This is a genomic window from Streptomyces sp. NPDC058246 (genome assembly GCF_042881985.1).
In the GTDB taxonomy this organism is placed as follows: domain Bacteria; phylum Actinomycetota; class Actinomycetes; order Streptomycetales; family Streptomycetaceae; genus Streptomyces.
In genome coordinates, this window is record NZ_JBHVWZ010000031.1 from 57672 (window position 1) to 102778 (window position 45107).

Below are 45107 nucleotides of genomic sequence, written 5' to 3' on the forward strand. Positions count from 1 at the left end.
CAGCGTGCCGGCGGAGAGGTGACCGTCGGCGACCTGCACCGTGCCGAGCACGAGGGCGGCGCCGATGGCGAGTTCGGGCAGGGTGACGATGACGGCCCAGATGGAGGCGAGGAGCCGGGCCTTGGCGAGCTCCGTGCCGCGCAGCGTCCGGGACAGCTCGCGAAACGCGCGGGCCTGGCTGCGATGGCGGCCGAAGCCCTTGATGATGCGGATGCCGAGCACGCTCTCCTCGACGACCGTCGTCAGATCGCCGACCTGGTCCTGCGAACGCCTGGCCACCTCCGAGTAGCGCCGCTCGAAGAGCCAGCAGACGATCATGACGGGCACGGCGGGAGCGAGCAGCACCAGCCCCAGCGTCCATTCCTGGGCCAGCATGATGGCCACACCCACGAGGATCGTGACCCCATTGACCAGCAGGAACGTCAGCGGGAACGCCAGGAACATGCGCAGCAGCATGAGGTCCGTGGTGCCCCGGGACAGCAACTGACCGGAGGCCCAGCGGTCGTGGAAGGCGACCGGGAGGCGCTGGAGATGCCGGTACAGCTCCGCCCGCATCGCCGCCTCCACCCCCGCGAGCGGCCGCGCCACCAGCCACCGCCGCAGCCCGAACAGCCCGGCCTCGGCCAGCCCGAGCAGCAGCAGATACAACGCCCCGAGCCAGACGCCGGCAGGATCGCGGTCGGCCACCGGACCGTCCACCATCCACTTCAGGACCAGCGGGAACACCAGCCCCGTACAGGAGGCGACCACCGCGACGAAGGCCGCGGTGAACAGGCGCACCCGCACCGGCCGGACGTACGGCCACAGGCGCAGCAGGCTGCGTACGGTCGAACGGTCGGCACCATGGGCGCCCTCGGCCCGGTACTCGGCTCCGGCTCGGTCCTTGGTCACTGCATCTGGTGTGGACATCACCGGCGAGCCTACGGTTCGGCACTGACAGCGCCCACCGAGTTTTGGCCGTACCCGCGTCGTTCCCCGGCCCTGGGACGGGCCTGGGACCTCGGTGTTCGAGGGGTCGTACCTCCGCATCAACCGATCGGCTGATGCCGCTTCGAGCGCGATGGGCGATGTGCCGGGACCCGTCCGGCGCGGATCCTCGGGGTATGCCTCACGACACATCAGTCATCGAAGTCGCCGGACTGCGCAAGTCCTACGGCGGCCGGCCCGTCGTCGACGGTGTCTCCTTCGCCGTCGAGGAGGGCGAGATCTTCGGGATCCTCGGTCCCAACGGTGCCGGCAAGACCACCACCGTCGAGTGCGTGGAGGGACTGCGCGTCCCCGACGCGGGACGCGTCCGGGTCGCCGGGCTCGACCCCGTCGCCGACCGGGAGGCGGTCAGCCGCGTCCTCGGCGCCCAGCTCCAGGAGAGCGAACTCCAGGCCAGACTCACCGTCCGCGAGGCGCTGGAACTGTACGCCGCCTTCTATCCGGACCCCGCCGACTGGCGTCCGCTCGCCGAGCGACTCGGCCTCACCGCCCAGTTGACCACCCGCTTCGGCAAGCTCAGTGGCGGCCAGAAGCAGCGCCTGTTCATCGCGCTCGCGCTCATCGGCAACCCCCGCGTCGTCGTGCTCGACGAGCTGACCACCGGACTCGACCCGCGCGCCCGCCGCGACACCTGGGCACTCATCGAGGACATCCGCGCGGGCGGCGTCACCGTCCTGCTGGTCACGCACTTCATGGAGGAGGCCCAGCGGCTGTGCGACCGGATCGCGGTCATCGACCGGGGCCGGGTCGCCGCACTGGACACCCCGGCCGGGCTGATCCGCCGCTCGGCCGGTTCGACCGTGATCAGCTTCACCCCGTCCGCGCCGCTGGACGAGCGTGAGCTGAACGCGCTGCCCGCGCTCGCCTCCGCCGAGCACAAGGACGGCCGGGTGACGCTGGCCGGCACGGACGAGACGGTCAACGCCGTCATCACCCTGCTCGCCCGCCACCGCATCACCGCCCACCAACTCCGCGTGTCCGACGCCACGCTGGACGACGCGTTCCTCGACCTCACGGAGGCAGCGGTATGAGCACCGCCGTCATCGACCCGGCCGTACTGAAGACCGAGATCCGGCTCTTCCGCCGCGAACCCGGTGCCATCTTCTGGATCCTGCTGTTCCCCACCCTCCTGCTGGTGATCCTCGGCTCCATCCCGTCCTTCCGGCAGCCCGACCACTCCCTCGGCGGCCTGCGGCCCGTCGACGCCTACGTCCCGGTGGCCGTCCTGCTCGGCCTGATCGTCGGCGGCCTGCAGTCGATGCCGCAGACCCTGACCGGCTACCGCGAGCGCGGCATCCTGCGCCGGATGTCCACCACTCCGGTACGGCCCGCGGCCCTGCTGTCCGCGCAGATGGCGGTCTACGGAGGGGCGGCCCTGGTGTCGGCGCTGCTCGCGCTCGCCGTCGGACGGCTCGCCTTCGACGTACGACTGCCGAAGCAGCCCTTCGGATACGCCCTCGCGCTGCTCCTCGCCGTACTGGTCGCCCTCGCGCTCGGCGCGGTGGTCTCGGCGCTCTCCCGCACCACGAAGATCGCGGGCGCCATCGGGTCCGCCGTGTTCTTCCCGACGATGTTCTGCGCGGGCGTGTGGCTGCCGGTGCAGGCCATGCCGGACGCGCTCGCCCGGATCGTCGGGTACACCCCGTTCGGCGCCGCCGCGCAGGCCCTGAACCAGGCGGCGGCCGGCGACTGGCCGGGCTGGTCCCACCTGGGTGTCCTCGCCGCCTGGACGGTGCTGCTCACGGCCGCCGCCGCACGCTGGTTCCGCTGGGAGTGAGTGCGGCCGTGCCCGAGACTGGTCCCATGGATGCCGCAGGGGTCGATCACCGATGGACCGCCTTCCACCGCCAGGGCCCGTACGCCCTGCTCGCGGTCGGCGCGCTGCTCGCCGTGGCCACCGCGGACGTGGTGGGCATGACCCGGGCCGAGCGGTACGCATCGGGCGCCCTGACGGTCGCCGGGCTCGTCCTCCAGGTCTGGTGGGGCCGCCTGATGCGCGGCCGTACCCCGGAACCGTCCGCGGGCGCGACCTTCTACTACGTCACCCGCTGGGCGACCGGGTTCGCCCTCACCTGGCTCAACCCGTTCTTCGCCTTCTACGCGGTCGTCGGCTACTTCGGCGCCGAGCGGCTGCTGCCCCGCCGCCTGGTGAAGCCGGGGCTGTTCGCCACCGCCGTCACGATGGCGGGGTCCCAGTCCGGCGGGCTGCCGCCGCACGGCTGGCGGGGCTGGCTGCTGTTCGGCGCGCTGCTCGGGGTCAACAGCGCGCTGTTCACGGTGTTCAGCAACCTGGCGGCGAGGGAGGAGGAGCGCGTCCGTGCCCAGGCCGACAGCATCGCCGAACTGGAGCGCGCCAACACCGCTCTCCAACAGGCCCTCGACGAGAACGCCGCCCTGCACACCCAGCTCCTCGTCCAGGCGAGGGAAGCCGGAGTCGCCGACGAGCGGAGGCGTTTGGCGGCCGAGATCCACGACACCATCGCCCAGGGCCTGACCGGCATCATCGCCCAGCTCCAGGTCGTGGCGAACGCCCCCGACCTGACCGTGGCCCGTACCCACCTGGAACGCGCCTCCGACCTGGCCCGCGACAGCCTCGGTGAGGCCCGGCGCTCCGTGCACAACCTCGCCCCCGTGGCGCTGGCGAGCGACGGACTGTCGGAGGCGCTGAAGAAGACGGTCGCCGACTGGGCCGAACGGACGGGCGTGCGAGCCGAGTTCACCGTGACGGGGGTGACCGAGCAGCTCCACGAAGAGGTCTCCGCCACGCTCCTGCGGATCGCCCAGGAGGCACTCTCCAACGCCTCCCGGCACGCGCGGGCCTCCCGCGTGGGCGTCACCCTCTCCTTCATGGGCGACGAGGTCACCCTCGACGTACGCGACGACGGCCGCGGCTTCGACTCCCTGGCCCTCCCCGCCCGTACCGACAGGGGCGGCTTCGGCCTCGACGGCATGCGCGCCCGCGCCGAACGCATCGCGGGCTCCCTCACCGTCGAGACGGAACCGGGTCACGGCACGGCGGTCTCGGCTCGCGTACCGTTGGTCCGCCATGACCGATGACGCGACCGCCATCTCCCTGCTGATCGTCGACGACCATCCCGTCGTACGCGACGGGCTGCGCGGCATGTTCGAGTCCGCGCCCGGATTCCGGGTCCTCGGCGAGGCGTCCGACGGCGTCGAGGCGGTGGAGCAGGCCGCGGCCCTGGACCCGGACGTGATCCTGATGGACCTGCGCATGCCGGGCGGCAACGGCGTGGAGGCCATCGCACGGCTCACGCGCGCCAGCGCCCGTGCCCGGATCCTCGTCCTCACGACGTACGACACGGACTCCGACACCCTGCCCGCGATCGAGGCGGGCGCGACCGGCTACCTGCTGAAGGACGCCCCGCGCGACGAGCTGTTCACGGCGGTCCGCGCGGCGGCGGAAGGCCGTACGGTCCTGTCGCCCGCGGTGGCCTCCCGTCTGGTCTCCACGGTCCGCGCCCCCGGCAACGAGCCGCTCTCCGCGCGCGAGCGCGAAGTGCTGGCCCTGGTCGCCAAGGGCACGTCCAACCGCGAGATCGCCCGGGTGCTGTTCATCAGCGAGGCGACCGTGAAGACCCATCTCACCCATCTGTACGGCAAGTTGGGCGTCAAGGACCGGGCGGCGGCGGTGGCGGTCGCGTACGACCGGGGGATCCTGGGCTGATCAGGCTGCCGGGTACGGCAGCAGTCCGCCCGCGATCTTCTCCCACGACCCCTTCAGCTGGGCGAGCAACTCGGGCTCGTCCAGGGCGAGATCGGCCTGCTCGCGGGCGTCGGCCGCCAGGTTGAAGAGGTGGTCCTTGCCGGATGCGTCCTGGTAGTACTTCCAGTCGCCGCGCCTCAGCGCCCGGTTGGCCCGCACCCGCCAGAACAGGTCCCGCTCCCGGGGCTTCTCGCCGCGCAGCAGATAGCCGGCGAGGCTGGTGCCGTCCAGCGGATACGCCGGGTCGGGGCGGGCGCCGGCCAGCTCCAGCAGGGTCGCGGTCCAGTCGGGGGAGAAGTTGGGCTCGTGGCTGACCTGCCCCGGGTCGATCCGGTGCGGCCAGCGCACGATCGTCGGCACCCGGATACCGCCCTCCTGAAGCACGAACTTCTCGCCGCTGAGGGGCCACAGGTACGACCACCGCTCGCCGCCGTTGTCGCTGGCGAACAGCACCAGCGTGTTCTCCTCCTGCCCGGAGCGGCGCAGCGCCCGCAGCACCTCGCCGACGGCCGCGTCGAGGCTCTCGACCATCTCCGTGTACTTCGCGACCGAGCCGCCGTCGTAGTGGTTGAGCGCGGCGGTGACGTCCGCCTGGCTCTTGGCGGCCCGGATCTTCGCCGCGATCTCGGCGCCGGTCTCCGCGTCGCCCTCGGCCAGCCAGGGCCAGTGCGGGGTGGTGAAGTTGAGGTTGAGCAGCCAGGGCGCGTCGTGGTCACGGCTCACGTACTCCACGGCCCGCTCGGTGAGCACGGTCGTGTAGTACCGCAGGTCCTTGTACTCCGCGTCCCCCTCGTACAGGTCGTGGTCGCCGAGCTGGCCGAGCTTGGAGAAGTACTCCAGTACGCCGCCGTGGTTGCCGAAGAACTCGTCCCAACCGGACTTGGTGGGGCTGTAGTCGGGAAGCCAGCCGCAGTGCCACTTGCCGATCAGGGCGGTGGAGTAGCCGGCCTTCTTCAGCAGCGAGGCGAGGGTGGGGTGGTTCGGGTCGAGGCCCTGCGTCCGGTTGGCGATCGGCTCGGCGAGTCCGCCCTTCGTACGGCCCGGGTAGCGCCCGGTGTACAGGCTGAACCGCGTCGGCGAGCAGGTCGCGGAGCCGGAGTACGCGTCGGTGAACCGCACTCCCTGGCGGGCCAGCCGGTCCAGGTTCGGGGTCTTGATGTGCGGGGCGCCGTACGAGGAGAGGTCGGCCCAGCCGAGGTCGTCGCCCAGGATGACCAGGAGGTTGGGGCGGCGAGCCGTGCCGGCGGCGGTCGTACGGGCCTGGAAGGGGCGCTCGGCGGGGGCCGCCTCCGCGGCGGCGGCCGTACCGGCGACGGCCGTCACGGCGCCACCGCCGACGAGACCGCCGAAGACACGACGGGATATTTCGGGCATGCGGGTTCCTCAGGGCAGACGGGTCCCCTGACGGGACACGAAGAGGGAAAGAGGGCGGGACACGAAGAGGGAAAGAGGAGGGCGAGGAGACTGCGGGCTCAGCGACAGATGGCGCTGGACTGCCGGCACAGGTCGACGTGGCGCCGCTCCACGAGCGCGACGAGCGCGCGCGGGTGATCAGCGGAGGGCCTCATGGTCACGGACGGTGCCAGCGGGGAGGGCGGGGCGTCAAGGTAAGTCCATGGTGTGGACGCCGGGTTTCCCGCCGGCCCCCTTCACCCCACCACCCGCAGCAACAGCACCGCCCGAGCCGGCACCGTGATAGACGCCCCCGCCCGGTGCACGACCGCGGGCGCCTCGCCCTGCTCCTCGGCCGAGGTGTCGACCACCACCTCGTAGCGCGCGGCCCACGGCATGCCCGGCAGCACGAAACCCACCGGCCGGTCCCCGGCGTGCAGCACGGCGAGGAAGCTGTCGTCCACCACCGGCACCCCCCGCGCGTCCCGCCCGGGAATGTCCCGCCCGGACAGATACATCCCCAGCGTCGCCGCGGGCGCGTACCAGTCCCGCTCGGTCATCTCCGTCCCGCGCGCGGTGAACCACGCCAGGTCCCGCAACCCGTCCACCGAATGGGCCCGCCCGGAGAAGAACGCCCGCCGCCGCAGCACGGGGTGCTCGTGCCGCAGGGCGATCAGCCGCGACGTCAGCGCGAACAGCTCCCGCCAGCCGGGGTCGTCGAGATGGGACCAGTCGACCCAACTGATCTCGTTGTCCTGGCAGTACGCGTTGTTGTTGCCCCGCTGCGTCCGCCCGAACTCGTCCCCGGCGACCAGCATCGGCACCCCGGTGGACAGCAGCAGCGTCGTCATGAGATTCCGCAGCTGACGCCGCCGCAGGCCCCGTACGCGCTCGTCGCCCGTCTCCCCCTCCGCCCCGCAGTTCCACGACCGGTTGTCGTCGGAACCGTCCCGGTTGCCTTCCCCGTTCGCCTCGTTGTGCTTGCGCTCGTACGAGACGAGGTCCCGGAGGGTGAAGCCGTCATGGGCCGTCACGAAGTTCACCGACGCGTACGGCCGCCGGCCGCCCCACGCGTACAGGTCGCTCGACCCGGACAGCCGGTACCCCAGATCCCGTACGTCCGGCAGCGCGCCGCGCCAGAAGTCCCGCACCGCGTTGCGGTACCGGTCGTTCCACTCCGTCCACAGAGGCGGGAAGGACCCCACCTGATAGCCGCCCGACCCCACGTCCCAGGGCTCCGCGATCAGCTTCACCCGGCGCAGCACCGGGTCCTGGGCGATGACGGCGAGGAACGGCGACAGCATGTCGACGTCGTGCATGGACCGGGCCAGGGCGGCGGCCAGGTCGAACCGGAAGCCGTCCACTCCCATCTCCGTCACCCAGTACCGGAGCGAATCGGTGATCAGCCGCAGGACGTGCGGCTGCACCACGTGCAGCGTGTTGCCGCACCCCGTGTAGTCCGCGTACCGGCGGGCGTCCGACTGGAGCCGGTAGTAGCCCCGGTTGTCGATACCGCGCAGCGACAGCATCGGGCCCAGTTCGCCCGCTTCCGCGGTGTGGTTGTAGACCACGTCGAGGATGACCTCGATACCGGCCGCGTGCAGCGCGCGCACCATCCGTTTGAACTCGCCGACCTGCTGCCCGGTCTTCCCGGAGGCGGCGTACCCGGCGTGCGGCGCGAAATAGCCGATCGAGTTGTAGCCCCAGTAGTTCTTCAGGCCCTTGCGCAGCAGATGGTCCTCGTGCGCGAACTGGTGCACCGGAAGCAGCTCCACGGCCGTCACGCCGAGCCGCACCAGGTGCTCGATCGCGGCCGGGTGGGCGAGACCCGCGTACGTGCCCCGCAGCTCCTCCGGAATCCCGGGGTGCAGTCGGGTGAACCCCCGCACATGCAGTTCGTAGATCACCGAGTCCGCCCACGGGGTCTTGGGGCGGTGATCGTCCGACCAGTCGTCGTCGTCATGGACCACGACACCCTTGGGGACGAACGGCGCCGAGTCGCGGTCGTCGCGCACGGTGTCGGCGACCTGTTGCTGCGGCCAGTCCCGGACATGCCCGTACACCTCGGGCGGCAGGCTGAAGTCGCCGTCGACGGCGCGGGCGTACGGGTCGAGGAGCAGCTTCGCCGGGTTCCAGCGGGCGCCGGTCCACGGGTCCCAGCGGCCGTGCACCCGGAAGCCGTAGCGGCGGCCGGGCAGTACGCCGGGGACGAAGCCGTGCCAGATCTCGTGGGTGAGTTCGGTGAGCGGGACCCGCGTCTCGTGCACGGCACCGTCCCGCTCGTCGAAGAGGCACAGGTCCACGGCCTCCGCGCCGCCCGCCCAGAGGGCGAAGTTGGTGCCCGGCACGCCGTCGGGGCCCTCCCGGAAGCGGGCCCCGAGCGGGGTCGAGGCGCCCGGCCAGACGGACACGGCGGGTGCCGCCGTCCGCTGGGCGCCGTTCAGCGCGGGGGCCGACTGCGCGGGCAGCTGGTCGCCCGCGGCGCGTCCCTCCTGGACTGCCTCCTGCTCAGGTGCGCTCGACACCGGTCAGCCTCCCGCGGCTCGATGGAACGACGCGAAAAGGAGCGTGCGGCGTCCCGGCCGCGGCTCCCCTCGCGTCGTCCTCCCCACTGTTCTGCCCAGAGCGTGGCTCGCACTCACGTTTCCCCAGGGGGGCACAGTCGTTGGGCCCACTGTGAAGCACGTACACACGCGCGCGTGGCGCGCAGGGGCCGCGTTGGCCGCCGCACTGACCTGGGCCGGCCTGCTGGCCGGAGCCTCCGGCTGTACCTCGGACCGGATCGACGAGGTGCTCGGCAAACCGCGGTCGTCCGAGGACGTCATCCGCGTCTCGCCGGACGATGACAGCAAAGGCGTGCCCCCGGACAGGGCGATCGCCGTACGGGTGCCCAGCGGGCGCCTGGAGTCCGTGAAGGTCGTCAAACTCCAGGACGCTCAGGAGTCCCCGGTGCGCGGGCACATCGCCGAGGACGGCCTGACCTGGAAGCCCGACGACCCGCGGCTCGCGCTGGCCGCCCAATACACCGTCGACGTGGTGGCCCTCGACGGGCACGGGCGGCGCTCGGCGCGGCACACGACGTTCACGACGGCCGTGCCCGACGAGAGGTTCATCGGATACGTCACCCCGGAGAACCGCTCCACCGTCGGCACCGGAATGATCGTCTCCCTCTCCTTCAACCGGGAGATCCGGAACCGGGCCGCCGTCGAGCGCGCCATCCGGGTGAGCGCCGAGCCCGCCGTGGAGATCCGCCCGCACTGGTTCGGCAAGGGCCGCGTCGACTTCCGCCCGGAGACCTACTGGAAGCCGGGGACCAAGGTCACGGTCGGACTGCACCTGAGGGACGTCGAAGCGGCACCCGGGGTGTACGGGCTTCAGGACAAGACCTTCTCGTTCACCGTCGGCCGCAGCCAGGTCTCCCTCGTCGACGCCGCCGAACACACCATGGAGGTACGCCGCGACGGCGAGCTCGTCGCCACCGTGCCGATCACGGCGGGCGCCCCCGACCGGACGACGTACAACGGGAAGATGGTCGTCATGGAGATGCTCGAAGTGACGCGGATGAACAGCCGCACGGTCGGCTTCGGCGGCGAGTACAACATCCCGGACGTCCCCCACGCGATGCGGCTCACCGACACCGGCACCTTCCTGCACGGCAACTACTGGGCGCGGGGCGTCTTCGGCAACAGCAACGTCAGCCACGGCTGTGTGGGTCTCAGGGACGTGAAGGGCGGCAGTTCCGACACCCCGGCGGGCTGGTTCTTCGACCGCAGTCTCATCGGGGACGTCATCGAGGTGGTCAACAGTCAGGACAAAGTCGTCGCTCCCGACAACGGGCTCGGAGGGTGGAACATGGGATGGAAGGAGTGGAAAGCGGGGGGCGCGGTGAAGTAGCCCGTTTTGGGGGTACGCGCACGGCGGACTCCAGCAGCGCCCCGCACGGCCGAAGTTGGGACTGAACGGTGACATTCCCGGGGAGCCATCCCTCCAGGTCGTGTGATTAATTAGCGCGATACGCGCGTGGGACGCGCTGGAGTGCGGGCCTGATCAGGCCGTGCGAGGGGAGAACGACTTTGAACGGGCGACCGATATCGGGGGCGTCGGTTGGCGCGCGGACACACACGGGCAAGGGGATCCTGGCGCTGCTGCTGGGTGTCCTGCTGCTCGCCGTGACCGCCTGCGGCGGGGGAGGGAGCTCGGACAGCGGATCCGGCTCGGGCGGCGACGGCAAGGGCAAGGGGTCGAGTACGGCGGACACCAAGGCCTCGCAGGCCGTCGTGACGATCGCCCCCAAGGACGGCGCCGACGACGTGAAGACCAGCGGCGCCCTCAAGGTGACCGCCGCCAAGGGCAAGCTGACCGAGGTTCAGGTCGAGGACGGCAAGGGCAACGCGGTCGACGGCGAGATCAGTGCCGACGGCGCCGGCTGGACGCCCTCGACCCACCTCGCCTCGGCCACCAAGTACAAGGTGCACGCGGTGGCCAAGGACGCCGACGGCCGTGAGGCCGCCGAGGACTCCGCGTTCACCACGCTCACCCCGAAGAACACCTTCGTCGGCATCTACACGCCCGACGACGGTTCCAAGGTCGGCGTCGGCATGCCCTTCTCGATCCACTTCACGCGGGGCATCACGCACCCCGACGACGTGGAGAAGGCCATCAAGATCAAGACCGAGCCGGCCGTCGACGTCGAGGGCCACTGGTTCGGCAACGACCGGCTCGACTTCCGTCCCGAGCAGTACTGGAAGGCCGGTACGAAGGTCAGCGTCACGCTGAACCTCGACGGCGTGGAGGGCCGCCCGGGCGTCTACGGCAAGCAGGCCAAGACCGTGAACTTCACGATCGGCCGCAGCCAGGTCTCCACGGTCGACGCCAAGACCCACAAGATGGTCGTCAAGCGCGACGGCAAGACCATCAAGACCATCCCGATCACCACCGGCAAGCCGGGCTACGACACCTGGAACGGCCAGATGGTCATCAGCGAGCGCCTCAAGGTGACCCGCATGAACGGCGAGACGGTCGGCTACGGCGGCGAGTACGACATCAAGGACGTGCCGCACGCCCAGCGCCTGACCAACTCGGGCACCTTCATCCACGGCAACTACTGGGGTGGCGGCGCCTTCGGCAACTACAACGCCAGCCACGGCTGCATCGGGGTACGCGATGTCCGCGGCGGCTACGACAGCGGTGTGCCGGCGGCCTGGTTCTACGACCACTCGATCATCGGCGACGTGGTGATCGTGAAGAACTCCGACGACAAGACGGTCGCCCCGGACAACGGCCTCAACGGCTGGAACATGTCCTGGTCCGACTGGACGAAGTAGCCGCTCGACGTACGGGCCGGGTGTGCTGTGACCCAGCACACCCGGTCCGTTGTCGTTAACGCCCACTAACCTGCTCCCATGACTGTGCATCTCGAAGTGGCCGAAGGCGTGGGCACCATCCGCCTGGACCGCCCTCCCATGAACGCGCTGGACGTCGCCACCCAGGACCGCCTCAAGGAACTCGCCGAGGAGGCCACCCGCCGGGCAGACGTCCGCGCGGTCGTGCTGTACGGCGGGGAGAAGGTGTTCGCGGCGGGCGCGGACATCAAGGAGATGCAGGCCATGGACCACGCCGCGATGGTGGTGCGGTCCCGGGCGCTGCAGGACTCCTTCACCGCCGTCGCCCGCATCCCCAAGCCGGTCGTCGCCGCCGTCACGGGGTACGCGCTCGGCGGGGGCTGCGAGTTGGCGCTCTGCGCCGACTACCGCATCGCCGCGGACAACGCCAAGCTGGGCCAGCCGGAGATCCTGCTCGGCCTGATCCCCGGCGCCGGCGGCACCCAGCGCCTGTCCCGTCTGATCGGCCCCTCCAAAGCCAAGGACCTCATCTTCACCGGCCGCATGGTCAAGGCCGACGAGGCCCTGACGCTCGGCCTGGTGGACCGGGTCGTCCCGGCCGACGAGGTGTACACCGCCGCGCACGCCTGGGCCGCCAAGCTCGCGCAGGGCCCGGCGATCGCGCTGCGCGCGGCGAAGGAGTCGATCGACGCGGGCCTGGAGACGGACATCGAGACCGGCCTCGCCATTGAACGGAACTGGTTCGCGGGCCTGTTCGCGACCGAGGACCGTGAGCGGGGCATGCGGAGCTTCGTGGAGGAGGGCCCGGGCAAGGCGAAGTTCCTCTGATCGGTCACGGTCCAGGAGTCCCTTGATCGGTCCGCCGGCCGGGAGTCCGTGATCGGCCACCGTCCAGGAGCCCCTCCGCTGCAGCGAAAGTCACTCCTCAAATTCCGCTGATCCACTTGCAGTTGACGCGATGTCTTACCCGGTGTCCCCCGAAGGGGCGGTTTATGCGAGCCTTAAGGCAACCTTAAGCCTGCCCTGTCGGGGGAGGTCGGTGATTGCCCCCAGGTGACCGGTCTCCGCAGGTCAGAAAGGCTGTCAAGCTCCCTGAACTGCCGATGGCATATGCCGATCGGATGGTGCGGAATGATGCCTTCCGGGGGGCGTATTCCTTCGGAACGGCCCCGAAGGCGGTTCCGGGCCGCCATGATGGGGGCATGGCGGGGCTGGAGGGTATCGAACAGCCGCGGCGGCACGGAAGTGCGACCGCGGCGCGCTGGACGCCTGCGGTCGAGGACGAACGGGCGATCAAGGCACTGGAGTTGTTCGGCAATCCGACCGAGTCGGAGGTGCCGTTGCCGTCCCGCCCGGAGTCCGCGGCCACCGCGCGGCGGCTCACACAGGTGGTGGTCCTGCGTCACTGGGGCCTGTCGCCGAAGATGACGGAGGACGCGGTCTTACTCGTCTCGGAACTCGTCGGCAATGCCGTACGCCACACCGGTGCCCGTGTCTTCGGGCTCCGGATGCGCCGCCGCCGGGGCTGGATCCGCATCGAGGTCCGCGACCCCTCCCGTGGCCTTCCCTGTCTGATGCCGGTCCAGGAAATGGATCTGAGCGGACGAGGACTCTTCCTCGTCGACAAACTCTCCGACCGCTGGGGCGTCGATCTGCTGCCCCGGGGCAAGACCACCTGGTTCGAAATGCGCGTCGCCGACCGCTGAGCTTCCCGCCGGTCCGCCCGCTCCGCCCCCTCCGTCCCTGATGAACGATGCCCCACCGGCACGGCCTCGACCCACCCGCCGGCGCGAGGGGACCGCGACCCGCACCACCCCCCAAACGGATCAATGGCCTATTTTGGCGGAAACTCACCCTTAAATAGTGCGAGTGACCACGCCCGCACACCGCCCTCGCCCGTCCGGCGAAGAAGAAGACGCCGCGCGCACCGCGCCGGCCCCCGTTCCCGGGCCGGACCGCCGCACGGCGCTGCGCTCGGGCGTCGCACTCGCCGCCGGCGCGCTCACCGCCGCCGGCTGCTCCACCGCAGGCGCCGCCGCGCCGCACTCCCCGGCACACACCGCATCCCCCGCAACCGGCACCGGCACCGACAGCGCGCCACCCGCCACACTCCCCGTCTCCCCCGCCCCCGCTCCGGCCCCCCGCCGCTTCCCGGCCCAGCCGGCGGAAGTCGCACACGGTCCCCGCACCCGCCCCCAAGTGGCCCTCACCTTCCACGGCCAGGGCGACCCCGCCCTCGCGAAGGCGCTGCTGGGCGAGGCGGAGAAGGGCGGCGCCCGCGTCACCGTGCTCGCCGTCGGCAACTGGCTCGACGAACACCCCGACCTGGCCCGCAGGATCCTCGACGGCGGCCACGACCTCGGCAACCACACCCTGCGCCACCTCGACATCAACGCGATGTCGCAGGCGGACGCGGACGCGGAGATCCGGGGCTGCGCGGAGCGCCTCAAGCGGCTCACCGGCTCGATCGGCACCTGGTTCCGACCGTCCCGCACCCCCCGCGCCTCCCCCCTCGTCGAGCGGCTCGCCCGCGACGCGGGCTACCCGCACACGCTCTCCTACGACGTCGACGCGCTCGACTACACCTCGCCGGGAGCGTCCGCCGTCACCCGCAACGTCATGGGCGGCATCCGCGCCGGATCGATCGTGAGCCTGCACTTCGGCTACGCGGACACGGTCGCCGCACTCCCCGCCGTCCTGGAAGAACTCCACCGCCGCGGCCTGCGCGCGGTCACCACCACGGAGCTGCTGAGCTGATGCAGATGTCCCTCACCCCCCTCAGGCGCGTGCTGATCGCCGGCGTCGCCCTCGCCGCGCTCGCGGGCTGCTCCGACGAGTCCCCCCGGCACGAGAACGAAGCCCTCGGCAGCCAGGCGCCCGTCCAGCCCGTCCCGCTGGACAAGAAGACCGGCCACGGCCTGCCCGGCATGCCCCCCGTGCTCGACCCGGCGGACGTCTACGCCGCCGACCGCCCGAACAAGCTCTCCCCGGTCGTCAAGGACTTCCCCTCCCGCGTCTACGTCCCCAACACCAACTCCAACACCGTCACCGTCATCGACCCGAAGACGTACGACGTCATCGAGACGATCCCGGTCGGCGCCCAGCCCCAGCACGTCGTCCCCTCCTGGGACATGAAGACGCTGTGGGTCAACAACGACCGGGGCAACTCCCTCACCCCCATCGATCCGAAGACCGGCAAGGCGGGCAAGCCGGTCGAGGTGCACGACCCGTACAACCTCTACTTCACGCCCAACGGCAAGTACGCCGTCGTGATGGCCTCCCGCGACCGCGAACTGGTCTTCCGCGACGCGCACACCATGAAGCGCGTCAAGACCGAGAAGGTCAGCTGCTACGGCGTCAACCACGCCGACTTCTCCCTCGACGGCCGCTACTTCATCGTGTCCTGCGAGTTCAGCGGCGAAGTGCTGAAGGTCGACACCGAGAAGATGAAGGTGGTCGCCCAGGAGAAGCTGCCGTTCCACGGCGCCATGCCGCAGGACGTGAAGATCTCGCCGGACGGCAAGAAGTTCTACATCGCGGACATGATGGCCAACGGGATGTGGATCCTGGACGGCGACAAGTTCACCAGGCCGACGCTCCTGCCCACCGGCAAGGGCACGCACGGCCTGTACGTGAGCCGCGACTCGCGCGAGATGTACATCTCCAACCGTGGTGAAGGGACCATCTCCATCTTCGACTTCACCCAGGACAGGCTCACCAAGAAGTGGCGGCTGCCCAACGGCGGCAGCCCCGACATGGGCGGCGTCTCGGCCGACGGCAAGGTCCTGTGGCTCTCCGGCCGCTACAACTCCGAGGTGTACGCCATCGACACCCGCACCGGCACCCAGCTCGCCCGCATCCCGGTCGGCAGCGGCCCGCACGGCCTCGCGGTGTACCCGCAGCCGGGCCGCTACTCGCTCGGCCACACCGGCATCTTCCGCTGACCGGACCCCACACCGGAACAGGCATCCTCCCCTGACAGGACCGCAGTTGACCGCCGGTGGATGAGTGGATGACACGCCGCCGAACGGGTGATGATCCCCGGCCCGTCGCCGCAGAACCGAGATCGTGCTCCTCATGATCACAACTCGTCTGCGGCGGCGGGCCGCTGCCGTCGTCCTGTCCCTCGCGGCCGTCTTCGCGACGTCCGCCGCGACCCCCGCCGCTCCGGTCCCGACGACGGCCGCCAAGGCGGCCGCACCCGTCTGTCCCCAGTTCGCCGACCCGGTCAAGGCGGCCGCCGACCGTCGCGTGGACGTCGACCGCATCACCCCCGCCCCGGTCTGGCGCAAGACCTGCGGCACGCTTTACCGCAGCGACAGCCGTGGCCCGGCGAGCGTCTTCGAGCAGGGCTTCTACCCGAAGGACGTCATCGACGGGCAGTACGACATGGAGGAGTACGTCCTGGTCAACCAGCCCTCGCCGTACGTGTCGACGACGTACGACCACGACCTGTACAAGACCTGGTACAAGTCCGGCTTCAACTACTACATCGACGCGCCCGGCGGCGTAGACGTCAACAAGACCATCGGAGACACCCACCGGTGGGCCGACCAGGTCGAGGTCGCCTTCCCCGGCGGCATCGCGCGCCAGTACATCATCGGCGTCTGCCCGGTCGACAAGAGGACCAAGACCGAGATCATGAGCGACTGCGAGAGCAACCCGTACTACGAGCCCTGGCACTGACCACCGCGCGCACTCAGCCGCTAGTGGGTGATGAGCAGCGCCTCCGACCCCACCGGACGGTAACCGGCCGCCTGGAACGCCCGCAGACTGCGGGCGTTCCCCGGTGAGATCTGGGCCCACACCGGCTCGCCCCCGCTCAGCTGCCGCGCCGCCGCGGCGAGCGCACGCCCAAGACCCCGGTGCCGTACGTCCTCCGCCACCTCGACCGCGGCCTCGAGCCGCCCCGCGACCCCGCGCCCCAGGACGAGTACGCCGTCCTCGGTGGCCCACACCCGGACGTCGTCGCGGCGCCTGCGGGAACTGACCACCCGCGGATGGTCGGGGTCGTGAATCTCCGTCAGCTCCAGCGGCGGCCGGCCCGGCAGGGGGGAGCCGACCGTGAGTACGTCGATCGTGTCGCCCGGGCGCCCGGTGCGGTCCATGAGCGCCGTGAGGAACCGCGCGTTCATGGGCGCGGCGAGCGCGTCGCAGTCGACGGCGTCCAGCGCCTCGCGCACCCAGCGGGGATCCTCGTCGGTGAAGACGACGGAGTGCGCGGTGAAGGCGATGACCCCCGCGTCCCGGTGGGAATGCTGACGCACGACGGTCGTCCCGCCGTCCGCGGGCGGGAAGACGTCGCGCGCCGCCGCGTCCAGAATGTCCCGCAGAGTGACCGTGGCTGTCACGTACGCGCTCCCGCCCCTTGAGTCTCCACCCACTGGAGGGCCCAGACTCCCAAACATGAGGGCGAGGCGCCGGCGCGGGGCGTCGCCGCGGAATCCCCGGCGGCCGAGGAGGTGCCGCGCCCGCTGCTCGGCGACGCCGACCGGGCCGCCGTACTGGAACGCCTGGAGTCGGCGGCCCATGTCGAAATGGCCCGCTTCCGCGAGCTGAACGCGCTGGTCCGCGGGATGGAGCCGGTGTCCGCGCACCGCGAGGAGTTCGCCTGGGTGGTCGCCGCACTGCGCGCTCGGGCGGCCCGTTAATCTGACCTCCGTACACATGGCAGTAATGCACTACGAAGGGGCGGATCGGTGGCGGACATCGAGGAAGCACGCAAGCAGTTCGAGCGGATCGATACGGACGGTGACGGTTTCATCACCGCTGCCGAGTTCAAGACCGCCCTCGCCCAGGGCGGCGACTGGAACGTCACCGAGTCGGTCGCGGAGGCCGTCATCGCCAGCCGCGACCTCAACGGCGACAAGGTCCTCTCGTTCGACGAGTTCTGGACCCACCTGAACAAGTGACCCACGCCAGGGGGCGCCCGCCGGTGATCCGGCGGGCGCCCCTTCGTCATCGGGCCCTCCGGTTCACCGCGCACGCGACTGTGGGCCGCCGACGACAACCCCGTACTCGCCGAACCCTTCGCCGGGTTCACCCGGTCCGCGCCACTGACAGCGGTCACCCGGATGGCGCGCACGCCGGAATAGCGTTTCCGTCCCCGGAGTTGAGGATCCGCGTCAGGATCATCGACCTGGAAGGGCCTGTCACTCATGAAGATCGGCATCATCGGCGCGGGCAACATCGGCGGTAACCTCACCCGGCGGCTCACCGCCCTCGGCCACGACGTCTCCGTCGCCAACTCCCGTGGTCCCCACACGCTCACCGCACTCGCCGAGGAGACCGGGGCGACCCCCGTCAAGGTCGAGGAGGCGGCGCGCGGCGCGGAGGTCGTCGTGGTCACGGTCCCCATGAAGGCGGTACCGGACCTGCCGCCGGGGCTGCTCGACGAGGCGGCGGACGGCGTCGCCGTCATCGACACCGGCAACTACTACCCCCAGCAGCGCGACGGCAAGATCGCCGCGATCGAGGACGAAGGCCTCACCGAGAGCCGCTGGACGGCCCAGCAGATCGGCCACACCGTCATCAAGGCCTTCAACGGCACGTACGCCCAGGACATCCTCGACCGCCCACGCCCGGCCGGCGCTCCCGACCGCATGGCCCTGCCCGTCGCCGGTGACGACGAGGCCGCCAAGCGCGTCGTCCGCGCCCTCATCGACGACCTCGGCTTCGACACCGTCGACGCCGGCGGCCTGGACGACTCCTGGCGCCAGCAGCCCGGCACCCCGGTCTACGGCCTCCAGGAAGGCCTCGGCGCGGTGACGAAGGCCCTCGCGGAGGCGCCTCGGGAGCGCCCGGCGGACCACCGCGCGTAACGCCCGACGCCCGGGCCGCGCCGGACGGTTCGGCCCGAGGCGTCACACGATCCGCAAGGGCCGGTGCGGCCCGTCCGGCAACTCGACCTTGATCGGGTCCCCGGGCCGCACCACACCGCCTTCCCGTACGACACTCATGACGCCGGACTTGTGGACGACGCGGCCCTCGCCGCCCTCGCCGCCGTCCCGCCCGACGACCTGCTTGAGCAGCCCCTTCTGGAAGGCGTCGATCTGCGCACACGGATTGCGCAGCCCGGTGATCTCGACGACGGCCTCCGCCCCGAGGTGCAACAGCGCGCCGACCGGCAGCCCCAGCAGATCGAGGCCCCGGGTGGTGACGTTCTCCCCGAGCTCCCCCGGAGCGACGGTGAACCCGGCCGCGCGCAGCTCGTCGAACAGCTCCTCGTGGATGAGGTGCACCTGGCGCAGATTCGCCTGTGTCGGATCCTTCTCCATCCGGAACCGGTGCTTGACCGTCTTCCCGGCATGCACGTCGCCCTCCACCCCGAGCCCGGCGAGCAGCGTGACGCTCTCCCGGTTCGGCTTGGTGAAGGAGTACGTGCCATTGCTGCTGACCGCGACGACTGTTCCACTCATGCCAAGAATCTACGCGCTCCCGGTCGACAAGGCGGCCCGATCTCCGTGGCGGAAACCGGGGCGGAACACGCCCGCGCATGCCAAAGTTGCCGTGTGGGACAAAAGTTGGGCACCACCTATCCAGCGCCGGACATCGCGGTTTTCACCGCCCTCCCCGTCGAGCGACAGTCGCTGCTGGACGCGCTCGGCGCTGCTGTTCCGTACCGCTGGCAGGGACAGGACCTGCACATCGCGGACATCGACGGCACCCGCGTCCTGGTCCTTCCGCCGTCAGGTATGGGAAACGTCGGCGTCGCCGCGCTCGCCGCGCGGGTCATCGGTGTGTGGAACCCAGCTCAGCTCCTGCTGGTGGGCATCGCCGGAGGTGTCCGTGGCGCCGGTGACGACCTGCGGCTGGGGGACGTGCTGGTCCCGGATCAGGTCGTGGGGTACGAACTCTCGAAGCTGACCGCCGACGGTGCGAAACCGAGGTACGAGACCTACCGCCCCGACTACGGGCTCCTGTCGATGGCCGGATCGGTACAGACGCAGGAATGGCTCCTTTCCGGGACCGCCCCGGCGGCCGCCGGCCCGCTGCCGACGAGGGGGCCGAAGGCACACTTCGGTCCGGTCTTCAGCGGCGAGAAGGTCCTGGCGGACGACCGGGCTGTCAACGGTCTGCGGACGGCATGGCCCAAGGCCCTGGGGGTCGAGATGGAGAGCCTCGGCATCGCCCTCGCCGCCTACCGCGGGGGCCCGGGGTTCCTGATGGTGAAGGCGGTCTGCGACTTCGCCGACAGCGACAAGAACGACGAGTGGCACGAGTACGCCGCTGCTGCCGCCGCCCACTTCTCGGTCGCCGTGTTGCGCCGCTACGCGGGGCGTCACGTCGCGACAGCGGGTGCGGAACGCCCACAAGCCGTTCCCGTGGACGTGCCGAGCACATTTCCCGGTGCGGTGAAGGTGCAGTTCTGCCGTCGGGCCGCCGACGACTGGGAGGATCTCGCCGACTACTTCGAGACACCGCCCCACGCGAAGCGCCGGTTCCGCACCGGAAACGAGCCGCGCGAGGTCTGGGAGTGGCTGGAGACACGGCACAAACTGCACCTCCTGCCGCAGGCCCTCCAGGAGATCGGCCGCGACGACCTCGCAGACCTCCTGCGTTCGGGAGATCACACGTGAGCCGCACGGCCCGACGCCCCGTCCCCGTCCCCGTCCCCGTCCCCGTTCCCGTCCTCGTCCTCGACAGGTGAGCCAGGTGCCGGAGAACGTCGGCCACCCCGGGTGGGGCAAACAGGAGTTCCGCCGGCGGTTGAGGGACGACTGGCGGGACCTCGCCGACATGGTGGGAATCCCTTCGTACACCCAGGACGGCTTCCCCCGAGGTGAGGAGGCGAGGGGGATCTGGGCCTGGCTGGAGGACAGAGGCCGGCTCGACACGCTGCCGGAGGCAGTGACCCGGATCGGGCGGGACGACCTGGCCCACCTCTTCAACGGCAAGGCCCACGTGGCCACGAACGCTCCCCCGCACAGCGTGCACGCGAACGTTCCCGGGCTGCCTTCTCACTACGTCGAACGCACTGATGTGATCGCCTCGCTGGAGGGATCGCTACTCGCCTCCACGCCGGTCTCCGGTGCGCATATCGTCACCCTCACCGGCATGGCGGGGGTGGGCAAGTCGGTGACCGCGCGTGCCGTCGCCAGGACACCGCGCGTGGTGGACCACTTCATCGACGGGGTGGTGTGGCTCGATCTGGGGAAGAAGCCCGACATCCAGACCCGCCAGAACGAGCTCATCGAGGCGCTCGGCGGCACAGTCGGCGTCTCGGCGGACCAGCAGCAGGCCAACGCCCGGATCAACTACTTGTTGCGCGGCAGATCCGTGCTCCTCGTGCTCGACGACGTATGGGCACCGGAGGACCTCCGGGCGTTCGAGATCCACCACTCCACCGTCACCGTCCTGGTGACCACCCGCGACCGTGAACTGCTGCAGACAGATGTCGAAGAGCAGACCCTGGACGTCCTGGACGAGCCGTCCGCGCAGCACCTGTTCGCGCGGCACCTGGGCGTCACGGTGCAGGAGCTGACGCCCGACGAACTCAGTATCGTGCGGGAGTGCGCGGGGCTCCCGCTGGCCCTGGCCGTGGCCGGCGGATTTGTCGGGGGACGCAACCGGTGGCGGGCCGAGAGCCTCCTGGAGCGGCTGCGCGGCGGCCAATTGGAATTCGGCATCCGGTTGCGTGACTATCCGTATCCGAGCCTGCTCAAAGCACTGGACGCCAGCACCAAGGAACTCAGCCCGGACGAGCTCGACTGCTATCTGAGCCTTGCGGTGTTCAAGCATGCCGGCACCGTGCCCTGCGCGGCGCTGGCACAGTTCTGGAGCACGAGGAACCTCAGTCAGTACGAGATACAGGACACGCTCGTGCTCCTGGACCGTAGATCGCTGCTGTCGCTGGACGCGGACGGCGAACGGGTGACCGTTCACGCGCTGCTGCACGACTACATCGCTTTGAGTATCGAGCAGGCGGACCTACGCGACAGGCACCGCGCCCTGGCAGACAGCTACCTCGCCCTCTGGGGAGGGCTCGACAGCAACCTCGCGGCGTTACGGCCCTCACCGGCTCTGGACCAGGGGCAGCGCTACGGCATCGCCCACCTCGTATTCCACTTGGCGGAGGGAGGCCGCACCGACGAGTTGCACCGTCTGCTCGCGCTGGGTGTCGCGCGAGGAGCGGCAGCCGACGGCGGCGCCAACGTCTGGTTCACGGTGCGCAGCACGATGCACCAGGACAAGGGCTACCTCAAGGACATCCAGGTCGCCTGGGATGCCGCGGCGGAGTCTCGCGCGACGCGTCCGGAGGCGTCACACGGCGAGTCGGCGGCTCTCTGTCTGCAGTACGCGCTCATCACCGCTTCCCTGAGCAGCATCGCCGCCCAGTACTCGCCGTGGCTGCTGTGCCGGCTCGCGAGCACCGGCGCCTGGCCCGTCGACCGGTGTATGCACCACGCCTTGAGAATCCCCGAGTCGACGAGCAGAGCGGAGGCTCTCACCCTCCTTCTCCCTCATCTCGCCGAGCCGGACGTTCTCAGCGTGATCACAGAGGTTCTCGCCGCGCTGCCACACATCAACAAGGATCGTTGGGCCACGATTTTGGGTACGCTCGCCGACCGGCTGACTCCGGAACACGTCCGGACGGTGCTGGACGCGGTGGAGAAGACCAGGCCGTCTCCCAACATCTTCGCCGGTGTGATGCAGTCACTTCTGCCGGCACTCACCGAGCCTTTGGCGCGGCAGGCCCTCCAATCCGGCGCTTCCGTCGCGTTCGGACCGTACAGAGCCCTCGGGCGGGCAACCCTTGCGCAACTCCTGCCGCCTCACGAACGTGGAGCCGTCCTGCTCGATGCCCTGCTCGACACCGCGTACGGGGGACTTCAGGCAGCGCAGCTCCGAAGCGAGGTCAGGGCACGGATTGTCGCAGCGTTTCCGGAGAACATGGACGATGAGGAGATTCTCTACGCCTTGCGCCGTCGGTCCCCCGAGGCGCGGCCTGTCCTGCGGATCGCCATGGCGTGTGCCGTGCTGCCCCTGCTCGACGAGGCCAAGCACCGGGTCGTACGGGACGACATGCTCTCCCTGATCGCCGACCTGCCCATGCAGTTCGACCGCTCCATGAGCCTGTCGGCCCTCGCCGGTGCGACGGAGGGCGTCGAGCGGGGCAATCTGGTCGCGAGCGCCCGCCAGATCGCCCTTGGACTGGCGAAGCCGGAGTTCAAGGCCTACGCACTGGCCGTCGCGGCGATCGCCGGCGGGGACTCCGCGGCTTTCCGCGAGGCTCTGGAAGCATCGATCGCGTCCGCGCGGCGGCCGGGGGACATGCAGCCGCGCGCGTTCCACCTCCTGTGCCCGTACCTCCCGGACGAACTGGTCGACCGAGCGGTCGAGGCGGCGTGGCTGGTGCGGAACAAGGTGGGAATGGCTGTCGGGAGCCTCGTCCCCCGACTCGGGGAGGAGCAGCTTCGTCGGTTCCTCGGCCACGCCCGCAGAGGCCCCTCGGCCACTCTGGCGATTCCTCACCTCTTGCCTCTGGTCTATCCGTTCCTCCCCGCGGCCCTGATCCCCGAGGCGTTGGCGGCCATCGAGCTCAGCGAGTCGACTGCGGGCTGGAGCAAGATGCTGCAGAAGATCGCCCCGCACCTGGACGAGGTGACGGCGCCGCGGTTGCTGCCACCGGCGCGCGCGGTGGAGGACCGCTCCCATCGCTACGCCCTCGTCGCCGCTCTGGCCGCCAGAATGTCTCCCGCCGATCGTCGCCGGCTGATGGAGGAGACAGTCGCCGAGATCCTGGCCGCCGGCACGGAGAAGGAGCTGAAGGGGTGGATCGACGCCGTCAGCGAACACTTGGACAGGGAACAGCTTCTGGCGGTCACCGCCCTGAGCGAAACACTCGCCGATGTACACCTGGCCCTGTCATCGCTCACGACGCTCATGCCGTTCAGGACCGCCGGCAGCCGGGCGTCCCTTCTCGCATCGGCCATGAGGCTGGTGCCCCGCATCGGGAACCCCGCCCTGCGCGCCCGATGCCTGGTGGACCTCTCCGTGACGCTGCCCCCCAGCCGGCGTGACCCTCTGCTGTCCGCCGCCTTGACCTCTGTCGAGCAGGTCCGGTCGTCCGATGAGCGTCTCGCGCTCGTTTTCGCCATTGTGTGCGCGGCTTCACCCACTCTCAGGCCGGTGGCGCTGTCCGCCGCGCTGAGCGCGCTCGCCTCGGTGGGGGAGCCGCAACTGCGCGCCGAGGTGGCGGCCGCACTGCTCGCGTTCCTCCGGAGCGCGCCGGGCCAGGAACCGACGGAGACGATCGCCGCACTCGAGGCACACGCGGCAGCGAAGGCAACCGTGCCCCCGGACGTGGACCGCTCCTCTGCGGCGCTGCTCAACATCACCGGCACGCCGAAGCGGAAACTGGCGTTCGCCATGGCGGCGATCGATGAGGAGCGCAGGGCCGGGGCGTTGGCCGTCGTCGCGGCCTGTCTGCCCCCGGCGCTTGTTCCGGAAGCAGCGACGGGAGCTCGTCATCTGCAGGACAGAACGCTGCGGGCGCGGCCGCTGCACGCGATAGCCAACACCGTGAAGGGGCAGCAGAGAAACGCGCTCCTGGCCGAGGCGTACGAGAACCGTCTGTCGCAGCGAGACCGCAGCGCGTACATCCGCGTCGCGGCGACGTTCCTCCCGCTCGCGCCCTCCGATGTGCTGCTGCCGACCGGCTATTGCCTGCTGCGGGCGGCCGAGGCGACCGAGGACGCCCTGGGAAGGGGGCGGGCCGTCACCGCCCTCGCGAAGGTGGTTCCGTCGCCCTTGACCGGATTCGTCCTGCAGACGGCCCGTCGGATCGCCGTCACCTCCATCCATGTGCAAGCGGTCGTCGCGGTCTGCCCCCGACTGCCGTCCCGTGTGGCGCGTCGCGCCGCCATCGAGACGGTGACAGCTGCCGCGGAGCGAGAAGACCCCGTGGCAGCGGCCCAGGCACTGGCGAAGTTGTCCCCCATGCTGGAGGAGGCCGAACGCACCCGCATCGGCCGGACGATTCTCGACGGGGCCCTCGGACTCGGCAGCGACACTCTCAAGGTGATGTCGTGCGCGCAACTGGCCGAAGTGCAGTCGCCGACGCTGGCGGAATCCCTGCTCAAGGAGGCCAGAAAGTTCGACCATGCCGGCAGAGCCGTTGTCCTGGCACGGCTCCAAGGCTGTTGCAGCCCCGCGGAGAAGACGTTCGCCCTGTCTCACGTCCGTGACATCGCCGGCCCGAGGGAACGGGCGTTCGCGGTCAAAGGCTTGATTCCTCACGCCGAGGACACTGATCAGCTCCTCGAAATCATCAACGGGCTCGGCGAACAGACGCATCTGCAGTCTCTGTTGTTGGCCGCTCTGGCGCCGGGGCGTACCCGAGAAGAGCAGGCCAGGATCATGGATGCGGCGCTGCGCATCGTTCGGCTCGGGCCACGAGTGTCCGCTGTCATGGCGGTGGCGCCGTTTCTGTACGACGAGGCCGAACTGCTGGAGCTTCAGGCGGATTTCCTTTCCACCTGCAGGAAGACGAAGAAGCGCGGGGAGCGTGCCCTGGCCTTGGCGGCGCTGGCCGCCCATTGCCGACCCGAGGGCCGGGCCGAGTTGCTGGCGGAGGTGCTGGTCGAGTGTCTGACGCTCGACCACGCGCGCAATCGGGCCGACAACGTCGTGCGGGCCAGTCGGACGTTGGCCGACCTGTCGGTCGAGGACAGAAGCGAGCTGCTGGACAGCACGCTGCGGAGGGCGACCGACAAGGGCCGCTCGACGATCGTGTCGTGCCTGCCGCTGCTGGTCCCCTTGATGCTGTCCGAAGGAGGGGAGGCCACCCTGCCGCGCAGTGCCGAGGCAGTGGTCGACGTGTTCCGGTGGTGGGCGTAGCGCCCGCGTTCCGCGGCGGCACCAGCCGGAACCGTCCACCTGCTCACGCGAACCGGTCAGGCGTCCTGGGCCCACCCGCGCAGCGCCGTCTTGCTGGTGAAGTCGGCGACGTCCTTGTCCAGCGGACTGCCGGAATACTGATGGAAGCGCCACTTCGCCTGGATGCGGGGCTTCCCGGCGGTCACGTAGTCGGCGATCCACAGGCCGTCGCCCGCGTACGAGGTGGTGTCGATGGTCAGCCAGAAGTTGCGGTTGGTGTAGAGCAGGACCCGGTGATGAGGGCGGAGTTCCTTCACCTTGCGGATGAAGCGGTCCTTCTCCGCGTTGCTTGCGTGGGTGCCGTCGCCGGTCGTCTCCCAGTCGACGGCGAGCAGGTCGCCCGCCTTCTCCGGGGCCTTGCTGAGGAAGTACTCCGCCTGGGCCGTGATGTTGCCCGGCCACAGGAAGTGGTAGAAGCCGACCACGCAGTCGGCGTCACGGGCCGTCTTCACTTGAGAGGCGAGCTTCGGGTTGACGTACGAACGGCCCTCCGTCGCCTTGATGAAGACGAAGGAGAGGCCGTCGGTGTCGTACGAGGAGGATTGGTACGCGCTCACGTCGATGCCGCGCAGCATGGGGGCCTCCCTGAGGTGCCGTGGGGGGAGAGGAACGAGGAGTTGCGGTTGGTTAGGTTCTGCCCACCCAGAACCGGGTGACCCCCGTCCACACCCCGGAATCTGATCCTCCGTCGGGGGCGGTCGGGTCGCGGAGGAGGGCGCCAAGGGCACCGTGACGCTGGTCGGCAGGGTGTATGGGCGTGGGGAATGCGCCGAGTGCGGTGGGCGCCGGTCCGCAGCCCGACGAACGTGTCCGGCTGGTGCCATCGGTACCAGCCGGACACTCATGTGACTACGCGGCCGCGCGCGACTCCTGTACGCGCTCCGCCAGTGACCGGATCGTCGGTGCGGAGAAGAGCGTGGAAACGGGCAAGGAGACGTCCAGTCGCTTCCTCACCACCGCCATCAGACGTACAGCCCGTAGCGAGTCCCCGCCCAGTTCGAAGAAGTTGTCCAGGACGGAGAGCGAGGACGTTTCGAAGAAGCCCTTCCACAGGGAGAGCAGGACCTGTTCCTCCTCGGTGGCGGGGCGAGCGTTCTCATCCTCCGTATCCGGCTCCTCCTCGTGCCGGGCCAGTGAGGCGCGGTCCACCTTCCCGTTCGCCGTGAGGGGCAGTGCGTCCCACACGGTCACAACGGCCGGAAGCATGTACGGCGGCAGGAATGCGGCCGCGGCCTTCTTGATGTCCGCGCCCGTTCCCCTGGCACCCGCCTCCAGCACGACGTGCGCCACGATTCGTCTACGGCTCCGGTCGCCCGGGGCCGTGACGACAGCGCCCGCGACCTCGGGACATCGCAGCAGCGCGGCTTCGACATCGCCCAGCTCGATCCGGTAGCCGCCGACCTTGACCTGCATGTCGTCGCGGCCGAGGAACTCGATCTCGCCGTCGGGCAGGAGACGTCCCCAGTCACCGGTCCGGTACACGCGTTCCCCGGTGAACGGCGAGACGGTGAAACTCTTCGCGGTCTTCTCCGGGTCGCCGAGGTATCCACGGGCCAGACCGGCGCCGGTGATGCAGATTTCGCCCACGACCCAAGGGGGGCGGGGCCGTAGCAGCGTGTCCGCCACATAGACCTTTTGGTTCCGCATGGACGTTCCGTAGGGGATGGACGGCAACGTCGTGTCTTCGGGCACGATCCGATGCCAGATCGACCAGATCGACGCCTCGGTCGCGCCCCCGAGGCTCCACTGCGCCGCCTGGGGGAAGAACCGCCGGATCTCGACGGGCAAGGCCGCGGGGATCCAGTCCCCGCTCATGAGGACGGCGCGCAGCGAGAACGGAGCGTCCGGGGACCGGGGATCCGTGTCCTGCGACGAGGTCAGGTGCTCGCACAGCATGGCCATCAGGGCGGGAACGCTGTTCCACACCGTGACGCTCTCCTCGGCCATCAGGGAAAGCCAGTCGGCGGGTTCGCGTGCATGGTCCGGACCGGGCAGCACGACTGCGCCACCGACGGAGAGGGGCCCGAAGATGTCGTAGACCGACAGGTCGAAGTTGAGAGCCGAGAGGCCAAGGACACGGTCGTCCGCGGTGAGCGACAGCTCGTCGTTGACGTCCAGGATCGTGTTGACCGCTGGTCCGTGCTCGATCACCACCCCTTTGGGGACGCCCGTGGAGCCAGAGGTGTAGATCACGTATGCGACGTCGCGAGGTGTCACCGGGACGTCCGGCGCCGTGTGGACCGCGGTGTTCTCGAACGGGCCGGGCGCCTCGACGTCCAGCACTGTGAGGCCATCTGGCCAGTCGACGACGTTGTGTAGCGCGGGCTGGGTGAGGATCGTGTCCAGCCCGGCGGCGGCGATCACCGCGGCGAGGCGCTGGGCCGGCCAGTGCGGGTCGATGGGGACGTACGCGCCCCCCGACCGCAACACGCCCATGCTGCCGACCACCTGCTCCCAGCCCTTGTCCATCACCACGCCGACCAGCGTTCCGGTGGTGGTGCCGTGCTCCGCCAGGAGAGCGGCCACACGAGCCGACTCCGCGTCGACGTCGGCGTAGCTGAGCCGCCGGTCCCGTGAGATCACGGCGACGGCATCGGGAGTACGCGCGGCTCGCTCGACGAAACGGGAATGGAGGGTGTGGTCCGAGGGGAACTCGGGCTTTGGAGTGCGCTGGAGCCTGCCGGCGCGGGGGCCCAGCTCGGGGTCGTTCGCCCAGGCGGGCGCGAGCCAGGCGGAGTCAGCGACAGAGTTCACGAATCAGCCTTTCGTATGCCGTGAACATGGAGTCCACTACGCCCTCCGGGAACACTTCCTCCACCACATCCCAGTTGAGGATCAGACCGCCGTTCTCCTCGAACGCCGTGTGGTCGAGGATGACTTGCGGGGTGCGGACCCCGCTCCACACCGGTGTGCCGGTCTCGCCCATGCGGCACAGCCAGCCCACGGGACCGGCCTCCTGTCCGTCGGCGGCGGCCCCACCGATAGTGCTGTTGAAGACGACCGGCATGCGCGCCCGCCCGGGGCTCGCGTCCATGCGGCCGAGGTCCCTGAGCACGTCGAGGCCGGAATGGACGGTGTGTTCCATGTCCTGCATGAGCTGCCGTTGGATCCGGCGGGCCGTTTCCCGGAACGGGTCGGCCTGGTCGACCCGCACTTCGAGCAGACTCGTGGAGGAGAAGTTGCCTATGACATGCGTGGTGTCCACACCGGCTATCGCGTCCCGTTGCGACACGAGGCAGGTGATCGTGAAGTCCGGTGTCTTGGACCACGCGGCAAGCACGTGACAGTACGCCCCCAGCACGGCGCCCGACGCCGTCAGCCCGGCTGCCGCGGCATTGCGCTTGAACCGTTCCCACTCCGGTGCGTCGACGCGTATGAAGCGGTTGGTGAACACGGGGCGCCGTACATCGGCCAGGCGGACCGCGAGCGGCAGTTCCGGAGCGGGGGGCAGGCTCTGGAGCCGATCGCCCCAGTACGACCTGCTCCGGTCGCTCTCAGCCGCCGCGGCCTGCTCGCGGATCCTGAGCGTGAACTCATCGAACCCGGACCGGAGTTCCGGGAGTTCCATGTCCGGAGCCCGGTAGAGCTGCGCCCACTCCTTGAAGAGGACAGAGGTGCTGCCGCCGTCCGAGACGAGTACGTCGATGCCGAAGTGCAGTCGCGTCACAGTCGAGCTGATGGACGTGGCGCGCACCAGGAACAGGGGCCAGCTCGTGACGTCGAACTCCTTGGCCTTCAGCTCCGTGTGTATCGCGGCGAGCCTCTTCTCGCGCTCGTCCTCCGTGAGGCGGGTCAGGTTTTCGACGGGGATCGATACGCGAGGCACCGTGCCCAGCACCCGCTGGCTCCCGGTCTCCGGGTCGAAGACGGCCCGCAGCATCGGGTGGCGCCGTACGAGCCGGTCGAGCGCGTGCTCGGCCGTCGCCACGTCGAAGTCGGTCAGGTCGACCTCTACGTACAAGTACGTGGAGACGTTGCCCAGTTCGAAGTCGCCGGCGCGGCCCGCAAGATATGCCTCCTGCAGTTTGGTCAGGGGAAACGGGGCGGAGTCGGGAATGGAGGGCTGGTCTTCCCGCGTCCTGTCGGCGTCCGCGCTCTGTCGCGCCTGCTGCCTCGCGGGCGCGGCAATCGGGGCTGGAGCGAAGTCCGGCTCGGTTGGCCGGCCTGGGCCGGGCTCCTCGGACTCGTCCGACTCCCGCCCCTCATCGGGCCGGAACAGATCCACGATGTGGGAGACGAGTGCCTCCGGAGTCGGGTGGTCGAAGACCACGGTGGCACCCAGCCGGATGTCGAGTCTGCGGCCGAGGCGGACGCGCAGCTCCATGGAGGTGAGGGAGTCGAAGCCCATCTCGTAGAAGGACTGCTGGGCGTCCACGCGCCGATGCTCCGTGCCGAGCAGTTCGGCGACGCTCTCCTTGACCACCGTGAGCAGGCCGGCGACGCGTTGGTCGTGGGATGCGTCCGTCGAGTTCAGAAGGTCGAGGACGGTGGCCGCCTCCTGCGGGCGGGTGGGCCGCTCGGCCTCGGCGCGTGGCTGAGCGGAAGCGGCCGCCGCCTCCTGTGTCTCCTGCCGGAGAGCCGGGGCGGGCGGGGCGGCGGCGACAGTCGGCGCAGGCTTGCGCACCTTCTCGGTCCGGGTCACTTCGCGCCCCGCGAGGCGGGAGAACAGGAACGGGCCGTCCATCGTCGCGTCGTCGGTCGCGTCGGACACCGCGAGACGTGCCGCGATCACCGCGGTGGTGCCGCTGCCGAGTGCGGCATCGAACAGGTCAAGTCCCTCCGGCACCGTGAACGGCGCCACGCCGTTGCGCCGCAGTCGCAGCAGGTCTGCCTCGTCGAGGTGCCCCGTCATACCCGTGGCCTCGTCCCACAGACCCCAGGCGACGGAGTTGGCCGGCCGCCCCTGTGCCCGGCGCCAGTGTGCGAAGTGGTCCAAGAAGGTGTTCGCCGCGGCGTAGTTGGCCTGGCCGGGGCCGCCGAGCACGCCGTACAGGGAGGAGAAGACAGTGAAGAACCGAAGGTCGTCCTCACGCGTCGCGGCGTCCAGGTTGAGCGCCGAGTCGACCTTGCTCGCGAGGACACGGTGCAGTTGCCCGGGCGTCATGTTCGGCACGATGGCGTCGTCGAGGAGGCCCGCGGCATGGACAACGCCTGCCAGGGGACGTTCCGAGCGCAGTCGGGCCAGGGCCGCCCGCAGGCGCTCCGCGTCGGTGGTGTCGGCCTCGATCACGCGAACCGAGGCGCCCAGACGCTCCAGGTCGGCGGTGAGGGCCGTGACACCGGGCGCCTGCCGGCCACTGCGGCTGAGCAGCGCCACGGACCGCACGGACTTCCGGGTGACGAGGTGGCGGGCCAGGGCACGGCCGATGGTGCCGGTGCCGCCGGTGATGACGACGGTGTCGTCGCCGCAGTCCGGGAACGGGGCGATGGCGGAGGCGTGGGGCCACAGATGCGGGCGCAGCACACGGCCTGCGCGCACGGCCAGCTGGGCCTCAGAACGTCGCAACGCCGCCTTGATCGGGTCCGGTTCGGCGACCGCGGCGTCGTCCACGTCGATGATGCGGATATGACCGGGGTTCTCGGTCTGCGTGGTGCGCACCATCCCCCAAAGAGTGCTCGAGGCCAGGTCGTGCGCGTCATCGCCGGGGACAGCCACCGCGTGCCGGGTGACGAACGTGAGCAGGGCTCGCTCGCAGACGTCCTCGGCGCGCATCCACTGCTGGACGGCCTCCAGCGCCCACGCTGCCGTGTCATGGACGTGAGCCGCGGTCACGGTCCCGGAGCCGGTCGACGGGGCGGACAGGACGACCTGCCAGTCTCCGGGCAGAGCCCTGACGATCATGATGGCTTCGTCGAGCGTGGCCACCGTTATCCCGCCGTGCGCGGTGTCCCGCAGGGACGAGGCGAGCGGCCCGTCGGCGCCCACGACGCACAGGCGGCGTGCCACGCCGAGTTCGCCCTCGGCCTGCGCCCAGTCGGTCGTGTAGAGCGTGGCCTCCTCGTGGTCCGGCTGCCGAGCGGGTCGCTCAAGGCCCCGGACCACCATGCGGTCGATGCTCAGCAGCACGTGTCCGTCGTCGTCGGCCAGGGTGAGGGCGATCGCGTCGGGAGCCACTCGGCGGGCAACGGCCCAGCACTGGTCGGCATCATCGCCGTCACCGACATGTACGCCGTTGAACACGAAGGGGACGGCGATGTCCCCTGCCGCCGGCGTTTCGATCAGGCCACAGGCCACGGCGGCGTGCAGTGCCGCGTCGGACAGCGCCGGGTGCAACGCGAAGCCGCTGTGGTTGATACGAGCGCTGTCCGGCAGGACCACCCGGGAGCGGGCCCAGCCGTCGCCGTGCTCTCCACCGCGTACGCCTTGGAACGCGTCGCCATAGCCGTACCCCATCTCGCGCAGCCGCGAATACAGCGCGTCCGCATCCAGGCGTCCGGCACCACGCTCGGTCGTGAGACCGGTGGGAGCCGGTCGAGGGGTCTCGGGGGACACCAAGCCCTCCGCGTGATGCCGCCACTCGGCGTCGGCCGCCGAGCGCGAGTACACCGCCACGGCCCGCTTCCCCTGCGCGTCGGCGCGTCGCACGGTCACCTGTACGTCGACCCGCGCCCCGTCCACCGGCAGGAGCAGCGGATCCCGGAGCACCATCTCGTCGAGGGCGGGGCAGTCGAGTTCGCGCCCCGCCGACAGCATCAGCTCCGCGAAGGCGGTGCCGGGCAGCAAAGGCGTGTCCTCGACCCGGTGATCCATCAGCCAGGGGTGGCTTCGGATGGACAGGCGCCCGCTCATCACCACGGTGCCGTCGACCGTCTCGACCACGGAGGTCAGGAACGGGTGGCCGCCGGCCGCGATCCGCGTCCTGCTCACGCTCGGCCGAACGGCGGCGGACACGGCGACGGCCGGGGTCTCCATCTGCGACGGAAGCCAGAACCTGCGTCCTTCGAACGGGTAGGTGGGCAGGCCGTCCGGAGCCGGGCCCCCGGACCACGCACCGGTGTGCAGGGCAGCCCAGTCGACGTCGTGTCCCTGTACGTAGGCCTCGGCGGCAGCTGTCAGGAACCGCTCGTACGAACCCTGGTCCCGACGGAGGGTCGCGCACACCGGGGCGTCGCTGTCGGTCTGCTCAAGAATCTGACGCAGCGAGGTGAGGAGCACCGGATGCGGGCTGATCTCGATGAAGGCGTCGTAGCCGTGCGACACCATGGCCGTGACGGTTTCGGCGAACCGGACCTGCTCGCGCAGGTTCCGGTACCAGTACGCGGCGGTCAGATCCTGCCCCCGTACGCGGCCGCCTTCGACCGTGGAGAAGAAGGTCACGTCCTCCGCGGAAGCCTGGAGGCCGTTGAGTCCTGCCATGATCCGGCCTTCGAGCTCGGCCATGACGGGGGAGTGCGAGGCGCACTTGGCCGGGACCCGGCGGGCGTACACGCCCTGGTCCTCGCACTGGTCCAGCAGACGCCGGATACCGGGTTCGTCGTCACCGGACAGGATGGTGAAAGCGGGGCCGTTGGTCGCCGCGACGGTGAGCTCCGCGTCCGCTTCGCGAGTGGCGGTCACCGCCTCCTCGACGCCGAGCGCCACGGCCACCATGCCGCCGCGCCCCTCGTCCTCCAGAACGCGGCTGCGGCAGGCGACCACACGAGCGGCCTCATCGAGACTGAGAGCACCGGCGAGGCACGCGGCGGCGACCTCGCCCTGAGAATGTCCGATCACCGCGGCAGGCCGGACACCGGCGAGCCTCCACATCGACGCGAGGCCCAGCATCATGGTGAAGACGAGTGGCTGGACGACGTCCGTGCGCTCTCGGTCCGTCTCCTGGTCCTCGCCGCTCAGCACCGCAAGCAAGTCGTAGTCGAGGTAGGGCTTGAAGGCTCCCGCGACCTCCTCGACCCTCAGCCGGAAGACGTCGGATTCCTTGAGGAGCCGCACGGCCATGGCATCCCACTGGGACCCCTGCCCGGGGAACACGAAGACCGGGCGTCGAATGCGCCGCGCCTCGTCGTGCACGACTGCCGGGGAGTCGGTGTCGCCGGCGAACGCCTGGAGCGCGGCGGCCAGGTGCTCTCGTCCTCCTGCGATGGCGACGGCGCGGTGGGCGTAGTGCTCGCGCTGTGTCGCGAGCGCCTGAGCGGTCGCCGCCACGGATGCGGTACCGGAGGTGAGGTGTTCGGCGACCCTCGCGGCATGGGAACGCAGAGCCGCCGGCGTCTTGGCGGAGAGCGTGAGGGCGTGCGTGGCGTCGTCGGAGGCGTCCGCCGGGGTCTCGGAGGCCGCGGAATCCTCCTCCCAACTCTCCAGAATCACGTGGGAGTTGGTGCCGCTGACACCGAACGAGGAGACGGCGCACCGTCGTACGCCGTCCTGTGCCGCGGGCCAGGGCCTGCTCTCGCGCAGGACGTTCACCGACGAGGACCAGTCCACGTGCGAGTTGAGGTTCTCGACGTGCAGCGTCTTGGGCATGATGCCGGCGCGCATCGCGCTCAGGCACTTGATGACACCGCCGACTCCTGCCGCGGCCATGGAGTGGCCGATGTTCGACTTGAAGGAGCCGATCCACACGGGTTCGTCGCCGCGGTCCGCCCCGTAGGTGGCCTGAATGGCGTTGGCCTCGATGGGATCGCCGAGCTTGGTGGCCGTGCCGTGCGCCTCCACGAGCTGGACCTTGCCGGGCGCGAGCCGGGCGTCGGCGAGCGCCTGCTGGATCACCTTGACCTGAGCCTTGCCGCTCGGTGCGGTGAGACCGTTGCTCGCGCCGTCCTGATTGACGGCGGTTCCCTTGATGACACCGAGGATGCGGCGCCGATTGCGCCGGGCCATCGAGAGGCGTTCGAGGACGAGGACGCCCGCGCCTTCGGCCCAGACGGTTCCGTTGGCGGTGTCGGAGAAGGTACGACAGCGTCCGTCCGGCGAGAGGGCACCCTTCTTCGCGTAGTCCACGAACATACCGGGCCCCGTGAGCACGGTGCAGCCGCCCGCGAGCGCCAGGTCCGTCTCGCCGCTGCGCAAGGAACGGACGGCGGTGTGAATCGCCACGCCGGACGACGAACAGGCGGTGTCGATGGTCAGGGCAGGACCTTCCAGGCCCAGGAGGTAGGCGATCCGCCCGGACGCCACGCTCGGTGAGGTGCCGGTGCCCATGAAACCGGCCGTCTCGTCCTGCCACTTCCACAGCGGCATCCCGTACTCGTTCGGCATCAGCCCGACGAACACGCCGGTCCCTGAACCCTTCAGGCTCGACGGGACGATGCCCGCCCGCTCGACCGCCTCCCAGGCGACCTGCAGAAGCACCCGCTGCTGCGGGTCCATGGAGATCGCCTCGGCGGGCCTGATCCCGAAGAAGTCGGCGTCGAAGAGATCCGCGTCGTGGAGGAACCCGCCCTGCCGCACAAAGCCCGGGTCGTAGAGATCCTCGGTGTGCCACTCGCGGTTGTCGGGAAAGTCGGTGATGGCGTCCCGGCCCTCGTCGACCAGGGCCCACAGGCGCTCCGGGGTGTCCATGCCGCCGGGGTAGCGGCAGGCCATACCTACGACGGCTATGTCTTCGGGCTCCGTCGTGTTCTCAGCCACGGAGTGCCTCCAGTTCGGTGTTCACGTGTGCCGTCAGGTCATTGATCGTCGGGTGGTCGAACAGCGCGGATTCCGGGAGTTCCACTGCGGTGGCGGCCGTGAGACGGTCCTGCAGCTCGAGCAGGGACATGGAGTCGACGCCCAGGTCCTTGAAGGTGCTGTCGGGATCCACGCGCAGGCGCTCGTCGCCTGTTTCGCCCAGGACGTCGAGGAGTTCGCGCTCCAGGAACGACCGGATGAACCAGAGCCGTTCCGAAGGATCGAGGGCCTGCTCCCAGCCGTCGAGCAGGGGGCGCGTGAGGGCCTCTTCCGGTACCGCAGGGCTCGGCTCGGGCGGTGGGGCGACGGAGCGGGGCGGTGTGGGTCCGTGAAAGGTGTCGCGTTCGAAGGGGTACGTGGGCAGGCCAGGCACCTTGCGCCGTCCTGTTCCCAATCGATCCGCGACCTCGGCAATGTCTCCGTGGGCGGCGTACGTACCGGCGACGGCGACCCAGGCGGCTCGTTCAGCTCCTGCGTCGTGCAGCCAGTTCGCCGGTATGGCCAGGTCGTGGCCCGCCACGATCTTGAGCAGTCCGTCGCGCATCTGGTCCCAGCTACCGCCGACCACTGCGACCCGGTGCTCGCCCTCGTCGCGCTGGGCGAGGGACCACGCCACATCGCTCACGGTGTAGCAGTCCATGGGGAAGGAGTGTTCGAGGAAGGCGCGGGCCAGCGAGCGGACCGCTTCGCGGGTGCGACCGGAGAGACACCACACGGTGTCCGGAGCGGGCTGCTCGGACGGAGTCCGGGACACGAGTCGACCGGACGAATCCGTTGCGCCGGGTGAACTCGCGAGGACCACATGGACGTTGGTGCCGCCCATGCCGAACGAGCTGACCCCGACGACTTCGTCGGTTCCCAGGCTCGCTTCCCGGTCCGCGCCGACGACTCGAAGGTTGAGGTCCGCCAACGGCAGTTCCTCGGGGCTGCGGTGATGGTGCAGGGTGGGCGGCAGCTGCCCGTGATGCAGTACCAGGCAGGCCTTGATGAACCCGGCGATGCCCGCCGCCGCCTCCAAGTGCCCGATGTTCGACTTGACCGAGCCCACGAGCAACGGCGTGGTCCGCGAGCGCCGCCTTCCGATGGCCTCGCCGAGGGCCTCGGCCTCGATCGGGTCACCCACGGGTGTGCCCGTGCCGTGCAGTTCGACGTAGCCGACCGACGCGCCCGTGACCCCCGCGGCGCGGTGGGCGGCTTCGATCACCTCGCGCTGGGCGTCCGGGCTGGGGACACCGAGACCGGCCCTGCCTCCGTCGTTGTTGGTGGCACTGCCGCGCACCACGCAGTAGACGTGGTCACCGTCGCGTACGGCAGCCTCGAGCGGCTTGAGTACGACGACGCCACCCCCTTCGGCGCGGACGTATCCGTTGGCGTGCTCGTCGAAGGCGCGACAGCGGCCGTCGGGGGACAGGCCGCCCCACAGTTGAACCTGGTCGGTGACGTCCGGCAGGAGGTTGAGGTTGACGCCGGCGACGAGCGCGGCATCGCATTCGTCCAGTCGCAGGCTCGCGATCGCCCGGTGCAGAGCGCACAGGGAGGACGACTGACCGGTGTCGACGACTTCACTGGGGCCGCGCAGACCGAGATGGTGGGAGATGCGCCCCGCCAGCAGCGCGCGGCTCGAGCCCATGTGCCCGAACCTGTCGAGGCGCCCTGAGGCGAAGTACTGCGTCCTGAAGTCGTCGGCGCACGCCCCCACATAGACACCCCAGCGCGTCGCTCGCAGGTGGTGTGCGGGGACGGCGGCGTCCTCCAACGCCTGCCATGCGAGCTCGAGCAGGAGCCGCTGCTGCGGATCCATGTGCTCGGCCTCGCGTCGGACGATGCCGAAGAACCTGGCGTCGAACTCGTCGACGCCCTCGATGAAGCCGCCATGCCGTATGGGAGTACGGGGTTCGGCGGCCGCGGGCCCGACACGTTCCTCCCAACGACCGGGCGGAGCGGTGCCCACGCTGTCCGCCGCGGACATGAGGTTGCGCCAGAACTCGCCCGGGTCGGCGGCGCCGGGAAAGCGGCACGACAAACCGATGACAGCCATGGGGGCCGCGCCTGGTTGCGCGTACGTCTGTGTCGCTTGTGGCTGGTGTGTCCGTGCGGTCATCAGGCTGCTTCACCTGTTTCTGCCGTGCCCGAGCGGGACCGCTGTGGTCCAGGGGCGACGACGAGACTCCTGAGTCCCCGGAAGGTGGGGCTGGCCTTCCACTCCATGTGCTGGGGCGTCGTGCGGACGGAGAGCTCCGGACAGCGTCGGACAAGGACGTCGAAGGCGACTTCCGCCTCCAGGCGCGCGAGGTGCTTGCCGATGCAGTTGTGGATGCCACCGCCGAAGGCCAGGTGTTCACGGCGCGGCTTGTCGACCGTGAAGCGGTCGGGATCCTCGAAACGCGCTTCGTCGCGGTTGGCCGCGGCGAAGGCCAGGAACACGATGGAGCCGGCCGGGATGGTCACCCCGCCCACATCGACCGACTCGGTGGCGTACCGGTACAGGGACAGATTGAAGGGGGACTGATGGCGCAGCATCTCTTCCACTGCGGTCGGCACGAGCGACCGGTCCTGCCAGACGCGCGCCTTCTGATCCGGGTCCGACTCCAGCGCCAGCAGCCCCGTGACGATCAGGTTCGCCGAGGTTTCGTAGCCGGCGGCGAGCAGCGCGTACGCCTGGGCGACCGCCTGCGACTCGCTGAGCGAGAGGGCCAGTTGCGTCAGGATGTCGTCGGTGCCCGTCTCACGTCGCTGGGCGATGAGGCCGCGCAGGTAGCCGACCATCCGCTGCGCATCGCGCCGGAGTACCTCGGGTTCCGCGTCACTGGTGATCGTCTGAACCCATTGGTGGAACGTCTCGCGATCCTCGCGCGGAACCCCGAGCGTGTCGCAGATGACTCCGATCGAGTAGGGGAAGGCGAAGTCCTGGACGAGGTCGAACGACTCCTGTCCCGCGACGGCGTCCAGGACCGATTCGGCCAGTTCGCGCATGGCCTGCCGCTTGGGAGCCACCGCCCGCGCGGTGAAGGCGCTGTTGAGCGGTTTGCGTAGAGCGGTATGGATCGGCGGGTCGTTGTTCGCCATGTTGTCGTAGAGCAGCGAGCTTCGGTCCTGCTCCTGTCCGCTGTCCCGGGCGCTCGCCGCGAACAACGGCATTGCCTCGTCTATGCTTTTGCGGAACCGGGCATCCCGCAGCACGAATTCGACATCCTCATAGGAAGTCACCATCCAGGCACGCAAGTTCGGCGGTAGGTAGGCCATACCCGTTTCGAGTACGACTTCAGTGGGTTTGTTGCCGCGTTGTTCTATCGCCCGGTAGACCGAATGTGGATCTCTGTAGAAATCCACGTCGAGATGGATGGGGCACCTGTTTTCATGTATCTCGGATGTCATGGAATTCTTTCAATGGAAGAGTCAAAGCAGTGCCGCTCGGTGACAGTGGCGCCAAGCCGTGGCCCCAATTTCCTTTCAGAACCTGGCAGTTGAGGAGGTCTTGTAAATGTCAGGCGCGGCCGAATACGAGTGAGACGTTGTGCCCGCCGAAGCCGAAGGAATTGGCCAATGCGGCCCGGAACTGTCCCGTGCGTGGCTCGTCCATCACCACATCCAGATCGATGCGCGCATCCACCTCCCGCAGGTTGCGGGTCGCGGGCACGACGCCGTCGCGAAGCGCCAGGATCGCCGCGGCCGCGCCCATGGCCCCGGACGCCCCCAACATGTGGCCGGTCATGGATTTCGTAGCGGTGACCACGGCATGCGTACCGACGGCCTGGGCAATGGCGTCGGATTCGCACGCGTCGCCCTGCGGCGTCGACGTCGCGTGGGCATGGACGTGCTCCACGTCCTCACCGGTGATCCGCGCGTCGCTCAGCGACAGGGTCATGGCGCGCACCTGTCCCGCCACATCCGAGGCGGTGATGTGGGCGGCACTTGAACTGGTGCCCGCCCCCAGGGCCGTCGCGTAGGCGCGAGCGGCGCGGGCGCGCGCGTGGTCCGCTCGCTCCAGGACGACGACCGCACCCCCCTCGGCAAGGACAAAGCCATTGCGCCGGGCGTCGAAGGGGCGGCAGGCGTGCGCCGGATCATCGTTGGACGTGGACAGCGCCATCATCTGCGCGAAGCCGGTGAGCGGCAGGGGCAACACGCTGGCCTCCACGCCGCCGGCCACGACGACATCAACCCGGCCCGCCCGGATGAGGTCCAGGCCCAGAGCGATGGCCTCGGCCCCCGACGCGCAAGCGCTGACGGGAGCATGGGCGCCGCCTTGTGCGCCCAGGTCCATGCTGACCCACGCGGCGGGGCCGTTGGCCATCAGCATGGGCACGGTGTGGGGTGAGACCCGCCGCGGCCCCTTGACCTCGAGCGTGTGGTTCTGGTCCAGCAGGGACGTGATCCCGCCGATGCCGGTGCCCATCACCACCGCGAGGCGCGTAGGGGGAAGATTCGGGGAGCCGGCGTCCCGCCAAGCCTCCCGGGACGCGACGAGGGCGATCTGCTCCGCACGGTCGAGTCGACGGGCTTCGGTCCGTGCCAGGGAGTCGGCGGGATTCACCGCAAGGCGCCCGGCGATCCGGACGGGCAGCCCTTGGGCCCATTCGTCCTCCAGATAACCGATTCCGTTGGCGCCGCTCCGCATTGCGGCCCACGTGCTCGGCATATCTCCGCCGAGCGGCGTCATGGCGCCCAGACCGGTAACCCATACGTCCACTGTTCCGTCGTCCCTTCGCTGCTGCCGGTCGGGTTCCGGGCCCACAAAGCCGGTATAGGGCTGGGCATTTCTCAGACAGTTCTCATCGGGGGATGAGAAGAGCGGCTGAAGAAGCGTCGGTGTGTAACGCGCATACCGCACTGCCAAGGAGAGGGGCTCCGCAAGGCTTTGTACGCTATCCAATGCCCAGACGCGTCGCAAGAAGCCCTAATTCCAGGGGCGTTGATGATTAGGGGGGTGGCTCACCCCCCTAATTCTCCGCGCAAAGAGGGCGCGACCGATCCGGCCGCCGTCCCGTGCGGCGCCGCGGTGGGCGGGCATCAGCAGCGTGCGGGCCACCGAGGTAGGGGGGTGGCGCCGGGCATGCTTTGATTGCGTGAGCAGTACATGTGGCGGCCGAAACCAGGCGCCCGGGAAGGAGCGATGTCCGTCATGGAGTTGGCAGAGCGATGCCGAGCACAACAACTTCTTGACGGACTCTTTAGACAGGCCTGCGACGGTAGGGGACAGGCTGCTCTGGTTCTCGGTCCCCCTGGGGCCGGGAAGACCGGGGTGGTCGACTACGTCAAAGGGCAGGCCGAGCGGGCGGGCGTGACCGTGCTGAGCGCCACGGGATCGGTGGCGGAGCGCTCGTTCCCGCTGGGCGTCGTCGCCCAGCTCCTGTCCTGTCTGGGCTACTCCATGGACGAGATCGCGGCCGTGTGCGAGTCGCCGGCCAAGGTCGCCGCCGCGGTGCACGACGCCGTCTGCGTGGTCGCCGAGCGCACACCGCTGATCGTCACCGTTGATGATGTTCACGACATCGACAGCGAGTCCCTGCGATGTCTGCTCTACGTCATCCACCGTGTGGCCCCACTGCGCGCCCTCATCCTGCTCACCGGGAGTTCCGACCTTCCCCAGCAGAGTCCGCTGCTGATCGCCGAGTACATGCGCAACCCCAGCTGCTCGCTGCTGCGCCTTGCCCCGTTGTGCGCTTCGTGTGTCAAAGGAGTGCTCGCCGAGCACCTGGGGAGCGGCGTCTGCGACCGGACCGTGTCCCTGTGGCGGCGGGCGTCCAGGGGGAGCCTTCTTCTGCTGCACGCGCTTCTGAAGGACTGGTCGAGTTCCGGTGTGCCGGCCGAAGTGGATCAGGGCGCGGTCCTCCCTCCACCTGGTGGCGACGCGGTGCGGTTCGCCGTTCAGTACATCCACGGTCTGATGTCCGGCGACGGGCTGCGGACCGCGCGGGCTCTCGCCGTCCTCGGCGAGTCGGCTACCGCGGAGCGAGTGGAGCGCCTGCTGCACCACCTGGGCATGTCCGCCGGCGAGGCCGCACGGTCGCGCAACGCCCTGGAGGCGGCCGGCCTGACCGACGGCCTCCGCTACCACCTGGAGGCGGCTCGTGATGTGGTGCTGGACAGGACCCCGAGCGACGAACGGACACGGCTGCATCGAAACGCCGCGCTGGCCCTGCGCGAGAGCAACGCCGAACTGAGTGAAGTGGCGGGCCATTTGATTCAGGCGCGGCCCGCCCAGGACCCTTGGGCGGTCATCGCCTTGCGGGAAGCGGCCACGCAGGCACTGCACGAGCACGACGCCGAACGGGCCATCGCCTTTCTTCGAGCCGCGTACGACGCGTCCGCCGACGGCTCGCAGCGTGCGGTGGTCCGGGCCGAACTGGCGCAGGCGGAGTGGGAAGTGGACCCGGGGGCGGTTCGCTGGCACCTGACCGATCTGCTCGACGAGCACCGGGCCGGCCGACTGAGCAGGGAACACAGTCTGCTGCTGGGTATGTATCTGTTGTGGTCGGGGCGGACACAGGAGGTCTGCGCCCTCCTCACCGACCTCGACGCCGTGCGGGAGGAGCTGCCCCAGGACGCACGGGCTCGCCTGGACGCATTGCGGGTCTGGTTCGCGTACTTCTTCCCCACCTACGGCGCGCAGTATCGGCACAGCCCCCTGGAGTCCCCGCAGGATCCAGGCCAGTGCATCGTGTCAGTGGACCCGCAGTGGGACGGAGCGCTGGTCCTCGCACTGCTGCTGACCGAGGGACCCACCGACGACGCGTGTGGAGCCGCTGAGCAGCTCCTGCAGGCGCAGGTGCCGCATCAGCCGCTCCTGGCACCGACGATGGCCGCGTTGATCTCGCTGATTCGCGCCGCGCGCCTCGAACGAGCCGCGGACTGGTGCGACCGGTTGGTCGTGGGCTGCTCGGAGCGCACGACCACCTGTCAGGCCATCCTGCTGGCCGCCAGCGCGATCCTGGAGAGCTGGCTGGGCAATTTCACGACCGCGCTGACCCGCGCGGAGCAGGCCCTGACGCTGCTGCCTCCCTCGGCCTGGGGGGTGGCTGTCGGTCTGCCGCTCTCCGCCAAGGTTCTCGCCTGCGTCAGTCTCGGGGACCTCGAGGCGGCGGCCGAATGCTTCCGCGCCCCCGTACCCCAGCTGATGTTCCAGGCCCTGCCCGGACTGCACTACTTGCAGGCGCGCGGTCGCCTCCACCTGGCTGCGGGGCGTCACCAGGCGGCGCTCGGCGATTTCTACGCGTGCCGGGACCTGATGGCCGCATGGAAGCTCGAGGTGTCCGTCTTCACAGCCTGGCGAGTCTATGCCGCCGAAGCGCTCGCCGAGCTCGGTGACAGGGACGAGGCGGCGCGCCTCTTGGAGGAGGAGCTGGCGCAGCCGGACAGGGGCAGCCCGTGGCTGCGCAAGCAGGCGCAGCTGCTGTACGACCGGTTGTGCGGCGCCGGCATCGACGCGGGGCCCGGCATGAGGCCGTCGGCGGTGACGGAAGAACCCCATACGCTGAGCAGGGCCGAACATCGGGTGGCCCATCTCGCGCAAGAAGGTCTCACCAACCGGGAGATCGCCGAGCAGCTTGGTGTCACCCCCAGTACCGTCGAGCAGCATCTGACCCGCATCTACCGGAAGCTGGGGGTGCGGGGCCGTGCAGGGCTCCCCGTGGCGCTGAACTCAGCGGAATCGCTTGGGGTTTGAGTGAGATCTCACGCCCTGCGCAGTCCCCGGCCCGCCTTGCGTCCCAGATAGCCCTCGCCCACCAGCTCCCTGAGAACGGCCGGTGGTTCGCAGCCCGCCCCGGGAAACTCGGCGTGCAGACGTTCCAGGATCGCCAGGGAGACGTCCAGGCCGATGGCGTCGAGCAGAGTGAACGGTCCCATGGGGTATCCGAATCCCCGTTCCACCGCGGTGTCGAGCGCCACGACGTCGTGAGCGGCGTCGTCCAACAACCGCACCGCGTCCTTGAGATAGGGGAAGAGGAGGCGGTTGACGATGAAACCGGCCCGGTCGGGGCAGGCCACGGAGACCTTGCCGAGGCCGGCGCAGAACTCGCGGCCCACATCCGTCACGTGTTCGGCCGTGTCCGGCGTCCGTACCAGCTCCACCAGCTTCATCACGGGCGCCGGGTTGAAGAAGTGCAGGCCGAGCGTCTGCCGGGGCCGGCCGGCCGGAGCCGTACAGGCCGCGACGGACAGGCTGGAGGTGGTGGTGGCCAGGATCGCACCGGGCCGGCAGACCGCCCCGAGCTGCGCGAAAACGGCGCGCTTGATCTGGAGATCCTCCGCGACAGCCTCGATGACCAGGTCGCAGCCGGAAAGCGCCGAGACATCGTCGACGGTGGCGAGCGCGGCGGACGCGTCCTCCTTGCGGGCCGGGGTGATCCTGCCCCGACGCACCGCCTTGACCAGCGATGCCTCGATGGCCGTCGCGGCACTTCGGGCCTTGTCGGTGCCACGAGCCACCAAGGTGGTGCGGAGCCCGGAAGCGGCGCACACCTCCGCGATACCGCGTGCCATCGTGCCGGAACCGAACACGCCGACGTGACGTATGGGCTTGCCGGTTGAACGGGAGTCCGTACGGCCCCGCTCGTCGGGGGTCGTCTCGCCCGGCAGACCTCGGTCGTCGTAACGGTGGAAGCCCTGGCCGGTCTTCCTTCCCAGGACGCCCCTTCGAAGCATCGAAGTCAGGAGCGGCACCGGGCGGAACGCTTCCTCACCGGTGCGATTCCAGTGAGACTCCAGGTAGCTGTGGACCTCGTCCACGCCCAGCTCGTCGATCAGTTCCAACGGACCGGACGGCAGTCCGCAGCCGAGCCGCATCGCGGTATCGATGTCGCGGGGGGAAGCGAAACCCTCCGCGACCATGGCAACGGCACGGTTGAGGTACGGGTGGACGAGCCGAGTGGCGGCACCGCTCGCACGTTGACCGAGAGCGACGCGTTCGAGGCCGATGGCTGTCGCGAGACGTTCCACCACGTCGACTGCTTCGTCGGACGTCAGTGAGGTGCGGACGACTTCGGCGCGCCTGCCGATCGCCGGCGGGCGCAGCAGTCGCAGGCCGGCGATTCGGTCGGGACACCCCGCGGCAGTCGTGAGAGGGAAGAGAGGCAGCGAGGAGGCCGTGGTGACGATCGCCGTGTCGGGTGGGCAGACCTGACGCAGCCGGCGAAGTATGTCGCGCTTGGCGGCGAGATCCTCAGGCACCGCCTCCACCACGACACCGACGTCGGCCAGCGCGGTGATCTCGGCGGTCAGCGTGCAGGAGACGGACTCTCCGGTCCCGTCGATGTCTTTGCGCTTGAGGCGTTGTTCGACCCTGGCGATGACATCGGGGTCATGGTCCACGCCGACCACCGGGCACCCGGTGGCGGCCACCATGCTCAACAACGCTTCGCCGACCGTCCCGAGTCCCACGATTCCCACGGCACGGCCGGGTCCCACTATGTCCTGCACTTCTCTTCCTCTGGTTGTCATCGGCTTCAGGCCCAAAGACTCAGGGCCGGAAGCGGTTGATGGCGTCGATGTGCTGGGCGCGCTTCTCGTGGTCGCGGACGCCCAGGCCTTCCTCGGGGGCGAGTGCGAGGACGCCGACCTTGCCCTGGTGGAGGTTGCGGTGCACGTCGTAGGCGGCCTGCCCGGTCTCCTGCAGGGAGTACACCTTGGAGAGTGTCGGGTGGATCTTGCCCTTGGCGACCAGGCGGTTGGCCTCCCAGGCCTCGCGGTAGTTGGCGAAGTGTGAGCCGATGATGCGCTTCAGGGACATCCACAGGTAGCGGTTGTCGTACTCGTGGTTGTAGCCCGAGGTCGAGGCGCAGGTGACGATGGTGCCGCCCTTGCGGGTGACGTACACGCTGGCGCCGAAGGTCTCGCGGCCGGGGTGTTCGAAGACGATGTCGACGTCCTCGCCGCCGGTGAGCTCGCGGATGCGCTTGCCGAAGCGCTTCCATTCCTTGGGGTCCTGGGTGTGCTCGTCCTTCCAGAACGTGTAGTCCTCGGCGTTGCGGTCGATGATCGCGTCGGCGCCCATCGCGCGGCAGATGTCCGCCTTCTGTTCGCTGGAGACGACGCAGATGGGGTTGGCGCCGCCGGCGAGGGCGAACTGTGTGGCGTACGAGCCGAGTCCGCCGCTCGCGCCCCAGATGAGGACGTTGTCGCCCTGCTTCATGCCGGCGCCGTTGCGGGAGACCAGCTGGCGGTAGGCGGTGGA

At 69.8% G+C, this 45107-nt stretch carries 31 protein-coding genes (1 of these 31 only partly in view); 17 read left to right on the forward strand and 14 right to left on the reverse strand.

Translation table 11 applies throughout. From position 1 onward, the window contains the following. Nucleotides 1-909: the 5' portion of an ABC transporter ATP-binding protein gene (locus ACFVXA_RS32715; protein WP_384024717.1), read on the reverse strand. It extends 1074 nt beyond the left edge of the window; 909 of the gene's 1983 nt are visible here — the first part of the coding sequence; the start codon lies at nt 907-909; its stop codon lies off the left edge, out of view. Between the two features lie 194 nt (nt 910-1103). Between ACFVXA_RS32715 and ACFVXA_RS32720 the strand changes: the two genes are divergently transcribed. The 4 genes from ACFVXA_RS32720 to ACFVXA_RS32735 are packed head-to-tail and all read left to right on the forward strand — an operon-like array spanning nt 1104 to nt 4672. Then, a complete protein-coding gene (locus tag ACFVXA_RS32720) occupies nt 1104-2018 on the forward strand; it encodes an ABC transporter ATP-binding protein (protein ID WP_362031075.1) in 915 nt (304 codons plus the stop codon). After that, nucleotides 2015-2764, forward strand: coding sequence for an ABC transporter permease (locus tag ACFVXA_RS32725; protein ID WP_362031073.1), 750 nt, complete (start codon nt 2015-2017; stop codon nt 2762-2764). The genes ACFVXA_RS32720 and ACFVXA_RS32725 overlap by 4 nt, the downstream gene beginning before the upstream one ends. A gap of 26 nt (nt 2765-2790) precedes the next feature. After that, a complete protein-coding gene (locus ACFVXA_RS32730) occupies nt 2791-4044 on the forward strand; it encodes a sensor histidine kinase (protein ID WP_390028070.1) in 1254 nt (417 codons plus the stop codon). Continuing rightward, nucleotides 4034-4672: a response regulator gene (locus ACFVXA_RS32735; protein WP_390028071.1), complete on the forward strand. Its 639-nt coding sequence runs from the start codon at nt 4034-4036 to the stop codon at nt 4670-4672. The genes ACFVXA_RS32730 and ACFVXA_RS32735 overlap by 11 nt, the downstream gene beginning before the upstream one ends. On the opposite strand, the gene ACFVXA_RS32740 is transcribed toward ACFVXA_RS32735, so the two are convergent. The 3 genes from ACFVXA_RS32740 to glgX form a co-directional block, all read right to left on the reverse strand. Then, complete coding sequence (locus ACFVXA_RS32740) at nt 4673-6085, reverse strand: sulfatase (protein WP_390028072.1); 1413 nt, start codon at nt 6083-6085, stop codon at nt 4673-4675. Between the two features lie 98 nt (nt 6086-6183). Further along, a complete protein-coding gene (locus ACFVXA_RS32745) occupies nt 6184-6279 on the reverse strand; it encodes a putative leader peptide (protein WP_326771367.1) in 96 nt (31 codons plus the stop codon). 81 nt (nt 6280-6360) lie between these two features. Next, nucleotides 6361-8628, reverse strand: coding sequence for a glycogen debranching protein GlgX (glgX, locus tag ACFVXA_RS32750; RefSeq protein ID WP_383745944.1), 2268 nt, complete (start codon nt 8626-8628; stop codon nt 6361-6363). Nucleotides 8629-8779: 151 nt separating this feature from the next. Between glgX and ACFVXA_RS32755 the strand changes: the two genes are divergently transcribed. The 7 genes from ACFVXA_RS32755 to ACFVXA_RS32785 all read left to right on the forward strand — a co-directional run bounded on the left by ACFVXA_RS32755 (nt 8780) and on the right by ACFVXA_RS32785 (nt 16131). Further along, the gene (locus tag ACFVXA_RS32755; RefSeq protein WP_362031063.1) at nt 8780-9997 is read left to right on the forward strand and encodes an Ig-like domain-containing protein; all 1218 of its coding nucleotides are present in this window, start codon (nt 8780-8782) and stop codon (nt 9995-9997) included. Between the two features lie 179 nt (nt 9998-10176). Continuing rightward, entirely contained in the window at nt 10177-11427 is a 1251-nt protein-coding gene (locus tag ACFVXA_RS32760; RefSeq protein ID WP_383909946.1) for an Ig-like domain-containing protein, read from the forward strand. A 78-nt stretch (nt 11428-11505) separates the two neighbouring features. Next, the gene (locus ACFVXA_RS32765; RefSeq protein WP_362031059.1) at nt 11506-12273 is read left to right on the forward strand and encodes an enoyl-CoA hydratase-related protein; all 768 of its coding nucleotides are present in this window, start codon (nt 11506-11508) and stop codon (nt 12271-12273) included. Nucleotides 12274-12647: 374 nt separating this feature from the next. After that, complete coding sequence (locus tag ACFVXA_RS32770; RefSeq protein WP_362031057.1) at nt 12648-13151, forward strand: ATP-binding protein; 504 nt, start codon at nt 12648-12650, stop codon at nt 13149-13151. A gap of 262 nt (nt 13152-13413) precedes the next feature. Then, nucleotides 13414-14202, forward strand: a complete 789-nt coding sequence (locus ACFVXA_RS32775) for a polysaccharide deacetylase family protein (protein WP_390028095.1) — start codon at nt 13414-13416, stop codon at nt 14200-14202. A gap of 5 nt (nt 14203-14207) precedes the next feature. After that, the gene (locus tag ACFVXA_RS32780; protein WP_383745940.1) at nt 14208-15389 is read left to right on the forward strand and encodes a YncE family protein; all 1182 of its coding nucleotides are present in this window, start codon (nt 14208-14210) and stop codon (nt 15387-15389) included. A gap of 133 nt (nt 15390-15522) precedes the next feature. Then, nucleotides 15523-16131 (forward strand): ADP-ribosyltransferase, encoded by a 609-nt coding sequence (locus ACFVXA_RS32785; protein WP_390028074.1) that lies wholly within the window; start codon nt 15523-15525, stop codon nt 16129-16131. 20 nt (nt 16132-16151) lie between these two features. On the opposite strand, the gene ACFVXA_RS32790 is transcribed toward ACFVXA_RS32785, so the two are convergent. Continuing rightward, nucleotides 16152-16796 carry a GNAT family N-acetyltransferase gene (locus ACFVXA_RS32790; RefSeq protein ID WP_383745936.1) on the reverse strand — a complete coding sequence of 215 codons (645 nt, stop codon included), beginning with the start codon at nt 16794-16796 and terminating at the stop codon, nt 16152-16154. A 111-nt stretch (nt 16797-16907) separates the two neighbouring features. Here ACFVXA_RS32790 and ACFVXA_RS32795 point away from each other — a divergent pair, with 111 nt between their 5' ends. The 3 genes from ACFVXA_RS32795 (at nt 16908) to ACFVXA_RS32805 (ending at nt 18266) form a co-directional block, all read left to right on the forward strand. Continuing rightward, complete coding sequence (locus tag ACFVXA_RS32795; protein ID WP_362031049.1) at nt 16908-17096, forward strand: acetyltransferase; 189 nt, start codon at nt 16908-16910, stop codon at nt 17094-17096. Between the two features lie 48 nt (nt 17097-17144). Further along, entirely contained in the window at nt 17145-17357 is a 213-nt protein-coding gene (locus ACFVXA_RS32800; RefSeq protein ID WP_328447953.1) for an EF-hand domain-containing protein, read from the forward strand. Between the two features lie 237 nt (nt 17358-17594). Continuing rightward, complete coding sequence (locus ACFVXA_RS32805) at nt 17595-18266, forward strand: NAD(P)-binding domain-containing protein (RefSeq protein ID WP_362031101.1); 672 nt, start codon at nt 17595-17597, stop codon at nt 18264-18266. A 42-nt stretch (nt 18267-18308) separates the two neighbouring features. Here ACFVXA_RS32805 and ACFVXA_RS32810 read toward each other — a convergent pair whose 3' ends face one another. Further along, nucleotides 18309-18863, reverse strand: coding sequence for an MOSC domain-containing protein (locus ACFVXA_RS32810; RefSeq protein ID WP_390028076.1), 555 nt, complete (start codon nt 18861-18863; stop codon nt 18309-18311). A gap of 93 nt (nt 18864-18956) precedes the next feature. Here ACFVXA_RS32810 and ACFVXA_RS32815 point away from each other — a divergent pair, with 93 nt between their 5' ends. Continuing rightward, nucleotides 18957-20024 (forward strand): hypothetical protein, encoded by a 1068-nt coding sequence (locus tag ACFVXA_RS32815; RefSeq protein ID WP_362031043.1) that lies wholly within the window; start codon nt 18957-18959, stop codon nt 20022-20024. 76 nt (nt 20025-20100) lie between these two features. Then, on the forward strand, nt 20101-25287 hold the full coding sequence (locus tag ACFVXA_RS32820) for an NB-ARC domain-containing protein (protein ID WP_390028078.1): 5187 nt from the start codon (nt 20101-20103) through the stop codon (nt 25285-25287). A 56-nt stretch (nt 25288-25343) separates the two neighbouring features. Here the strand turns inward: ACFVXA_RS32820 and ACFVXA_RS32825 are convergent, their stop codons facing one another. The 6 genes from ACFVXA_RS32825 to ACFVXA_RS32850 all read right to left on the reverse strand — a co-directional run bounded on the left by ACFVXA_RS32825 (nt 25344) and on the right by ACFVXA_RS32850 (nt 39668). Then, a complete protein-coding gene (locus ACFVXA_RS32825) occupies nt 25344-25901 on the reverse strand; it encodes a glycoside hydrolase family 25 protein (protein ID WP_390028079.1) in 558 nt (185 codons plus the stop codon). A 274-nt stretch (nt 25902-26175) separates the two neighbouring features. After that, complete coding sequence (locus ACFVXA_RS32830) at nt 26176-28080, reverse strand: amino acid adenylation domain-containing protein (protein WP_390028080.1); 1905 nt, start codon at nt 28078-28080, stop codon at nt 26176-26178. Continuing rightward, nucleotides 28064-34894, reverse strand: a complete 6831-nt coding sequence (locus ACFVXA_RS32835; protein WP_390028082.1) for an SDR family NAD(P)-dependent oxidoreductase — start codon at nt 34892-34894, stop codon at nt 28064-28066. The genes ACFVXA_RS32830 and ACFVXA_RS32835 overlap by 17 nt, the downstream gene beginning before the upstream one ends. After that, nucleotides 34887-36971 (reverse strand): beta-ketoacyl synthase N-terminal-like domain-containing protein, encoded by a 2085-nt coding sequence (locus ACFVXA_RS32840; RefSeq protein WP_390028084.1) that lies wholly within the window; start codon nt 36969-36971, stop codon nt 34887-34889. Before ACFVXA_RS32840 ends, ACFVXA_RS32835 begins: the two co-directional genes overlap by 8 nt. A 62-nt stretch (nt 36972-37033) precedes the next feature. Next, nucleotides 37034-38263 (reverse strand): cytochrome P450, encoded by a 1230-nt coding sequence (locus ACFVXA_RS32845; protein WP_390028086.1) that lies wholly within the window; start codon nt 38261-38263, stop codon nt 37034-37036. 154 nt (nt 38264-38417) lie between these two features. Next, nucleotides 38418-39668, reverse strand: a complete 1251-nt coding sequence (locus ACFVXA_RS32850; RefSeq protein WP_390028096.1) for a beta-ketoacyl-[acyl-carrier-protein] synthase family protein — start codon at nt 39666-39668, stop codon at nt 38418-38420. Between the two features lie 387 nt (nt 39669-40055). Between ACFVXA_RS32850 and ACFVXA_RS32855 the strand changes: the two genes are divergently transcribed. Beyond that, on the forward strand, nt 40056-42599 hold the full coding sequence (locus tag ACFVXA_RS32855) for a LuxR C-terminal-related transcriptional regulator (protein ID WP_390028088.1): 2544 nt from the start codon (nt 40056-40058) through the stop codon (nt 42597-42599). 8 nt (nt 42600-42607) lie between these two features. Here ACFVXA_RS32855 and ACFVXA_RS32860 read toward each other — a convergent pair whose 3' ends face one another. Beyond that, nucleotides 42608-44353, reverse strand: coding sequence for a 3-hydroxyacyl-CoA dehydrogenase family protein (locus tag ACFVXA_RS32860; protein ID WP_390028090.1), 1746 nt, complete (start codon nt 44351-44353; stop codon nt 42608-42610). 40 nt (nt 44354-44393) lie between these two features. After that, nucleotides 44394-45107, reverse strand: a 714-nt coding sequence (locus tag ACFVXA_RS32865) for a zinc-binding dehydrogenase (protein WP_390028092.1), incomplete at its 5' end; no start/stop codon positions are given.

Bases quoted from the DNA above. Each gene is read 5' to 3' on its own strand.
- ACFVXA_RS32720 (WP_362031075.1), top strand. From the start codon at position 1,104: ATGCCTCACGACACATCAGTCATCGAAGTCGCCGGACTGCGCAAGTCC.
- ACFVXA_RS32725 (WP_362031073.1), top strand. From the start codon at position 2,015: ATGAGCACCGCCGTCATCGACCCGGCCGTACTGAAGACCGAGATCCGG.
- ACFVXA_RS32730 (WP_390028070.1), top strand. From the start codon at position 2,791: ATGGATGCCGCAGGGGTCGATCACCGATGGACCGCCTTCCACCGCCAG.
- ACFVXA_RS32735 (WP_390028071.1), top strand. From the start codon at position 4,034: ATGACCGATGACGCGACCGCCATCTCCCTGCTGATCGTCGACGACCAT.
- ACFVXA_RS32740 (WP_390028072.1), bottom strand. From the start codon at position 6,085: ATGCCCGAAATATCCCGTCGTGTCTTCGGCGGTCTCGTCGGCGGTGGC.
- ACFVXA_RS32745 (WP_326771367.1), bottom strand. From the start codon at position 6,279: ATGAGGCCCTCCGCTGATCACCCGCGCGCGCTCGTCGCGCTCGTGGAG.
- ACFVXA_RS32765 (WP_362031059.1), top strand. From the start codon at position 11,506: ATGACTGTGCATCTCGAAGTGGCCGAAGGCGTGGGCACCATCCGCCTG.
- ACFVXA_RS32770 (WP_362031057.1), top strand. From the start codon at position 12,648: ATGGCGGGGCTGGAGGGTATCGAACAGCCGCGGCGGCACGGAAGTGCG.
- ACFVXA_RS32780 (WP_383745940.1), top strand. From the start codon at position 14,208: ATGTCCCTCACCCCCCTCAGGCGCGTGCTGATCGCCGGCGTCGCCCTC.
- ACFVXA_RS32785 (WP_390028074.1), top strand. From the start codon at position 15,523: ATGATCACAACTCGTCTGCGGCGGCGGGCCGCTGCCGTCGTCCTGTCC.
- ACFVXA_RS32810 (WP_390028076.1), bottom strand. From the start codon at position 18,863: ATGAGTGGAACAGTCGTCGCGGTCAGCAGCAATGGCACGTACTCCTTC.
- ACFVXA_RS32825 (WP_390028079.1), bottom strand. From the start codon at position 25,901: ATGCTGCGCGGCATCGACGTGAGCGCGTACCAATCCTCCTCGTACGAC.
- ACFVXA_RS32840 (WP_390028084.1), bottom strand. From the start codon at position 36,971: ATGGCTGTCATCGGTTTGTCGTGCCGCTTTCCCGGCGCCGCCGACCCG.
- ACFVXA_RS32855 (WP_390028088.1), top strand. From the start codon at position 40,056: ATGGAGTTGGCAGAGCGATGCCGAGCACAACAACTTCTTGACGGACTC.